Raw genomic sequence first — 57,671 nt, 5'->3', positions numbered from 1 at the left:
TATGCATCCTGGTGAAGGCGTGCATGGTGATCTTGGTATGATTACTGAAGATGATGTAGTGTTAGCATTTTCTAATAGTGGTGAAACAGGAGAAATCATTAGTATTTTGCCGTCTCTGCGCCGCATAGGAGCTAAATTAATCTGTGTTGTAGGGAAACCAGAGTCTACATTAGCAAAAAATTCTGATATTGTATTGTTGGCAGAGGTAGAACGAGAAGCTTGTCCATTGGGTTTAGCACCTACTACAAGTACTACTGTTGCTCTAGCACTAGGTGATGCATTAGCAGTATGTTTATTGGAACGCCATCATTTTACTCCAGAAAACTTTGCTGTATTCCATCCAGGTGGTTCCTTAGGTCGCAAATTATTGTTGACTGTAGAAAATATCATGCATGGTGGCGATGATAATCCAACAGTATTTAGAGGGGCTACCGTTCGTGATGCACTCTTTGTAATGACAGAAAAAGGGTTAGGTGCTACAAATGTTATTGATGAAGAAGGACATTTGTTAGGTCTAGTGACTGATGGTGATGTTCGACGTGGACTTGATTCTGGCAGCAATTTTTTAGAATGGCCCGTAGAGGATATGATGACGTCTATGCCGCGTACGATTACAAAGGATAAATTGGCCGCAGAAGCGCTTCATTTGATGGAGAAAAATCAACCTCGCCCTATCACCGTATTACCTGTGGTTGATACTAATAATGTATGTCTTGGCATTGTTCACATTACGGATTTATTGCGTAGAGGCATTGTATAATGAATATTCAATGGATTGTTCTCGATGTTGATGGAGTTTTATCAGATGGCACTCTAATTTATACATCGACTGGAGAAGAGCTCAAAGCCTTTTCTGTAAAAGATGGTTTAGGCTTGACTGCGGCTCGTAAATCAGGGATAAAGTTAGCAATTATTACGGCTCGTGTATCTCCTATGGTAGAGCGCCGTGCAAAGGAATTGCATTTTGATGAACTTCTTATGGGGCATGCTAATAAAACTGAAGTATTAAGAGCTCTTTGTAAAAAACATCAAATTGACTTAGCTTCGGTTGCTTACATGGGTGATGATCTTAATGATTTAGGAGCTCTTCAACTCGTAGGTTTGCCGATGGCACCAAATAATGCGGTATTAGAGGTTAAATCAATAGCTAAATTTATTTCTACCGTCAATGGTGGACATGGTGCTGTTAGAGAGGCTGTAGAATATATCCTGAAGAATCAAGGTTTATGGGATTCTGTTGTTGCAGATTATGCGCGAGAGGCCCATGCTCATGGACAATAAAGGAGGTGGGCAGAATGAATAACGAATGGCAATACCATTTAGTTAAAGGCATTAGTTGGCTTGTTTGTCGACTACCATACAAGCTCATTTTGCTCATAGGCGCTTGTTTAGGTCCTGTATATGGGCTAATAGCGAAGAAGCAAAAGCTTAGAGGCATAAATAATATTAAAATTGGCATGAATATGAACGATCAAGAGGCGGAACAATTAATTAATAAGTTGTTCAAAAATCTTGGTCGCAGTGTTATGGAAGTATTATACATGCCAAACCTGACGAAATCCTTTATCAATAAACACATAGAGATGCGTGGTGTTGAACATTTAGAAAAGGCCATTGCTGAAGATAAGGGAGTTATCGTTCTTACCGGCCATGTAGGCAACTGGGAATGGATGGGGGCTGCTATGGCGGCTCATGGATATCCTTCCACTACAATTGTTAAGAAACAACCTAATGCTCAATTCACACGCCTTATGAATGAATATCGTGAGATGGTGGGGCTTGACGTATTTGCTAGTGGTGGCAACGAAATCGTTTCTGCTGCTAAGGCTTTAAAAAAGAAAAAACTTCTTGGATTCTTAGCTGACCAAGATGGATATATAAATGGTTTACCAGTTCCGTTTTTGGGACAAGATTCATCAGCTGTTATGGGACCAGCAACATTTGCAAAGAAATTTGGCTCTCCTGTAGTACCTATTTTTGCATCTCGTAAGCCTGAAGGAGGACATATCGTTCATATCTTGCCGGCATTACATTATGAGGAAACTGGCGATGAAGATGTTGATATGTATCGTCTAACTGAAGCCTGTGTACGTGTTACGGAAGAATTTATTCGTGAACATCCAGATGAGTGGCTTTGGTTCCAACATCGTTGGATGACTAAGATGGATCAAATTATTGATTACGATAAGAAGATAGCTATACGGGAGAGAGCGCATGAAAAACAATAAAAAGTTAATTGCCATTGTGGTCGCTATAGTATTAGCTCTAATCGGTCTTATTGTATTTATTATGAAAGACTCTAATGAGGCTAATTCCACTCAAAATCAAAGTGGACAACTCGTTAATTTCCAAGGTGCGGACTTGCAAGAGGAAAAGGATGGCAAGTTAGTATGGGCATTATCGGCTGAGAAGATTGAATATGACCCGCGTACAAAAGCTATCGTTCTGACCAATTTGAAAGGTCTGTTCTATCAAGATGATGTGACTACTACGATTACAGCTCCTCATGCTGTACTGACGGGTGATCGAAACTCTCTTGATATTGATCAAGGCGTTACTGCTACCAATACGGAAGGTGCAGAATTTAAAACTGAGGCCCTTCATTTTGATAACAAAACGAAAACATTGACATCTAAAACGGCTTTCACTTATAACAGTAAGGATGTAACCCTCACAGGTGACAAGCTTGAGGGCAATATGTCTTTAAAAATTATTAAAGCCATTGGACATGCGAAATTAACAAAGAAGTAATTGAGAGGAAATATGATGAATAAGAAAAAACAGATTGGTATGGCTATATTAGCTGTACTCATGACCGCATCTGTTACAGTTTGGGCTGCAAATGATCCGTTGACTATCAGCGCTGATACATTGTCTTATGATGGCAATTCAGGTCGTGCAGATGCAACAGGTAATGTTGTTATTACCCAAGCGGATAAAACTATGACTGGTGCCAAGGGTTGGTACAATACAAAAACTCAAGAAGCAAATCTTGATGGTGGTGTATCTATGATTGGTTCTGATATGGCCATGTCTGCTCAAGCGGTTCACAGTTACAATAATAATAAATTCACTGCTAATGGTAGCGTTCATTTACAACGTGCTGATCGCCAAATCTTTGGCGACAGTGTTGAGTATAGTACTGACTCTGAATACGGTCTTGTTACAGGCAATGCCCGTTTGATTGCTGAAGGGACAACCTTAACCGGTGATAAGGTAGAAGGATGGATGAAGGAAGTTCGTGCTGTAGCGCAAGGTAATGTTACCTTCTCTAATCCTGAACGAAACGTGTCTGGTTCTGCTGACCGAGCTACATATACACAAACGCCAAACCAAAATGATGGAGTGGTACTCTTATCGGGTTCTGCGCATGCCGTTCAAAATGGTAATGTACTGAATGCACCGGAACTGAAAATTCGTTTAGCTGATGATTCTGCTGAAACATTAGGTGGACGTAGTACACTCGTCATTGTTCCGAATAAATAAGGATAATATATGTATATAGAAACCAAAAACTTAGTTAAAACCTTTAGCGGACGCAATGTGGTAGATGGTGTAAGTCTACGCGTTGATAAAGGCCAAGTTGTAGGTCTATTAGGGCCTAATGGGGCCGGTAAAACTACGTCATTTTATATGATTGTAGGCATTGAAAGACCAAGTTCTGGTATCATTACCGTTGATGGCAAGGATATAACAAATATTCCTATGTATAAGCGGGCGGCTGAAGGGATTGGATACTTACCGCAAGAGGCATCAATCTTTCGTTCCATGTCTGTAGAGGACAATATTCGTGCCATGCTACAGATTACGGCAAAAAAGCCTGATGAGATTGAAGCTATTGTGGAATCATTAATTGAAGAATTTCATATTGGACATGTCCGTGATCGTATGGGGATGCAATTATCTGGTGGTGAACGACGTCGAGTAGAAATTGCGCGTTGCCTTGCCTTAGAACCTAATTTCATTCTTCTTGATGAACCTTTTGCAGGTGTTGACCCAATTGCGGTTGCTGACATTCAACAAATTATCTTACACGTCAAGAATCGAGGTATTGGTATCTTGATTACAGACCATAATGTTCGTGAAACATTGGGGATTGTAGATAAGGCATATATTTTGAGTAGTGGTAAAATCCTCCTAGAGGGTACCCCTGATGAAATCGCGAATGACCCAATTGCTCGTGAACATTATTTAGGGGATAACTTTAAATTATAGGAGGGGCTATGCGATTATTAGATAGATATATTTTAAAAGCCTTTGTAGGCCCATTCCTATTTGGGGTATTTGCTTTTACTAGTATTTTTATTGGTACAGGCACATTATTTAGGATTGCTCAATATATTACTGAATATGGGGCGCCATTGTTGCTTGTTATGCAAGCATTTGTCTTGGCTTTACCAAGTATTGTTATCTTGACATTCCCAATGTCGGTTTTATTGGCTTCTCTTATGACCTTTAGTCGTTTGAGTAGCACTAGTGAAATCGTTGTTATGCGTGCTGGTGGTCTAAGCTTTTTACGCTTGGCCATGCCCGTATATATCATTGCCCTCATCATTTCCATTGGGGCTGTAGCATTTAATGAATTTGTTGTGCCTCGTACAAATCATATGTATCAAACGATTGTGCGCGAACAAATCATGAAAAATGCATCACCTCAAACACAAAATCATATTGTGTTAAAAACGATGAATGGTGATGAGCTAGGCACATTGATGTATGCTAAGAGCTATGATGCTGAAACCAAACAGTTGTCCATGATTACGGTTCAACAATTTGGGGAAGGTGGCAAGTTACAACAAGTTGAAAATGCTGATACGGCCATCTGGAATGGTCAATACTGGGTGATGCAAAATGGTATCATCTACGATTTATCAGCTGGTAATGGTGTAGAACGTACTATGAAATTTAAGGAGCAATCCTTACCTATTAAGTCTGCCCCAAAAGATATTCAACAAGATCAACGTAAACCTGAGGAATTAACGATTAAGGAGTTACGTCATCAAATCAGAGCTTATAAGGCTGCTTATACTAATGCTAATAAACTTGAAATGGAAATGTACCAACGCTTTACAATTCCGTTGGCAAGTTTTGTATTTGCTCTCGTAGGTGCACCTTTAGGCCTTCAAAAGCAACGCTCTAGCTCATCTATCGGCTTTGGTATTAGTATTCTCATCATCTTTATTTATTATGGGGTGATGACCTTTGCTGGTGCTTTAGGGAAAGGTGGAGCATTGCCAACCTTATTGGCTGCATTAATACCGGATACATTAGGTATTATTGCAGGGCTGTATTTGAATTGGCGTGTATCGAAATAACAGATTGTATTCTTAGGAGAAAGGAGGGACATGATGTTAGTAGGTGTTAAAATCTTAATAATTATCGCTCTTATGGGTGGTCTCATTGCTTACATGGGGGATAAGCTAGGCACTAAAATTGGTAAACGTCGTATGTCCCTCTTTGGATTACGACCTAAGCACACATCTATTATAGTTACTATTGTGACAGGCCTTTTAGTTTCAGCAGCTACGGTTGGGGTATTAACCTTTACGTCTCAAAGTGTACGAACCGCATTGTTCGGTATGGATCAGTTGCGAGCTGATATGAAGCAGCTGAATAATGAGGTTGCTGCAAAGACGCAAGAACTGATTCGTGGGCAGGCTTTGTTAGAACAAAATAAACAAGAGCTTGAAGAACGGATGGCTGAGATTGAACAAATTCGCCGTGAAGTAGAGGCTACAAAAGCTGAATTGGCGAGTGCACAAGCTGCTAAAGACGCAACAGAAGCCGAATTGGCATCTTTACAAGCCTCTTATGCTGAGGTGTCTCAAAAGGTAGCTGAGCTTGAAGCAACACGTGCTAAGATGGAAGCGCATATTAAGAATCTACAAAATACACAAGAACAATTGCAGAATGGCATCATTCATTTACGGGAAGGAACCATTCTCTTCCAAGTAGATCAGTTATTAGCACAAGCTGTTGTACGACCTGGTTTAAGTGAAGAAGATAGTAATAATGCTATTAAACATATTATCGATGATACAAATAAACTTGTTTTACGTCGCTTAGGTATAGAAGATAATGGTCAATCCGTTGTGTATGTAGATCGACAAAATGTTGAGGTAGCTACTCAAAAGCTAATCAATTCCAAGACTCCTATGGTGGTTCAAGTTGTGGCAGCCGGAAATATTATTTCAGGTGAACCTGCAGTTGCAGTTATTCAAGTATATCCACAACAATTTATCTATAAAAATGGAGAGGTAATTCACTCTACAGTAATTGATGGGGGTACTAATGCTCAATCGTCTATGCTTCAATTCTTGAAACAAGTAAATGAACGTGCTAAGGCAAAGGGGATTATTCCTGATTCCTTATCAGGTGATATTGGAACGATACCTGGTGATGATTTGTTTACAGCCATTAAAAGAATAAGTACTATGCGTGGCAAGGTTCATGTGGAAGCTTATACTGATGGCGACACATATTCATCTGGTCCTGTTCACCTCAAGTTGCGTATTACTCAAATGCCAGATTTCAATGATAAGGCAAAAATGTAAACTAATTAATATGATGAAGGTATGCTGTTTTCATACATTATAAAAGAAGGTCTTATGTAATTTTCAACATAAGACCTTCTTTTTATGTTAAAATATAACTACTGTACTTACAAAGGGGATAATCAAATGACTGAAAATACATATATTTTAGCAGTGGATCCAGGAAATGAGAAAACTGGCGTAGCTATACTTTCACCTTCCGGTGAGATGATATGCCGTAAAATTATTTCTTCAAATACTTTCAATAAAGATATTGAGCGTATTTTAACTGAATATTATGGTATTGTTCATATTGTTTGTGGAAATGGTACAAATCATAAACACTTGTATCCTTCTCTTCAACAAATTGGACGTAATCATAAAATTACAACTAGTTTAATCGACGAATCTCACAGTACAGAGGAAGCCCGTAAATTATATTGGCAATATAATCCTCCTACAGGGTGGCGTAAGATTATTCCTACATCTATGCAATTTCCACCAGAACCTGTAGATGATTTGACGGCTCTCGTTATTGGCTTACGCTATACGAAGCAATTAGCTCAGAACGAAGCGGCAATCAAAGAAGAAACTATGAATTCAAGTGAGTTAGAAGAGAAAAGATTACATGCTATGGAGCAGTTATACGGAAAAGGAGATAATCATGACGAATGAAACTTCAATGCGTAACTGGTCAAACCTTATTATGCGTTGTGTAATGATGATTCTAGGTGCCTTAATATATACGGTAGGGTTAGATTTATTTTTAGTACCCAATAGTATCATTGACGGTGGGGTAGTTGGTATATCTTTGATGGCTGCAGAGCTTTCTGGAATTTCCTTTAGTATTTTCGTCGTACTCTTTAACTTGCCTTTCTTATATCTTGGTTATAGAGCTAACGGCAAAAATTTTACATTTTCTACACTCTTCTCTATCGTATGGATGGCTATTTTTTCAACCTTTGCACATGATTTTACACCAATTACATCGGATCCGTTTTTGGGGGCTATTTTTGGTGGTATCATCTTAGGTATTGGTGTAGGTTTGATTATACGTAATGGTGGTTCTTTGGATGGTTCTGAAATCGTAGCGATTATATTTGATAAACGCTCTACGTTTTCTGTCGGTGAAATCGTAATGGCCTTGAATCTTATTATTCTCGGTGCTGCAGGGTTTGTATATAGTTGGAATAGTGCTATGTACTCATTAATTGCTTATTTTATTGCCTATAAGATGATTGATATTACAATTACAGGTCTTGATGAATCTAAAGGGGTATTGATTATTACAGATGCAGAGAACTCTAAGAATATTGCGGATGCATTAAATGCGAATCTCAATCGTGGTGTTACTATTATGTATGGTGAAGGTGGCTATTTAAAGCAACCGAAACATGTATTGTATTCGGTAGTGACAAGACTTGAGATTATGAGATTAAAAAATACTGTTTATGAAGTAGATCCATCGGCATTTATTACGATTCAAGATGTACATGATGTATTCGGTGGTAGATTTACAAAAAATGGTCATTAAGGGGTTAATATGAGTAATAAAATAGTAAAAGAAATATTAGATTGGATGTATGCTATTGTACTAGCGTTGATTATTGCTATGGTTATCCACATTTTCTTGATTCAACCAACACGTGTATCTGGTGAATCAATGGAGGATACATTACATAATGGTCAATATTTAATCGTAACAAAGTGGCATCACATTATGAATGAAATGCCAAATTATGGACAAATTGTTATTATTGATAGTCGTGTTAATCGTGTTCGTACATGGGTGGATGATGTAAAAGAGCCATTGATGAACTATGCATCTGTTTTCAATAAATCAGCTCAAACAAATGATGTATGGGTAAAACGTGTAATAGGTAGACCTGGTGATGTACTAGAGTTTAAAGATGGGTATGTATGGCGTAACGGAGAGAAATTACAAGAGCCATATACAAAAGATACAAAAATGAATTATACTCGTTCTACACCTGTAACAGTTCCTGAAGGTCATGTATTTGTGATGGGGGATAATCGCAATCATTCTAGTGATAGTCGTTTTATCGGCCCAGTTCCTGTTGATCATATTCTAGGATTTGTTTCTTACGCAATTTAATAATCGTGAAAGCCTATCTACGATAAATTTCATCGTAGATAGGTTTTTTATAAGTTAAGAAGGATTAAGTTATGTTGTATCTTGTGAAATGTATACTAAATAAAATTTAGCAAGATGGCTAGGTCGAATCTAAATATATCACTTATCAATTATCAATCTTATAGAAAATAAACAATTCAAACAAATGAATTAATATAAGTTATAAATATATCTAAATTTAATAAGTGATAATTATTAAATTTGTAGCTGTAGATAATAAAATTATCTATTTTTTTAGACTATAAAATGAAATTTTGTAAAATTAAATTTTTAAAAATGCAGTAATAATCTATGTTTTCGGTATAATTTTTATTCATGAAAGAAATTTCATAAAATTTAGTTGTGTAAAATGCTTTACAAAGTTTTGGGGTGGTGGTATATTCACATCAACAGAAAGGCTACGCTACAAAGAAGTGGAGCTAAGATAGATAATTTAGTTGAGGAAACATGGACACTCCTAATACATCTTTCATAGTGATACTACTTATGTAGTGAACGTCTTCTGCAAATATAAATTCTTATTTATAAGAAAGAAGGAATTCATTATGAAAAAACAATTCGCAACAATGTTAGCAGCAACAGCAGTGTTAGGTGTAACAACAGCATTTGCTGCAAATCCATTCTCCGATGTAACTCCAGATAGTTGGGCATACCAAGCAGTATCCCAATTAGCACAATCTGGTATCGTTAATGGTTATCCAGATGGCACTTTCAAAGGCCAAAACAATATCACTCGTTATGAAATGGCTCAAATGGTAGCTAAAGCTATGGCTAACCAAGATCGTGCTAACGCTGAACAACAAGCTATGATTAACCGCTTGGCAGATGAGTTCTCTAACGAGTTGAACAACCTCGGCGTTCGAGTATCTCGCTTAGAAGACCGTGTAGGTAATGTAAAGGTAACTGGTGATGCTCGTATCCGTTACCAAGGTTCTGAAGACAAAGGTGTTTACAAAGCTAATAGTAAATCCTTAACTGACGGCCGTGCACGTGTACAATTCAATGCTAATGTAAATGATAAAACACAAGCAGTTGTTCGTGTAAAAGGTAATTACGAATTTGGTGACTCTACTAAAGGTTCTCAAGCAACAATCGATCGTGCTTACGTAGATCACAGATTTGGTAGCAACGTATCTGCTAAAGCTGGTCGTTTCCAACAAACAATTGGTGGCGGTTTGATGTACGATGATACATTTGATGGTGCACAATTGAACGTAGGTAATGATAAAGTTCAAGTACAAGGTGCGTATGGTTATATGATTGATGGTGCTGCTGATGGCAACTCCAAATCTGATAACCCATCTGTATCCTATGTAGGCTTAAAAGGTAAAGTTGGTAAAGAATCCTCCGTTGGTGGTTTCTATTCCAGATTATCTAGCGGCAACTTGAACCACAATGGTGTAACAGTTAATTCCGATAAACAAGATGTTTACGGTTTTAATGCGGACTTCCGTAAAAATAAATTGTGGGCTGGCGGTGAATGGTTGAAAGCTTCCAACGTAGATAATTCTCAAGCTTGGACAGCAGGTCTTGGCTATGGTAACTACGACATCGCTAAAAAAGGTACATGGGATGTGAAAGGTCAATACTTCAACCAAAAAGCTAATGCACCAATCGTAAGTTCCACTTGGGATCAAGCATATGATTTAACAAATACATCTAATGGTTACAAAGGTTACATGGCTAGCGTAGACTACGCAGTACAAGATAACGTAGGTTTATCCGCAGGTTATGGTTTCAACTCTAAAGACCAAAGCGGTAATGATCTTTCCGATTTCTATCGTGCAGAATTAAATTACAAATTCTAATTCCCTCACAAATAAAAAAAAGACTTCTTCGGAAGTCTTTTTTTTTGTTGCATAAAAGTATTATGAATTATTTTATATATAATAGTATATATATAGTAAAATGTTTTATAAATACATAATATTAAAAGTAATCGAATAATTTAGTGGTTATCAAGAATTATATCCCTTATATTGTAGGATATATTTATAAAATCTTTCTGTATAGAAAGATAAATTTCTTATTAATTATATATATATTAATAAGTTTAACTTAATGAAAAATATAATAAAAATTCTCAATTAATAGAAAAGAATATAAAATTAAATTTTTTTATGAAAAAAATTATATCCTATAAAACTAGATAAAATCTAACTTAGCAAGCATTTTAAGTTATAAAAACAAGATAATGAGAACACAATTGAGAAAAAAGGGTTTACACGAAAAAGTGGTTGTGCTAATATCACCGTACGAGAAGTAACAAACACATGAAACGAAGAACTTCGATGCAGAATGTGGCGAGGAAACGTGGACACTCCCAAAGATTCTTAATCTGAAGAACTGAGTAGAATGTGAATGTTATGACTTGTTACATTTTATTTTCTATTTTTTTCAGAAAGAAGGAATTCAACTATGAAAAAACAATTCGCAGCAATCTTTGCAGCAACAGCAGTATTGGGTGTAACTACTGCATTCGCAGCTAACCCATTCTCCGACGTAACTCCAGATTCTTGGGCATACCAAGCAGTTTCTCAATTGGCTAACGCTGGTGTTATCAATGGTTACCCAGATGGTACTTTCAAAGGCCAAAATAACATCACTCGTTACGAAATGGCTCAAATGGTAGCTAAAGCTATGGCTAACCAAGATCGCGCTAACGCTGAACAACAAGCTATGATCAACCGTTTGGCTGATGAATTCTCCAACGAATTGAATAACTTGGGCGTTCGTGTAGCTCGCTTGGAAGACCGCGTTGGTAACGTAAAAGTTACTGGTGATGCTCGTCTTCGTTACCGTGATGCTCAAGATGCTAAATCTAAATTCGACGCTCGTGCACGTGTACAATTTAACGCAAAAGTTAACGATCGTACAGATGCTGTAGTTCGTTTGACTTCTGGTAACTTCGAATTGGGTAACTCCACTACTGAAGGTAACGCAAATGCTACAATCGACCGCGCATATGTTAACCACAAATTTGGCGAACGCGTATCCTTGAAAGCTGGTCGTTTTAACCAAGTTATCGGTGGCGGTTTAGCATTTGATGGTACTTTCGATGGTGCTCAATTGAACGTTGGTAACGACAAAATTATGGCTCAAGCAGCTTACGGTTACATGGTATCCGGCGAAGCAGCTGGCTTGACTAAAGAACAAAACGTAACTAACACTTACCTTGGCTTAACTGGTAAAGTAGGTAAACACACTACAGTTGGTGGTTTCTATAATCGCGTAAACCAAGATTCTGATAATGATTACAAAAATATCTATGGTTTCAACGCTGATGCTAACTTCGACAAAGTTTGGGTTGGTGGCGAATGGCTGAGAGATTCCCATGTAGACAAATCTCAAGCTTGGACTGCAGGTCTTGGTTTTGGTAACTACGACATCAAAAAACAAGGTACTTGGGGTGTTTATGGTCAATACTTCAATGCAAAAGAAAATGCTCCAATCGTAGATACAACTTATAACCACTTGTATACTACAGATGCTAAAGGTTGGATGGCTTCCATTGACTACGCTTTACAAAACAACGTAGGCTTGTCCGCTAACTACGGCTTCAACTGGAAAGAACAAAACGGTGATAAATTAGATAACTTCTACCGTGCTGACCTTAACTACAAATTCTAATTTGATAGTTAATCATATGAAAGAGACTCCTTCGGGAGTCTCTTTTTTGTAGTTTGAAGATTAATATACACGGTGAACATCCTAGAGTATTATCAATTTAACATAGAGAGTAAGTAGGATATTCTTTTTTAGCAAATAAATATAATGATAATATAGTTTATAATTTTATTTTTTATATTAATAAATGAATGTTAATATAATTAGTTTTATTAATATAATGTTAGTCTTTTAAATCTGATAAAAAATTTCTTTTGTATAAAACTATAAAATGAAAAAATGTTCATGAAGTTAGATTTTTACTGCATTCATGAAATTTTTAAAATAGAGAGTATTCAGTAATAAGGCTGAATATAGGTGTTAAGGCTTTACATAGAAAAAAGGTTGTGATACTATCACCGTACAGGTCATGATACATACATGAAACGAAGATCTTCGATGTAGAGTATGGTGAGGAAACGTGGACACTCCTATACATTCTTAATCTGAAGAACGAGTAGAATGTGAATGTTATGACTTGTAACATTTTATTTTCTATTTTTTTCAGAAAGAAGGAATTCAACTATGAAAAAACAATTGGCAGCAATCTTTGCAGCAACAGCAGTATTGGGTGTAACTACAGCTTTCGCAGCTAACCCATTCTCCGACGTAACTCCAGATTCTTGGGCATACCAAGCAGTTTCTCAATTGGCAAACGCTGGTATCGTTAACGGTTATCCTGATGGTACTTTCAAAGGCCAAAACAACATCACTCGTTATGAAATGGCTCAAATGGTAGCTAAAGCTATGGCTAACCAAGACCGCGCTAACGCAGAACAACAAGCTATGATCAACCGTTTGGCTGATGAATTCTCTAACGAATTGAACAACTTGGGCGTTCGTGTAGCTCGCTTGGAAGACCGCGTTGGTAACGTAAAAGTTACTGGTGATGCTCGTCTTCGTTATAAAGATGCTGAACATGCTAAATCCAAATTCGACGCTCGTGCACGTGTACAATTCAACGCAAAAGTAAATGATCGCACTGATGCAGTAGTTCGTTTGACTTCTGGTAACTTCGAATTGGGTAACTCCACTACTGAAGGTAAAGCAAATGCTACAATCGATCGCGCATATGTTAACCATAAATTCGGTGAACGCGTATCCTTGAAAGCTGGCCGTTTCGGTCAAGTTGTTGGTGGTGGCTTAGCATTTGATGGTACTTTTGATGGTGCTCAATTCAATGCTGGTAATGACAAAGTTAATGCACAAGTAGCTTATGGTTACATGGTATCTGGCGATGCAGCTGGCTTGACTAAAGAGGAAAATGTTACTGATCTTATCGTAAATGTTAATGGTAAAGTTGGTAAACATGCTATGGTTGGTGGTTTCTATGACCGTATTAACCAAGATGATGATGTTAGAAACGTATATGGTTTCAATGCTGATGCTAACTTCGATAAAATTTGGGTTGGTGGCGAATGGTTGAAAGCTTCTAGCCTTGAAGAATCTCAAGCTTGGACAGCTGGCGTAGGTTATGGTAACTACGACATCAAAAAACAAGGTACTTGGGGCGTAAAAGGTCAATACTTCAACGCAAAAGAAAATGCTCCTATCATTGATACTACTTACAACCACATCTACACTACAGATGCTAAAGGTTGGATGGCAACTGTTGACTATGCATTGCAAAACAACGTAGGCTTAACAGCTAACTACGGTTTTGATTGGAAAGATCAAAACGGTAATGATAAAGCTGACTTCTACCGTGCAGACCTTAACTACAAATTCTAATTTGATAGTTACTCATACGAAAGAGACTCCTTCGGGGGTCTCTTTTTTGTGTTTAATATAAAATTATATGAGGCTTTTTATTATAGTGTCTCATTAATGCTGTCTACTCAATTAATATAGAATGATTTGTCGATAATAGAGGATTTTACATTTAATGAAATTTCCATGAGTAAACTTTCTTATCATTATTAGGGTTATTACCGCTTATTTCTATCTATAGTGCCACTATTAATGGTATAATAAAGAGTATTTAAAATTTCTATAAAGGCGACAAACATGAATTCTTCTTTTTCTCATATCAAAATGGTTGCCATCGATTGTGATGAAACTTTGGTGCGTAGCGATAATTCTATATCTGACTATACAGTAGATGTATTACATCGGTTGCAGCAAAAGGGTGTTGCTATTACGATTGCTACGGGGCGTATGTACCAAACGGCTAAGCCCATTGGTCAGGCGTTAAAGCTTGGTAATGTGCCGCTGATTTTATTTTCTGGTGGCCTCATTCAAGAATTAGAAACAGGATATAAGCTATTTGAACAGACTGTTTCTATTGTAGCCGTACGTCGTATTTATGAATTAGCAAAACAATATGATTGGCATATACAATCTTATGTGGATGATCATTTACTATGCCATCATAAGACGTGGCAGTCCGCTCTTTATGAAAAACAGACTGGTGCTACGGCAGAATTTTTAGGTGATAAGTTATATAGTTTAAACTCTGAACCGAATAAGCTAATTGCCATAGATACAGTAGAAGGAATTAACAGAATTATTGAAATTTTAACTCCTAGAGTTGGTGATATGGTGACTCTAGTTCGTAGCCAAAAAGACTTTTTAGAAATCGTTGCTCTTAATGTGTCAAAGGGGCGTGCTTTGACACAACTAGCTTTAGATAATCATATTAGTTTAGAACATATCGTTTCCTTTGGTAATGCAGAAAATGATATTTCTATGCTACGTAAAACAGGTTACTCTGTAGCTGTTGAAAACGCTACAGATCATGTAAAATCTGTGGCTCATACAATTTGTGGTCATCATAATGACGATGGAGTAGCCCATTGGATTGAAGATAATCTTTTATAATGGAGTAAAACTATGGAAGCATTTCGTTTGTTAATAGTTACAGGTATGTCAGGTGCCGGCAAAACTCAAGTATTGCAAGCTTTAGAAGATATGGGGTATTTATGTATTGATAATATTCCTCCTGTGCTGATCCCTAAATTAAGTGAAATTTGCCGACAAGGTGGAGAACGGACTAATCGCGTTGCTCTTGTTGTAGATATTCGGGGGGGCGAATTTTTTGAAGCTCTTTCTTCATCTTTAGATACATTAAAAGATATGAAGGTAGATTTTGAAATTGTATTTATGGATGCTACAGATGAGACTTTGATTCGTCGATATAAGGAAAGTCGACGGAGTCATCCATTGGCTCCTAATGGGCTAATTACAACAGGGCTAAAAAAAGAACGCCAAATTCTTAACTCTGTGCGCCATAAAGCAGATTTTATTATTGATACCACTAATATGAAAACAGCCAGCTTGAAAGAGTATTTAAAAACGCGCTTTGCTCAAGTTGATGAAGCTCATGGTATGGCTATTACTGTAGTGAGCTTTGGTTTTAAGTATGGTATTCCTCTCGATGCAGATATGGTATGGGATGTTCGTTTTCTACCTAATCCATTTTATATTCCTGAGTTTCGTCATAAAACAGGTCGTGTAAAAGCAGTGAATGAATATATTCATTCCTTTGAAGTAACAGAGGAATTTAAAAGACGTTACTTTGATACTATGGATTTTCTTGTGCCAAATTATGAACAAGAAGGAAAATCTCAATTTATTGTAGCAGTAGGCTGTACAGGTGGTATGCATAGATCTGTAGCTATGGCAGAGGCTCTATATTCCCACTTGTTAGAAAAAGGATATCGTGTCACTGTTGAACATAGAGATATGATGAAAAATAATGTAGAAGAAGATTATAATCCTCATGAAATTATAACACTTGATAACTAGATAGGGGGGATTATGTTGCGAAAAGGATGGTTCCGGTGGCTAATTCCGGGTCTAAATATAAAACGTTGGCTTGCCCTATTTAGTTGTGGTGTAGGTCTTTTAATTATTGGCATTTCCTTGATGTTTAACTATCAATGGCTTGCGGTTCTTGAAGATATTGTACTTGCCTTTTCTTATAATATGACGGGCTTTTACAATTATAATGTACTCATTGCTGTAGGGGCTGTAGTATTATCGATTGGCGCTGTATTAATGCTCATAGGTACAAGTAAAGTTATAAAAACGATTATTCGTGCGGTACTACCTAATCCTGACAGCAAGGTATCAGATATTATCTTTCAAAATATCCGACTCGATAAGGGCCCTAAAATTGTAGTAATCGGTGGGGGTACAGGCTTATCAAATTTATTGCGTGGTTTGAAATCACATACATCAAACCTATCTGCGATTGTAACAGTTGCTGATGATGGAGGTTCTTCTGGCCGCTTGCGAGAAGATTTTCAAATGATAGCACCTGGTGATTTGCGAAACTGTTTAGTATCACTAGCTGAACAAGAAGGGGTAATGGAGAACTTATTCCGTTACCGCTTCGAAGGGGAAAATGAGCTTTCTGGACACAGCTTTGGTAATCTCTTTATCACTGCGCTTGCTCAAGTTTACGATGGAGATATTGAAGAAGCTCTTGAAGCGGCTAGTAAATTGTTGCGTGTCCGTGGTCGTGTAATTCCTTCCTCTACAGAGTTCATTAAATTGCGTGCAGAGATGACAGATGGCACTATTGTAGAAGGTGAAAGTAATATACCACACTCGGGTAAACGGATTCGTCATATCTATAGTGATCCAGCATTGCCTAAGCCAGAGGGGGCTGCATTACGTGCCATTGATGAAGCCGATGTGATTATTTTAGGTCCTGGTAGTTTATATACAAGCATTATCCCAAATTTACTAACTGATAAGTTGGCCTCTCATGTACGTGCCAGTAAGGCTAATAAAATCTATATTGCTAATGTTATGACACAACCGGGTGAAACCACAGGCTACACATTAAATGACCATGTAGAGGCTTTAATTGCTCATGGCGGAGAAGGAATTATAGATACTGTTCTTGCCAATGATGGGCCGTTGCCAATTCAAATGGTTGAACAATATAGTGCTGTAGGATCTGAACCATTGGTATTAGATACTAAAAAGTTACAAGCCAAAGGAATCCGCACTATACGAGCTACCTTAATTAACCCTCAAAAACCAGCTGTTCACGATCCTGAACGGTTAGGTAAAGTTATTATGGATATCATTCATGCTATGCAATCTAACACTGAACCGCATATCTTAGAATATTATCTTCAACGAGATGATCATTAATGAGAAGGGATGCCCATGTCATTTGCAGAAGATGTAAAAAATGAATTATGCCAATATGAAGCCTCTAGTGATGCGGATGTGGCCATGAAAATTGAAGCGTCTTGCTTATTGCGTATGGGCGGATCTATCATTTTGGGGATGAAAGGTGCCGTTGGCATTCGTTTGGCTACGGCTAATAATGCAGTAGCTCGTCGGTTGCTTGGTATTTTGAAAAAGCAATACGAATTACCTACAAATGTATTAGTACGACAAGGTTTAAACCTGCGTAAAAAAAATATGTATACGCTCTCTGTGGAACCTTCTATAGAGGGGAGACAGGCTTTAGAGGATCTCGCTTTATGGCCTGTAACCGAACAAATCCCTCGCAGTTGGCTCAAATCAATGGAAGCACGACGTGCCTTTTTAAGGGGAGCTTTTTTAGGGGGAGGCTCTGTTAATAAACCACAAAGTGATTATCATCTTGAGTTTATGACGGGAAACGAGACCTTTGCAAGGGAAATTATCCATGTACTACGGCTCTTTCATATTCATGCGGGCTTAACGGAGCGGAAGGAAGAGTATGTAGTATATCTTAAAGAAGGGGATGCAGTAACAAACTGTTTGCAAATCATGGGGGCTCAATCGGCGCTTATGGAATTTGAAAATGTGCGGATTATGAAAACCGTACGGAATCAAATTAATCGTCAAGTCAACTGTGAGACTGCAAATTTACAGAAGGTTGTGGATGCAGCAGTTCGTCAGGTAAAAGCAATCCGTATTATTGATAGAGAAATCGGTATTGAAGAATTACCTGAAAAGTTGCGCGTCGTTGCAAGACTTCGGTGGGAGAATCCTGAAGCGAGTTTAAAAGAGCTTGAAGAGTTGATGGAGGGGAAACTATCTAAATCTGGAATTGGCCATCGACTAAAGAAGATTGAAGCATTAGCACTTACGTATGACCCGTTGGGGCTCGAAGAAGTATAGAGGTAATAATATATGTTTTCCTATAAATCAAGATATTGTGTAGCTGCGGCTATGGCCGCCATGGCTGCCCTTACAGGCCATGTAGAAGCTCGTGATATAGATTTACAATCAATTGGATATTTTCAGTTTTCTCCGTTGCCACCATCGTTGGTGTCTCAAACGGATACATTGCTCCTATCGGATAGTCCTGAATATGTAGGCCCCGTAGGAGGTACGTTAAGTGCAGGTACAATTAATGGCAATGGTCGTATCTATTTCTATCATGTAAATGAAATGGATTTACCTCACAAGATTGCTATCGTCTTAGAAAACCAAACGGCTTATCCAACTTCAGTACATGTCATGAGACAATTAAAATCTGTAGCTACACCTGATTATTTTGCAGCAGGTCGTGATTTGTCTCGAAAGGATTTGGAGCAACCTCTTAATGAAAGTCCAGATGCAAGACCATTATATACTCTTAGCATCCCACCACAAGGGCGCCAATTAATCTTTAGTGACTTAGAAAATACACCGGTAAATCGAGATGCATTATTTACGGGTATTGTAGATATTAAAACAGAAGGGCCTATATTTGCGCGTGTCATGATGTTGCCTATGGGGATGGACCCTGTAGATGCATCACATTGGGTGAAAAACCTTCCTATTGATGAAATACAATTACGCGGTACTTATACTGGTGCTAAGCGTAATATGGAGGTTACTACACCATTCGATACCTCTTTAGGTGGTGCCTTTGTAGAAATTGGTAATGACCGAGAAGATACGTTTATTAATGGTGTAGACGAAATGCAAAATAAAGCATTTGTTCGAGATCGTGGTAACTATGGCGTATCGTATACGTTAAAAATTCCTACAAAGGGGAATGAACCGTTTAGACTGTATTTTAACCCTCTTGGGGGACCTTATTCTGGTTCCTTTACGGTAAAAACATTGCATCAACAAGGTGCTAGAAGGGGGCAGACAGATACACGGACTTACCACATTGGTGGTGCAGATGGTATTTCCGCATTAGGGGAAGGTACTATATTAGATAGCCGTCTTTTAGGGAACTATAATGCGGGCGATTTATTAACATTAAACTTTATGCCAGCTGGTGCATCGAATTTGCCAATTCGTTTCTTGTTGATTCCTGAATCTCTTGCAAATCCACAAAAACATCAAACTATTGCTGTTAATGTACCAAAAGATGTTAAAGATATTTTAGGGAACCCAACTCAAGGGGGAACACAAATACCTGTAGGACCTGTAGGTGGTAAAGATGGAGATAAAGGGTCCGTAGATACTAAAAAATCTACTGTTGAAAGTCCAGCTAAACGGGCAGAAACAATTGCTCATGAAGAAACTAAAAAGTTAAGCGATAAAGCTGCAGCAGATGTAAAAAAAGAAGCACAACTTAAAAAGGCAAAAGATGAGAAAGAAGCATTAGCTCGTAAAAAAGCTGAAGAGGCTCGACTAGCTGCAGAAAAAGCCGAAATGTTGCGAAAGGCTGCAGAAGCCAAGCATGCTGAAATTGAGCGCAAGATGGCTGAAAAAGCCGAAGCAGAGCGTAAAGCAGAGGAAGCTCGCAAGGCGGAAGCGGCTCGTAAAGCTGAAATGGCACGTATCGAGGCAGCGAGAAAAGCGGAAGCAGATCGGCTAGAGGCGGCTCGTAAAGCAGAAGAAGCTCGACTAGCAGCGGAAGCAAAACGTCTTGAAGAAGAACGTAGAATTGAAGCTGCTCGTATTGAGGCCGCACGCAAAGCGGAGGAAGAAAGAAAAGCGGCCGAAGCTAAGGCACGCTTTGAAGCGCAAAGAGCAGCAGAAAAAGCTGCTTTAGAGGCCAAAAAGGCCGAAGAGGAACGCTTGGCTGCTGAGGCTAGAGCTCGTTTAGAAGCACAACGTAAAGCCGAGCAGGAAGCATTGGAAGCAAGACGTGCCGAAGAAGCTCGTAAAGCAGCAGAAGCGAAAGCTGCTTTAGAAGCACAACGTGCTGCTGAGCAAGCCGCTCTTGAAGCGAAGCGTCAAGAAGATGCTCGTAGAGCGGCAGAGGCTAAGGCTGCTTTGGAAGCACAACAAATGGAAGCAGCAAGAAAAGCAGAAGAGGCTCGTCGGGCAGAGGAAGCGCGTAGAGCAGAAGAAGCTCGAATTGAAGCGGAACGTAAAGCTGAGGCCGCTCGCGTAGCAGCAGAAGCAAAACGAGCAGAGGAAGCACGCAAAGCTGAAGCTGCGAGAATTGAAGCGGCGCGTAAAGCTGAACAAGCTCGTTTAGAAACAGAAGCACGTAGAGCAGAAGAAGCTCGAAAAGCAGAAGCAGCTAGACTTGAGGCACAACGTAGAGCTGAACAGGAACGACTCGAAGCAGCGCGCCGTGCTGAAGAAGCTCGCATTGCTGCAGAGGCTAAACGTGCCGAAGAAGTGCGTAGAGCTGAAGAAGCTCGTCGCATAGAAGAAGCAAGACGTGCCGAAGAGGCTCGTAAAGCAGAGGCGGCTCGCATAGCGGCGGAAGCTCGTAAGGCAGAGCAAGAGCGACTTGCTGCAGAACGAGCTGAAGCAGAACGTCAAGCAGCCGAGGCACGACGCCTTGCTGAGGAACGATATAAAGCGCAACTAGAGGCAGAACGTAAAGCTGAAGCTGCCCGTCAACAAGCGTTGGCTCAAGCTGAAATAGAGCGTAAAGCAAAAGAGCGTGCTGAAGCGATTCAACGTGTTCGAGATCAACAAGAAAGCGCTCGTCGTCGTGCAGAACTTGCCCGTCAACAACTTGAAGCCGAACGTAAGGCTGCTCAAGCATCTAAGAGGACTCCTTCCTTCAGTGAACTTGATGATATTCATGGGGATACATCAAATGTAACTATTCCAAATGCTGTATCCATTGATGAGTTGACTAAACCTAGACCGACTGCATCTCAAAATACACGTCGTCGTGAGCAACGTCAACCTCAATTGTCGCCAAATCAGCAATATGTGCAGATAAATCCTGTAGCGAATGAGCCGCAACAAGATCAAATGCCATATACTCCACAAAATGAACAGCAAAATGATGAAGAAAACCCACCAAGATTATATCCATTAGGTTAAGACCCTTAATTTCTAAAAAAGAAATTTTAGATTAAAGTTTAAGATATAGAAGTGGATTAATAGCTGTTTAAATATAGAGAGGACAAGCAATTTTATATGCTTGTCCTCTTTTTAAAATACATATGAATTTTGTGTTTTACATTGACTTTCAAAGGTGGATTCAGTACAATAAATAAAGAAATGCATATATGGTACGAGAGACCATTGCATAATACAATACCTTTTAATTTAGTCCAGAGAGGCTGAGAAAGGAATATAGTTGAAGTGCCCATAGGGGCTTCTTTGTGCAAACTATTTGACCTTTTGCCCTGGGCAAAAGGTCTTTTTTGTTACGTGAGTTAGGAGGAAATCATGGGACAAGTTAGCCTAAAAGGCAAAGATTTATTGGGTTTGCAAAATGTGTCACCTGAAGAAATCAAATTGATTTTAGATGTGGCAAAGAAAATGAAGAAAATCGTTCTTTCTGATGACAAGAAGGTTCCACTATTAAAGGGGAAATCCATTATCAACCTTTTTATGGAACCAAGTACTCGTACTCGTAGTTCCTTTGAGTTAGCCGGAAAATATTTAGGGGCTGACGTAATCAATCTTTCTCCTAGTGGTTCTTCCATGGGTAAAGGTGAAAGCTTCCGCGATACATTGTTAACAATGTCCTACATGGGCACAGATGCTATCGTAATGCGCCACAGCGCAGAAGGTGCACCTTTATACGCTACGAAAGCCGTAGATCCTATCATCATTAATGCAGGTGATGGTGCTCATGAGCATCCAACACAAGCTTTACTAGATATGTACTCTATTTTAGAGAAAAAAGAATCCATAGAAGGCTTAAAAGTCGTTATCATTGGCGATATAATGCATAGCCGTGTAGCACGCTCCAACATCTATGGACTTACAAAAATGGGGGCTGATGTACATCTAGCTGGTCCTCGCACAATGGTATATCCAGAACTTGAAAAATTAGGTGTTACCGTACACCATGATATTCGTGAAGCAGTTGCTGATGCAGATGTGGTAAACGTACTTCGTATTCAATTAGAACGCATTCACTCTGCACTATATCCTACAAATAGAGAATATGCACGCATCTTTGGTATCAATAATGAAGTATTGAAACTAGCTAAAGATGATGCAATGGTAATGCATCCAGGTCCAATGAACCGCGGCCTTGAAATCGCACCAGATGTGGCGTATTCTGATCAATCAGTAATTCAAGAACAAGTGCGTAATGGCGTAGCTATACGTATGGCTATATTGTACTTAACTATTATCGGAGGTGACGGTAGTGAGCTTGCTTATTAAAAATGGTACGGTAGTAAATCCGGCGAAAAAACAAAACGAAGTAGCAGACATTCTCGTAAAAGATGGTAAAATTGCAGCCATCGGTCAAAACTTAAATGCTGAAGGTGCTGAAATATATGATGCAACAGGTCTTATTGTAGCACCAGGCCTTATCGATATTCACACACATTTGCGTGAGCCAGGTCAAGAAGCGAAAGAAGATTTCCACTCCGGTACACAAGCCGCTGCTGCAGGTGGTTTCACACGTGTTGTAACTATGGCTAATACAAATCCTGTGGTAGATAATGCTGCGCTCGTAAGAGGGTTGCAAAAGCAAGCCGAACTTACTGGTGTTGTTAAGGTAGAATTTATTGGTGCTGTATCAAAAGGTCTTGAAGGTAAGGAACTTGCTGAAATGGGGGATATGGCAGAAGCTGGTGTAGTAGCTTTCTCCGATGATGGCCACTATGTAGAAAATGCTGCATTTATGCGTCGTGCTTTAGAATACTCGTCCATGTTTAATAAGATGGTTATCGACCATGCAGAAGATATTACATTGACTAAAAATGGCCATATGCATGAAGGTATTGTTTCTTATGAATTAGGTGTTATTGGTCGCCCTGCAGTAGCTGAAGATTTGGCTGTTGCTCGTGATATCTTGTTATCTGAAATGACAGGTGGTCATATCCATATTGCTCACGTAAGTAGTAAAAATACTGTAGATATGGTGCGCCGTGCGAAGGCTAAAGGCCTTAATGTAACCTGTGAAGTTACAAGCCAACATTTGTCTTTCACAGATGAATACCTACGCGAATATAATCCAGCATTTAAAATGGCTCCTCCAATTCGCTCAGAAGATCATCGCCAAGCATTATTAGAAGGCTTGAAAGATGGCACAATCGATGCGATTATTACAGACCATGCACCACATGCATACGAAGAAAAAGACCATGAATTCTGCTGTGCACCAAATGGTTTCAGTGGCCTCGAAACATCTTTGGCAGCGGTTATTACAAATGCATATGGTCCTGATAAACTTAGTATTGATCAAGTTGTGTACTATATGAGTACTCGACCAGCTGAGTTGATGCACCTTGATGCAGGTGTTCTTGAAGTTGGTAAGCCAGCGGATATTACTGTATTCTCTACAACTGAAAAGTGGACAGTAGATAGAAATAAATTTCATACAAAAGGTAAAGTTAGTCCATTTGATGGTATGACTGTTACAGGTAAAGCTAAACTGACAGTAGTTGATGGCAAAATTGTTATGAAGGAGGGCGTAGTCTTATAATGAAAGGCAAGTTAGTTCTTGAAGATGGTTCCGTGTTTGAAGGTTCCTTATTAGGTGGCGCCCCAACGGTAGGTGAAGTTGTATTTAACACAGGTATGACCGGGTATCAAGAAATCTTGACTGACCCATCCTATGCGGATCAAATTATTACATTAACCTATCCTTTAATTGGTAATTATGGTACTTTAAATTCTATCACTCAAGGTCCTAAGCCATATTGTAAAGGTTTTATTGTAGGTGAACTGTGTGACTTTCCATCTAACTGGCAAAATGAGGGGTTATTTAGTGAGTATCTTCGTTTGCACGGCATCCCTTGCCTTTATGATGTAGATACACGTGCGATTACACGTGTTCTTCGTAACCATGGTGTAATGAAGGGCGTACTCGTACGCTCTGATTACCCTATGGAGGATATTCAAAAATTGTTTAAACAAGACTTGCCAACAGATCAAGTTATGCGTGTAACTACAAAATGGCAAGGTATGCGTGGCGATAAAAATGCTGAATTCCACGTAGCGGTAATGGATTATGGTGTAAAGGAAAATATCCTTCGCTCTCTAGAAGCTGCAGGCTGTCGTCTTACTGTATTTCCTGCAGATGCTAAGGCTGAAGATGTGTTGGCAGCAAATCCAGATGGTATTTTTTTATCTAATGGCCCTGGAGACCCTCAAGATCTTGGCTATGCAGTAGAAGAAGTAAAGAAAATGTTTGGTAAGAAACCAATCTTTGGCATCTGTATGGGGCATCAAGTATTGGCACAAGCTTATGGTGGCACCACATTCAAATTGAAATTTGGTCACCGTGGTTCTAACCATCCTGTACAAGATTTACGTACTGGCCGGGTATATATTACATCTCAAAACCATGGTTATGCGGTAGATGATACTTCTTTGCCAGATTTCGTAGAAATTACACATCGTAGTGTAAATGATGGTACCGTAGAAGGTATGCGTCATAAAGAATTGCCAATCTTCTCCGTACAATACCATCCAGAAGCATCCCCAGGACCTACTGATAACCTATATTTATTTGACGAATTTGAAGACTTAATGAGAAAGGGAAAATAATATGACCTCAGAAGCAAAAAAAGTACTTGTAATTGGTTCTGGTCCAATTATTATCGGTCAAGCTGCAGAGTTTGATTATGCTGGTACACAAGCATGCCGTTCCCTTCGAGAAGAGGGTTATAAAGTAGTATTAGTTAACTCCAACCCTGCTACTATTATGACTGATACAGATATTGCAGACCGCGTATATGTAGAACCGATTAGTCTTGAATTCGTAACAGAAGTTATAAAAAAAGAACGTCCTTGGGGCTTGTTGGCTACATTAGGTGGTCAAGTAGGTCTTAATATGGCGGTACAATTGTCTGAAGCTGGCGTATTAGAAGAATATGGTGTAAAACTTCTTGGTACAACTCTTGAAGCCATTAAACAAGCCGAAGACCGTGAACTCTTCAAAGAAGCGATGAAGGAAATCAACCAACCGGTTCCTGAATCCGATATCTTTAACGATCTTGAAGAAGCAGTAGCCTTTGCTAATCGTATTGGGTATCCTATTATCATCCGTCCTGCATATACATTAGGCGGTACTGGTGGAGGTATTGCCCATAATGAAGATGAAATGTATGAAATCACACGTCGTGGTTTGAAACTTTCACCAATTCACCAAATTCTAGCAGAACGTTCCGTTGCAGGCTGGAAAGAGATTGAATACGAAGTAATGCGCGATAGTGCAGATAACTGCATCATCGTATGTAATATGGAAAATATTGACCCTGTTGGTGTGCATACTGGGGATTCTATCGTTGTGGCACCAAGTCAAACCTTGAACGATATTCAATACCAAATGCTGCGTACCGCATCTGTAGAGATTATCCGTTATTTAAAAATCGAAGGCGGTTGTAACGTACAATACGCTTTGAATCCAAATAGCAACGAATATATTGTTATCGAAGTAAACCCTCGCGTATCTCGTTCCTCTGCATTGGCATCTAAAGCAACTGGGTACCCAATTGCGAAGGTAGCAGCAAAAATTGCAGTAGGCATGACATTGGATCAAATTACAAATGCTGTAACCGGTGAAACTAAAGCATGCTTTGAGCCGACTCTTGACTATGTAGTAACTAAGTTTCCACGCTGGCCTTTTGAAAAATTCAATTTGGCAGATCGTACCTTGGGCACACAAATGAAAGCCACTGGCGAAGTTATGGCTATCGACCGTTCTTTGGAAGGCTCCTTACTTAAAGCAATTCGTTCCTTGGAAATTGGTTTAGACCATATTGAGCTTAAGAAAATCGCTCATGAGTCTATGGAACAATTGATCGAACGTTTACATTTAGTAGATGATGAACGTATCTATGTTGTAGCAGAAGCACTTCGCAAGGGAATCAGTGTAGAAAAAATCCACTATATTACAAAAATTGATACATTCTTTATTGAAAAAATTAAAAACATTGTTACTGTGGAAAAAGCATTGGCTGAGCAAGGTTTAACAGAGGATGTATTGCGCAAAGCAAAACGTTATTCCTTCACTGATTCTGTTATCGCTCGTTATGCTAATACAACTGTAGAAGATGTTCGTGCAAAACGTAAAGAATGGAATATTCTTCCAACATATAAATACGTAGATACTTGCGCAGCTGAATTTGAATCTAAAACACCTTATTACTACAGTGCGTATGCACAAGAGGATGAGGTTCGTCCATTAGGCGATAAATCCGTAGTGGTACTTGGTTCCGGTCCAATCCGTATCGGTCAAGGGGTAGAGTTCGATTACTGTTCCGTACATTCCTCTTGGGCCCTTCGTAAAGCGGGTTACCAATCTATTATGATTAATAACAACCCAGAAACAGTGTCTACTGACTTTGATATTTCTGACTCTTTATACTTTGAGCCATTGACTGTGGACGATGTAATGGAAATCATCAATAAAGAACAGCCAGCTGGCGTCATTGCTCAATTTGGTGGTCAAACGGCTATCAATTTGGCAGGCCCATTGGCAGAACGTGGCGTCAAAATCCTCGGTACATCCGTAGATAGCATTGATATGGCGGAAGACCGTGAACGCTTTGATGAATTGTTGGCGAAACTTGGTATTCCTCGCCCAGTAGGTGCTCTGGTAACCTCTGATGAAGAAGCACAAGAAGCAGCTAAAAAGTTGAAATACCCGTTAATCGTTCGCCCTTCTTATGTATTGGGCGGTCGTGCGATGGAAATCGTATACAACGATAAAGAGCTTGATGTATACATGAAGGAAGCCGTAGTAGCATCTAAGGAGCATCCTGTTCTTATCGACCGTTACATGGTTGGTATGGAGGTAGAGGTTGACGCTATTTCTGACGGTACCGATGTATGTATCCCTGGTATTATGGAACAAATCGAACGCGCCGGTGTTCACTCTGGTGACTCCATGGCCGTTTATCCAGCTCAACATTTGAGCCAAGAATTGATTGATCAAATCGTAGATTATACACGTCGTATTGCGGTAGGTCTCAATGTTAAAGGTGTTCTAAATATTCAGTATATCGTGGCTGACGGTGAGCTTAATGTTATCGAAGTTAACCCTCGTTCTAGCCGTACTGTACCATTCATTTCTAAGGTTACAGGTATCAATATGGTAGAATGTGCAACACGCATTGCCCTTGGTGAAAGCTTAAAAGACTTAGGCTTACCACTTGGTCTTGTACCTAATAAACCATATGTAGCTGTAAAAGCACCTGTATTCTCCTTCTCTAAAATGGGTCTTGTAGAAATCGCTCTTGGACCTGAAATGAAATCTACTGGTGAGGTTATGGGGATTGGTCGCACATATTCTGAAGCTTTATTCAAAGCTATCAATGGTGCCAACATGCGTATCCCAGAGGATGGTACAATCCTTATGACTGTTGCAGACCGCGATAAAGAGGAGGCTAGTCAATTAGCAAAAGGCTTTATTGATTTGGGCTATCATATTGAAGCGACAGGTGGTACTGGTAAATACTTCAAAGAACATGGCGTTGACTGCAAAATAGTTAACAAAATCTCTGAAGGTGATGATAACTGTGCTGACCACATTCGTCAAGACAAAGTCGATCTTGTACTTAATACATTGACTGCAGGGAAACGACCTGAACGCGAAGGATTCCAATTGCGCCGTCTTGCTGTAGAAATGGGTACACCATGCTTAACAAGTCTCGATACAGCACGGGAAGTATTGCGTGTTGTGGCGAATCGTAAAGATGATGCGAACTACACTGTAGAAGCATTACAAGATTTTGAATTGGAGTAAAACCATGAGTGGCTATGTAGAACAGGGCGAAGTCGTTCGCAATGAGCAAATAGGCTCTGATGTGTGGGTTATGGATATTCACGCACCAAAACAGGCAGCAGAAGCAAAGATAGGACAGTTTTGTAATGTTCGCGTAGCGGACTCTACGGCGCCATTATTGCGCCGTCCTATTAGCTATGCTGGATTTGATGCCCGAAAGGGTACGATTACCCTTTTGTATCGCGTCGTAGGCAAGGGGACTAAAATTATGACACGTCTCGTGCCTGGTGATACATTAGATTGTTTGGGACCTTTGGGCGAACCGTTTGTAACATCTAATAATATGCTTCTCGTTGGCGGTGGCGTTGGTATTGCACCGATGCTATGTATCGCCTCTCATTTGCAAAAAGGTGAAGAAGCACAAGTTATTCTTGGTTTTAGAAATGAAAGTGAAACCTTCTGGGCTGATTTATTTAAAGATACGCCTGTTCAAGTCCACATCACTACTGATGATGGTAGCGTAGGTACAAAAGGCTTCCCTACAGCAATTATGCCTGATCTAATTAATGCTAATTCGTTTACTTCTGTTATGACTTGTGGTCCTATGCCTATGATGAAAGGCGTAGCACAAGTGGCTAAAGAACTCGATGTGCCATGCCAAGTATCTTTAGAAGAGCGCATGGGATGTGGTACGGGCGGTTGCTTAGGTTGCGCTTGTGATGGTGCCGGTGGCAAACGTTATAAAGTTTGTAAAGATGGTCCTGTATTCCCAGCTGAGGAGGTGTTCTTTTAATGAGTGAACGCGATTTAAATAACACCGTTACGCCTAATCCAAAGCTCGCCATCGATTACTGCGGGATTAAGATGAAAAATCCTATTATCGCTGCATCTGGTACCTTTGGTAATGGCCCTGAGTATGCTGGTTATTTAGACCTTAGTAATGAAGTAGGTGCTATTTCTGTAAAAGGCTTAACACCTAAAGGTCGTCATGGGAATCCTGGCACTCGCATTGCAGAAACACCATCTGGCGTATTGAACTGCATTGGCCTTGAAAATCCTGGGGCTGAACATTTTGTTAGGGAAATTCTACCGGATCTTGAGAAATATGATGTACCATTGCTAGCGAATATGTCTGCTGGTACGGTAGAGGAATTTGCGTGGATGGCAGAAACACTATCTGTAGATGGTATTGCAGGCCTTGAAGTTAATGTATCTTGCCCAAATGTAGAATGTGAAGGAATGGCTTTTGGTGTAGACTCAAAGGTCGTTGAAGCGGTAACTAAAGCGGTTCGTAAGGTAACGGATAAACCTGTTATCGTTAAGCTTTCACCAAATGTAACAGACATTGTAGAAATCGCAAAGGCTGTTGAGGCCGGTGGTGGCAATGGAGTAAGTCTCATTAATACCTTGTTGGGCATGGCTATAGATATTCACCGTCGTAAACCTGTATTGGGGAATATTTATGGTGGATTATCTGGCCCAGCCGTAAAGCCCGTGGCTCTTCGCATGGTTCATCAAGTTTATAAAGGGGTAACTATTCCTATTATTGGTCTTGGTGGTATCATGACTGGCACAGATGCTATCGAATTTATGATGGCAGGGGCGCAAGCCGTTCAAGTTGGTACAGCTACGATGGTAGATCCAACAGCAATTTCACGTATTGCCCGTGAAATGAGCGAATATGTAGAACAATATAATCTTAACAGCATCACTGATATTGTAGGTGCTGTTCATCAAGCTTAATAAAATCATATCTACGGTGAACTTAAGCAACCATAAGCATTGCCGTAATGTAAGATCTGATACAAAAAGACCTAGTACAAATTGTACTAGGTCTTTTCTTATGTATTGTATTGGCATCTATAATCAAATAGGTACCAATCATATGAGCTGTTAATGTCATAGTATGGTAATAGTATGTACAAATATGATTATACATAGGCTTTGTAAAAGTCAATAAATTGCTGTGCTACTGGGGAAAGTGCATGTCCTTTAAGTGTGATAAAAGCTTTTTTGAAATCCCCCGAGAATTCTGGCAATTTGATGCGGGCCATTTTGCGATGATTAATAAGTTCCTTAGCGTCCATTGGGACTAAAGAAACTGTACGACCAGAAGAGGCCCACTCAATAGCTGAGCTTTTTGTTGTAGTTATAGCTACCGCATTAAGTTGCTCCATATCTGTTAAGCTAGACTGCATAATCATTCGAACAGAGCCACCAGAAAGGGATAGAGGACATTTTTTTATGTCTTCCCACGTGATGGTATCATGCTCACGATCTGTCCAGAATACATCACGACGGAAAATAGCGTATAAATGCTCTTCTTGGGTAAGCAGGATATCGAATTTATCGACATCTACCATTTGAATATTGGCGATACCTAATTCGGCGCTACCGTTGATGAGTTGGGTCACTACATTTGTCATAAGTCCTTCATAAATTTCAAAATGGACAGATGGATATTTCATGGAAAAAGCTGGTAAATATTGCTGTACGATTGGCGTTGAACGAGATGCAGACGTCGCAATACGTAAAGTACCTTCAATGCGTGAATTCAATTGTTGTACAGCATTATATGTAGATTCTTCAATAGAGCAGAGTTGTTGCGCTTTTTCGTAGAAGATTTTACCAGCATCTGTTAATTGCAAGTTTGATCCTCGTTGGCCGCGTTTAATGTTGATTAATTGAGCCCCAAATTCAGCCTCTAAATATTTCAACTGCTTACTTAACGCTGGTTGTGTAATATGAAGAATCTCTGCGGCCTGTGTCATATTGCCCGTTTGAACAAGGGTAATAAAATTGTGGTAGTAAGATGTATCCATAGAATCTCCCTATTATACACATAATATGATAAATAAAAATTATAACGAACTAAGTAACGGTCATTTCACATTTAATAAAATGCTATATATACTAAATTCAACAAAGTAATAGAAAGTAAATTGAGTTTTAAATTATCTTTCTATACTTATCACAAATTTTGATATACAACAAGAGTTAAGAAAGTAGGTACTACTATGGGCGTGGTAAAAAGAACCTTAGGTCAAGCAATTCGTAATTGGGAAGCACGTAGATTAATGACGGCTCGTAATAAAATTAGCCGGAAAAAACAATTAGAACGAGTATGGCCTTATCCTATGACTAAGGAAAAACGTCGTGAACTCGGTCAAGGCATAGCCGGTTTAGTTAATAACAGCAATTAAAAGTTTGGAATCTACTAACTAGATTAGTTATCTAGTGGTAGTACCACCTCAATAGAATCTAATACAGTACAAGTAGCAGCTCCATGACTTATGTCTTGGAGCTCTTTTTGTATGCGCTCTACATCAGTAGGTGGTATTAGAATTGTAATGTCTACATATTCACCAAAGCTTGCTTCATAATGTAAATTTTCGTCCTGTAAATATCTTTCTACTGCTCCATACAGCGAATAGTCAATCTTTGCTTGTACTCGGGTTCGTGTTGTATGTAGTTCTTTAGGGGCAAGACGTAAGGTTTCCGCAACGGAGTGTGAATAGGCCCGAATCAAGCCACCAGCGCCCAATTTAATACCTCCAAAATAACGTGTTACGACGACGGCTACATTGGTAATGCCAGTCTTTTTGAGTACTTCTAGCATTGGTTTACCTGCTGTACCTGATGGTTCTCCATTATCGGAAGATCGTTGTTGTTCTTGCTGTGGTCCTAATGCATAGGCTGTGCAGTTATGACGTGCATCCCAGAATTCTTTATTGATGCGGCTTATAAAGGTTTGGGCTTCCTCTTCAGTCTTGCAAGGATATACAGTTGTTATAAACCGTGATTTTTCAACAACATATTCATGGCGAAATTCTTTTGCTAGAGAAATAAATTCCACCGTAGGGCTTACTGATTCAGACATATATTCACCTCCTTTGGAATCAAAGCTTATGTTTATTCATCATCACTTTATTATAATCTATTTATGAAGGCTATGTATAGGTAAAAGCGGTTAATTCCCTTATAAAAAAGAAATAACCCTCTATATTTGGTAGGATATTGACGTAATGAGAATTTATGTTATCATTAAATATAGATATATGAGTAGTTAGTCATGTAATATGTTCATATATTGAAGTTTTAGAATATATTGAAACATTCTTAGTGAACGTGTTTATTGCTATTTTATTTACAATAGGATATATAGCTTTTTATAGATAGATGTTTAGACGTATATTTAAGTACATAAATACAAAATATAGTACGAATTTGTAATAATATAGTAAGTTGTAAGATAAGATATATCTACAGAGTAGAAAGGCCTGTGAATATGAGCGTAAAAAAACAAGAATTTGATATTACAGGTATGCACTGTGCAGCCTGTGTAAAACGCGTTGAAAACGTTGTTTCTAAAGTCGAGGGCGTAGAATCTGTTAAGGTCAACCTCTTAACTCGAAAGGGGAGCGTTGAATATAAAGATGGCGCTACTATAGATTCACAACAGATTATTGATGCCATTACGAATATTGGTTTTGGTGCTACAGAAGCAGACGAAACAAAGCAAGAAATAGAAAAGGTTAACTTAAAACCTCATATTATACGACTTATTATTGCCGCCTGTATGGCAGTACCGATGATGATTAATATGACCTTACATCGATTTGGTATTCAGGCATTGCCTGTATGGGTAGAGTTTGTTCTTGCTACTATTGCTCAGTTCGGTCCTGGTCTTATGTTCTATAAGAGCGCCTGGAGTGCAGTGAAAAATGGGGCGCTTACGATGGATGTACTCGTAGTAATGGGCACGACGGTAGCTTATCTATTCAGTATCTATAACTGGCAATTTCACCCTGAATTAGGCCCTCATGGAATATATTTTGAAACCTCTGCGTGGCTCATTACTTTTATCCTTCTTGGTAAACTTTTAGAAGAGATTGCAAAAGGGCGTACCTCCGAAGCACTTCAAAAATTGATTGCCTTACAACCTGCAACGGCTCATGTGTTGCGTGATGGAGAATTTATTGATATCCCTACATCTAAGGTGGTAGCCGGTGATATTTTACAAGTTCGTGCAGGTGAAAAAATCCCTGTTGATGGCACGATTACTGAGGGATATTCCACAGTAGATGAGGCTATGCTGACCGGTGAAAGCTTACCGGTAGAAAAACAAGTTGGTTCTGAAGTTATTGGTGCTACTATAAACCTAAGTGGTGCTTTTACCATGGAAGCCAAGCGTATCGGTTCCGATACGATGTTGTCTCAAATTATCAAGGTTGTAGAAGAGGCACAAACCTCCAAGGCTAGTATTCAACGTATTGCAGATATCGTGGCTCAATATTTTGTACCGACCGTTATTGGCCTTGCTGTTTTGACAGGTCTTGTGTGGTACTTCATTATGGGAGATTCTATTAACGTTGCTCTCATTAATGCAACAGCGGTACTGGTTATCGCATGTCCTTGTGCGCTTGGCCTTGCTACACCAACATCTATCATGGTTGGGTCTGGCCTTGGTGCGGAACACGGTGTGCTCATCAAGAGTGCAGAATATCTTGAAAAAGCGGGTAAACTCGATGCCATTGTTATGGATAAAACCGGTACCCTTACACAGGGTGTATTGGATGTGACGGCTTTTAAAAATTATAATGGTGATGAAAGTACTAATATGTCTATTATGATGGCTCTTGAAAGTGGTACATCTCATCCGATTGCAAAGGCCATGGTTTACTATGGTGAAGATCATGGCTATAAAGGTAAAGCTGTTGAACTTGAAAGTTTTGCTGATGTACCAGGTAAAGGGTTACAAGGTGCATACCAAGGCGTATCCGTACAACTTGGGCACAGTCGTTGGATGAATGAACTAGGTTATGATTTAACAGCGGTTCAAGAAGATATTTTACAATTTGAAGAACAAGGTGCTTCCGTATCTGTTCTAGCTGTAGATGGCGTTGTTAGTGCTTTGTGGGCTGTAGAAGACGAATTACGTCCAGAAACTATCGAGGTTGTAAAAGAGTTACATGCTCAAGGTATTGATGTATGGATGCTTACTGGTGATAATCGTCGAACTGCTCAATATATTGCTAAACAAGCGGGTATTTCTCATGTTATAGCTGAAGTATTGCCTCAAGACAAGGCTAGCAAGGTAAAAGAATTGCAAGATAAAGGTCTTGTAGTGGGGATGGTTGGTGACGGCATCAATGATGCTCCGGCTCTTGTTACGGCAGATATTGGTTTTGCCATCGGTAGTGGTACAGATATTGCGGTAGAAGCAGCCGACATCGTCCTCGTACGTAATGATTTGCATACACTAGTACAAGCTGTACGTCTCAGCCGTAAGACAATGACCAATATTAAACAAAACCTATTTTGGGCATTGATCTTTAACTGTATTGGCATTCCTTTGGCCGCTATTGGTGCGTTAAATCCTATGATTGCTGGTACAGCGATGGCATTTAGCTCTGTTACAGTTGTAAGTAATTCACTTCGTTTGAAACGAGCTAAAATTTAAGATTATACATATAATTGAATACTATAAAGCACCTATACAGAGGTATAGGTGCTTTATTATATCTACAGACATATAGTTAAGTATATATTTATATCTTATATTGAGACGTGAAATGGATATTTAATTTCTACGATAATGGTGTTTTTAGACGGCTTATGATTTGTTATACTGAATATAGTAATTGATTTAAAAGAGAGGTTCATGATTATGAAATTAAGTACTCGAGACATTGTCTATATTGGTTTTATTGCCGCGTTATGTGCAGTGGCTACTACAATTCGCATTGAAATACCAGGTGGCGCTATGGTTCATTTAGGATCGGCTGCACTCTTTACAACATCTATACTTTTTGGTGGATTATATGGAGGCTTGGGTGCGGCAATTGGATCTGCACTATTTGATCTCTTTGGTGGTCATACACAGTACATCGTATTCTCTTTCTTTATTAAAGGAATTGCAGGACTTATCGTAGGTGGTATGACTGCAGGCTATCTGCCACCCTCTATTACAAAACCAACTGCATCCTTTGGTCGTATTTTAGTAGCCCTTATTATTGGTGCTGTTTGGACAGCTTTAGGCTACTTCCTTGCGTGGTGGTTCGTTCTTGAAAGTGCGGTCGTGGCGGCTAGTAAAATTCAATACTCTTTGATTACAAGTGCCGCAGGGATTGTGGTTGCTATTGTATTAACCCCTAAATTACAAACGATAGTGCGCAGATTGTTTACTAAAAATTAATTGCTACAATGTCTTAGCATGTTTTAGTTAGGCACTGCTAAAAAAGCTATAATAATCTGATACATTGATAAATAAACTATCATATCGATAAATACAAAAGCCTTTAGTTGCTAAATTAGTTTAGCGTCTAAAGGCTTTTTGGTTAGGTTATTATTTTATAATTAGTGATTGTATTAGCTATTAAACTATTAGAAATTACAAAGGTCGTTTAAGTTTTCTGCCATTGTAGGGTGTGTGAAGATTTGATTTTTGAAATATGTATATGGAATGTTATTATCCATAGCCATTTTAATTAAGTTGATCAATTCTTCTGCGCCTTGAGAATAGAGTGTAGCGCCTAGGATTAAGTCGTTATCCGCATCCACAACAATTTTAAAGGCGCCTTTTAAATAGTCGTTTACATGTGCTCTAGGCATGGTAGCTACGAGCATTTCTTTCGTTTTAACCGTATATCCTTGGTTGATTGCATCTTCTTCTGTAAGACCTACACGAGAAAGTGGAGGTGTTAAGAAGGTAGTATAAGGAATATTTTTACGATCTTTTAAGGTATACTGGCTGTTACCAGTAAGTGTGCCAAATACGATACGGAAGTCATCAAGAGATACATATGTGAATTGAGGACCACCGTTTACATCACCGACTGCGTATACACCAGGGACGGAGCTTTCACAAGTATCATTAACTACAATAGCACCGCGTTCGTTAGTAGCGATGTCCGTATGTTCTAAACCGATATTAGCTGTATTGGCTTTGCGACCTGTAGCGTATAGAACAGCATCAAAAGTGTAGTTTTGATTATTAGCGGTGATAACTGGTTTGTCTCCATCATTGGATACAGATTCTAATGTTACATTATTAAGAATGGTAATGCCTTGTTCAGTTAAGTACTCAGTAGCTAGCTCTTGAACGATAGGTTCTTCGCGTTTTAAGATGCTAGATTCGATGTTGAATACAGTTACCTTAGCACCAAGTTTTGCATATAGACTTGCAAATTCAAGACCGATAGGACCAGCGCCGATAACACCTAATGTACTAGGTTGAGTAGGTAATTGTTGAATTTCTGTACTATTATAGAAACCTGTAGCCGTATCAATGCCAGAAATATTAGGTTTAATCGCTACAGCACCGGTGTTTATAACGATAGTGTCAGCAGATAATATAATCTTATCCTCGCCAGCGGTAACGGCGATTTCTTTATTGCTAATAAATGCACCATGCCCAGTATAGACATCGACATGTTCATTTGTATCTAACATACCGAAGTTTTTATTGCGTAAGCGAGATGTAACAACTTCACGTTGGTTTAATACTTGATCGTATGATAAGCCTTTTGATGCGGCAATGATCATCGTCTTAGTAGGGATACATGCGATATTAATACATGTACCACCGTACATTAGAGGATTTTCTTCAATCATGGCTACAGATTTGCCCATAGAGCCAAATTTTGCGGCTAAGGTTTTACCAGCTTTGCCGAAACCTAAGACGATAATGTCATATTGTTTGGTATTCATACAATACCTCCTATCTTTTATATTGAAAATATTAGATATTGATATTATAGCATATTATTATAGATATAAAAGTAGAAATTAGAATTAATTATCATTGATTATGAATTAAATTTGTCTAGAATGATTATGTTAAGGTAGTCAATTAGTTTATTGGTTTTTTGTTAAAGGGGATGAGATAGCTTGTATATCTGTGATTATATCAATAAATTAAGTGTGTTAAGTATTTCTACTTGACACATTTCTTTATGTACGGTAGTATATGTAAAGTAATATGACTTGACAGTGATGGAGGTGGCGAAATGGAAGAACGAGTGCTCATAAGTTTGCTCTTAGATTTCTATGGGCCATTGTTGACGGACAAGCAACGCATGTCCTTACAACTTCACCACGAAGATGATATGTCCCTTGGCGAGATTGCTGAGGAATTAGGCGTATCACGACAGGCTGTACACGATAATTTACAGCGTGCTCGACACATTTTAAATGATTACGAATCAAAATTGCACTTGGTGGCACAATATGAACAACGGGGAGGCTTGCTTTCACAGTTGAAAGCAACATTGCCTAAAGAGGTATTGGCCGAAACTAAGGTGCAACAAGTATTGGCGCAAATGGAGGGATATTATGGCATTTGATAGCTTGTCAGAAAAACTGCAAGAAGCCTTTCAATCCTTAAAGAGGAAGGGCAAAATTACTGAAGATGATGTCAATCTTGCGTTGCGTCAGGTACGTACGGCTCTATTAGAAGCAGACGTTAACTTTATGGTAGCGAAGGACTTTGTTAAGTCCATTAAGGAAAAGGCCCTCGGTGAAGAGGTGTTCGGTTCCTTGAACCCTGCTCAAACGGTTATTAAAATCGTAAATGATGAATTAACAGCTCTCTTAGGTGGTACGCAAAGTCGTATCATGATTTCCAGCAAGCCTCCAACTATTATCATGCTCGTTGGTTTGCAAGGTGCTGGTAAAACTACAACTGCTGGTAAACTAGCTGTATACCTACGTAAACAAGGTAAGCGTCCGATGCTCGTAGCTGCCGACGTATATCGCCCAGCTGCGATTACTCAGTTGCAAGTAGTAGGTAAGCAAATTGATATTCCTGTATTTGCGGATGAAACACCTGATGCCAATCCAGTAGATATTGCGCGTCGCGCCGTAGAGCAAAGCACACATATGCTGAAAGATGTTGTTATCATCGATACAGCAGGTCGTTTGGCAATTGATGAAGTCCTCATGGATGAGTTGTCCAACATCAAAGCTGCTGTTAGACCTCATGAAATTCTACTAGTTGTAGATTCCATGATCGGTCAAGATGCGGTAACTACAGCGCAAACATTTAATGAAAAATTAGGTGTTGACGGTGTTATCCTTACTAAACTCGATGGTGATGCGCGCGGTGGTGCCGCATTGTCTATCAAAGCCGTAACAGGCTTGCCAATCAAGTTCACTGGTGTGAGCGAAAAAATGGATGGTTTTGATGTATTCTATCCAGACCGCATGGCTTCTCGTATCCTAGATTTGGGCGACTTTAAAACATTGATTGAAAATGTTCAAGGTGCCATCGATGAAGAAGAAGCTCGTGAAATGGCTAAGAAAATGGCGAAAAATAATTTCACCTTGGATGACTTCTTAAAACAGATGAACCAGGTGAGAAAGTTAGGGCCATTACAAAATATTATTGGCATGTTGCCAGGCATGGGGCAAGTTAAGGATCAATTAAAAGACCTTGATTTGAATAGTAAAGAGGTGCGTCGTATTGAGGCTATCATTACATCCATGACGGCGGCAGAGCGAGAAAATCCAAGTATTCTTAATGGTTCTCGTCGCAAGCGTATTGCATTAGGTTCTGGTACACAGGTTCAAGATGTAAATCGCTTGTTGAAACAATTTGAAGAAGCGCGAAAGATGATGAAGCGCATGCAAGGTTTACGTGGCGGTAAGGGCGGCTTCCCTGGAATGCCTAAATTACCGTTTATGTAATACATGGACAGGGGCGCTGAACTTGTCCATTTACATCAGTATAAGGAGGTGAATTTCATAATGTTAAAAATTCGTTTGACTCGTTTAGGTGCTAAAAAAGCTCCTTTCTACCGTATCGTAGTTGCTGACGCACGTGCTCCACGTGAAGGTCGTCCTGTTGACACAATTGGTCAATATGATGCTACTAAACAACCAGCTATCGTTAATGTAGACGAAGAAAAAGCTTTGGCTTGGTTAGCTAAAGGTGCTCAGCCTACTGACACTGTTCGCTCCTTGTTCAAAAAACAAGGCGTTATGCAAAAATTTGCAGACGCTAAAAAGTAATTAATAGAGAGGCATACTGTGATGATAGAATTAATTTCATTAATTGCGAAATCATTAGTGAAGCAGCCTGATGCCGTTTCTGTTACCATGGTCCAAAAGGGGAATGTGGAAGTTTATGAACTTCATGTAGCCCCAGAGGATATGGGTAAAGTCATCGGAAAGCAAGGTAGAATTGCTAAAGCGATTCGCTCTGTGGTGAAAGCGGCGGCTATTAAAGAGAACAAAAAGATATCTGTTGATATTGTTTAAAAGGGAGTATTCCAATGGAAGAAATGACATTACGTGTCCCTGTAGCAGTAAAAGCAAAAGTAACAGATGACTTGAAAGCGAAAATTGTTTCCGATCTTGAAACTCGTCTTGATATGGTGAATAAAGATTTGGAAGCAATTGAGTTCCAAGCTCAACGTATTTTGGCTGATGCAGCTAAAGTTGATGCTACAAGTCTCACTGCTATTCGTCAACAAATCGACGAAGAAAAAAATAAACGCTTGGCTTTCAAAGAAGAAGTAACAGCTAAATTGAAGGATGCTAAGGAGTTGTCTTTAGGAACTGAAATTCCTCAAGGTACATTAGAGCAAACAGTTACCGTTAAAATCGGGGATAATTTGGATGCCTTGATGGGCGCTGAAATCTTATTAGAAGACGGTAAGATCGTTGCGTTTCGTCAATAATGAAGCATAACGATTTCATCACAATAGGTGTTATCATCGCCCCGCACGGCGTGCGGGGTGATCTTCGTATTATGCCTCAAACCGATTTTCCAGAACGGTTTATGCATATGGATGCCTGTTACATCGATGGTAAAGAATACCACGTTGCATCCGCACGATTTCACAAACAATTTGTATTAGCATCCTTTAAGGAAATTCCTGATCGTAATACGGCTGAATTATTGAGTAAGAAAGAAATTCAAGTGCGCCGTGAAGATTTAGTGGAATTGCCAGAAGGTCGCTATTATATCTTTGATATCATTGGCCTTGAGGTACAAGATACTATGGGTAATGTGCTTGGCACAGTTACTGATGTATTACAACCAGGTGCTAATGATGTCTATGTGGTCTCTAAAGATGGGGAACCAGATCAATTATTTGCAGCCATTGAAGAGGTCGTTAAAGACATCGATGTGGAAAATAAATTGATGATCGTAGATCCGCCTGAATGGATATAATCCTTTGGGCGGTTTTGTTTTATCTACATATAGGTATATTATCGTAAAAGGTATATAATATAGCTATATATAGATAATACTAATGAGTTAATGTGAGTTAATAAGTACAGGGGACGGTTTATGCGTATTGATATTGTATCTTTATTTCCAGAGTTTTTTGATGCGTTTTTTAATCATTCCATCATAAAACGAGCTATCGAGGCAAAACGTCTATCTGTAGGTGTAACGAATCCTCGAGATTTTAGCCATAATAAGCATGGTCAAGTAGACGACACACCATATGGTGGCGGGGCTGGTATGCTCATGATGGCACCTCCTATTTTTGAAGCCGTAGAATCCGTTATTGCTCAATATGATAGTGATATTAATGATACTTATACCACAGATGAGATGTGTGATGAAATGAGTCTTATTGGTAATCCTAATGAAAGTATACGACGTCGTATTATCTTTATGGGACCTACAGGACAGCCTTTTACACAGGAGAAGGCTCGTGAATTGGCTAGCTATGATCAAGTGGTCCTTATTTGTGGTCACTATGAAGGTGTAGATTATCGCGTAGAGAAACATCTTGTAGATGAAACGATTTCCATTGGTGATTATGTATTGACTGGTGGTGAGTTGCCAGCCATGGTAGTTACTGATGCAGTGGCTCGCATGATACATGGTGTATTAGGTGCGGCCAGTGGGGCACAAGAGGACTCTTTTTATGAGTCTCTTTTGGAGTGCCCGCAATATACAAAGCCTCCAGAATTTAGAGGGTGGGCTGTTCCAGATGTATTGCGCAGTGGTCATCATAAAAATATTGCCGCATGGCGTCAAAGGGAGGCTTTAAAACGAACACGATTATTGCGTCCAGACTTATTAGAACGTCCATTATCAAAAGAAGAAGTTAATCTATTAAAAGAGATTGTTGAAGAAGAGTCTAAAAGATATAAAGGTGAAGGATGAGACTATTCACGAACGAATAGGTTAACTTAAAGCTAATTTCATTAAATCCCGTTTTGGAGCGGAAATAGTGCAAGATAGTGTATTTTTGCCTATTTGAGCGAGGTTATTTATGGAGTTTAATTGTTATGATGTCCTAGAGGTTCAGGGCAGTCGATATGTAATTACTGAAAAAATTAAATATATGGAAATCATTCCAAAAGCGGATCAGGAACAGTCCTATAAAGCTAAGCCGTCTATGCAAAAGTCTCCAGGTGATTATTGGCATGAATATGGTCTTGAGGCTGTAGAGGGAACAGATAAAATATGGGTCACTATTGAATATAGTGATAATGAGTGGTGTACTGTATCTAGAACATCCTATCGCAAACGGGCCCCAAAGGGCTTTACGTTACATCAAATCGGCTTAGAAAAGGTTGTAGCAGTTGATGGTGATAGTGGCGCCTCTGTGGGTGATCGGGCAGGTTATAAGGAATATCAATTGCCTTGTGAAGGCGGAGCTAGCGTATACTTTGAAGAAAATTGGTTCAAAGGCGAGAAAATGTTTGCCGAAGGGGCGCGTGTGCCTTTGATGAACATTCGTCTCTGTAATGATGCAGAAGCTAATGCTATTAGTAAAAAGAAACGTAATCAACGTCTGAAAAAACACCTAGAAAGCGTTGCTAGTGCTATTGGTTGCGGTGCATTATTTTTAATGTGCCTTATTAGTTGGGATGGTGATATTTCTTGGCATGACGTACGTGGTACATTTGGACTTCCATACACCGCAAAAGAACATATGCATGATGCATCCGTATATTATACGAAGACGGATTCAGATACTGAGTATGTATATACTTCTAGTTTAGATCCTGTGAGTACAGCCTTAGATTTAATCGAATCTTTAGACGGAAACATTAGGAATGAAGGTGATGATCTACAAGAGGGTCGTGAAGTCATTGTATTCTATGATGCTAAGTCTGCCTATATTATTTCTAACGTAGATGGGCAAACTCGTGTTAAGGTGTGCGAACCAAGCAAGTTGACAACAGAGGAACTAGATCTCATTAATGGCACTATGCGAAAGTCCCATGTGCTTGATTCCTATGCCTATATGGTACGTCAACGAGATAGTGGGGGACGCGACAAATTCTTTAATACATATAACCATGATGTGGCTAGTCCATCCAATCGTTAACTATGAAAATAAAGAGACAATCTTAGGAGGTTTTATCATGATTTATATTCCTGATGTATTATTGACGATTTTTTATGCTTGTTTTGGGATTTTCCTAATGTTAACAGCCAATACTGTTATCGATTTCTTTGTACCTGGCAAATTTAGTGAAGAAATTAAACGTGGTAACTGTGCTGTAGCCTGGCTGTCAGCAGGTTCATTTATTGGTATTGGTGAGATTTTGCGTGCTGTTATCATGTCTCCTGTAGTGGCTACAGCTGATACTTCATTATTACATGGTGTAGTGGCGAGTATTATATATGCCATTCTTGGTATTGTATTATTCGTAACTGGCTATATGTTTATTAATTTATGGCATCGGAAATATAATTTATCTGAAGAGATTATGCGTGGTAATACAGCAGCGGGTGTCCTCGTCTTTGGCATCTTTGTAGGCCTTGCTCTCGTTGTTAGTGGCGCTGTGCACTAAGGGAGTGTCCTATGTATAAGCCAAGTAAGAAAACTGTATACATAACGGGAGCCTTTGTCGCTGTGGCGGGCATCGTTGGTGTGTCTTCATACTGGAATGACATCGCTTATGCTGTATGTGATAAAATCTATCCCGAAGCAAATGAAGGGGAGGCCCGATTGAAGGATAATCAAGGTAATCGCTATTCTTTATTAAACCATGGAGATGGTAAAGAAACAGCTTTATATGATGACAATCGATCTGTTACCTTTCACCGTGATACTAGTGGAAATTTAGTATGGGATGCGGGACTAGCGGGACTTTTACCAAGTATTGCTGCAGGGTATTATGCATTTCATGGATTTAGTGCTCCTCAAGCTCGAATGGATGCCAAAACTATGACCTATCGCGTGGCGGCACCGTTAAAACCGTATGAGGAACCGTATGTATATACAGCAACAGGTTCGAATGTACATAGTTCTGTGGGGCGAAGAACCTATGTAGACTATGAAAAGCGTAGAAGTAGTAAAGCATCCTCCATAGGTCAAAAATCTGGTTTTGGTAGTGCTGGTGTACGTTCTAGCAGTTCATAATGGAGGGTGATACTATGAAATCGTATATAGATGAACTTGATACGAATATATTGCCTTTTGTAGAGTATGAGGGCTATGCTGATCGATACCCAGCTCTTTCTGCACAGCTTTTTTCAGCTGAGTTTTATGATGAAATACGACATGCATCGCGTATGTTATATCAAATATTTTGCAAAGCTGCTAAGGTTTTTCAGCAGGCTCCTGATGAGTTTGCTCTCAATATGGATATGCCGGAAAATTTGATTCCCTTTTTACATCGTGGAAATCCGTTAGGATTGCCTACGTGGTTATCTCGGTTTGATTTTGTTCTCGATAACAAAGGGCGATTGCGTATGGTAGAAATCAATGCGGATACACCTTGTTTTCTAATTGAAAGCTATTATGCCAATGGAGTAGCCGCTCGCTTTTTTGATAAAGTCAATCCTAATGCAGAAGCTTGTTATGAATTAGATACTTTTTTACGTCGTATCTATCGAGTGACGTTTTGTAAAAAACATAGTGCATCTTATAAAAATCATAAGATGATAACTGATAATGAAACTGAGCCCTTTGTATTTTCTTGTTTTCATGACTATTTAGAAGATTTTGGCACTACACAGTTTCTTAAGAATCGTATGAAATCAGCCTGTCCTGAAGCAGATGTACGATTTTTATCCTTTTATGATATGGTTATCGATGATGAAGGGATTCTATTACCTGACGGTAATCATGCGATGAATCTGTACCGGTTACATCCGATGGAGCTCTTAGTTGATGAAACTACATCTGATGGAGAGCCTTTAGGCGAAATGTTTTTAGAGCTATATAACGAAGGCAAATTTAACTTATTTAATCCGCCAGAAGCGATTATATTACAGAATAAATCATTCATGTCATTAGTGTATGCTTTATACTTAACAAATCAATTTTTTACAGCACCTGAACGTGATATTATTGAGCGTTATTTGACACCATCTTACTTTGAATCCGACTTCTTTGAGCTGGATGATGGTCGTTATATACAAAAAGAAATTTGGGGTCGTGAAGGACGAAATATTCAGGTTGTTCAAAAGTGTGGAGATCAAGCTGAACTATACATGGAAAAATTTGTAGATAACTATGATGATATAGTTTGTCGGGACAGTAAAAAAGTTATGTATCAAGATTTTATATATCAGAAATGTTTTACCCATACTGTTGACAGTGGTACGAAAGAGGGGTATTTAACATTATCTTGCTTTATGCTAGGAGACCAAGCGTCTGCGGTAGGTTGTCGTTTTTCTCCTGATGAAATTGCAGGTACAGAAGCTTATTTTGTGCCTCTTTTAGTAGAATGATTTTATGTTGTTGTCTTAATTTTAGTTTACGTATCTTAATCTGAAAAACTATTAGTCTTATATAAGGCTTATCTTATCAGATAAGTATCATTTGGGGGAGATTTCAGGCTTTGGCTAATTTATATATTGGACTTGTTCATTATCCTATTATGAATAAACATAAAGAGGTCATTACGACGGCTATTACAAATTATGATATACATGATATTGCACGAGCATCTATTACCTATGATGTGTCTAAATATTTTGTCATTCATAATATTCCAGCTCAACGTGAGTTGGTAAGTACGATTATGGAACATTGGAAATCTGGGTTTGGTTCTACTTATAATCCTGATCGTAAGGATGCTTTCATAGGTGTGGAATTGGTAAATTCAATTGCGGTAGCGGTGCGAACAATTGAAGATATAGAAGGAACGAGACCGATTGTAGCTACAACAGATGCTCGCACCTATGATAATACGATTTCCTATGCACGGATGCGTGAACATCTTGAAAATGAGGGGCGCCCTGTGTTAGTATTATTTGGTACCGGTTATGGTATGACAAAAGAAACGATGGAAAGCTTTGACTATATTTTAGAACCTATATATGGCCATGGTGAATACAATCATTTATCCGTGCGTAGTGCCGTATCAATCATCTTAGATCGGCTGCGGGGCGAAGCATGGTGGAATAAATAGGAGGCGTCTATGTCAGGACATTCTAAATGGGCAAATATTAAACATAAAAAAGGTAAAACCGATGCATTAAAAGCTAAATTGGCTACAAAAATCGGTCGTGAAATTACTGTTGCAGCACGCATGGGTGGTGCAGATCCAACTGGTAATATGCGTTTGAAATTGGCTTTGCAAAAAGCTCGTGAAAATAATATCCCTAAGGATAACATTCAACGTGCTATCGACAAAGGTATCGGTGCTACGGACATGAATGCATATGAAGAAATCGTATACGAAGGTTATGGTCCTGCCGGTGTTGCCGTTACTGTTGAGGTGATGACCGATAATCGTAATCGTGCTGCTGCAGACGTGCGCCATGCATTCTCTAAACAAGGTGGTAACCTTGGTGAAAGTGGCTGTGTAGGCTGGATGTTCAAATCTAAAGGCGTATTTGTTATCGATAAAGAAGGTCATGATGAAGATGAGGTAACTATGCTAGCTCTTGAAGCTGGAGCAGAAGACCTTAAGTCTGAAGATGATGTATTTGAAATTTATACAACACCAGAGGATTTTGATGCGGTAGAAGCAGCGCTTGCTGATGCGGGTATCGAAACTGTAGTAGCTAAAATCACGATGATTCCAGATACAACGATTGAGTTGACTGGTGATGATGCTGTGAAAATGCAGAAAATGCTTGACGTATTGGATGATCTTGATGATGTACAAAACGTATATCATAATGGTATTTTGCCGGACGATGAAGAAGAATAATAATAAACGGGGCACTCTATGGGGTGCTCCTTTTCTATTGAAATTAAACTCGGATATTTATTAAAGTTAAGAAAATTAATATGTCTCATATATAATTCATAGGGGAATTCATGAACTTCGATGTGAAATTATGCTATAATAAAATAGATTATGTAATGGAGGTAGGCGGTAGCTTATCTCATTTTTAAACTAAGGGGGTTGGGGTGCGCATTATAGGAATTGACCCAGGTACGGCTATATGCGGATACGGCATTATTGACGTGAAGGGTAGCAAACTAACACCAGTAGCCTATGGGGCTATTACAACTCCTAAGGAATTAACTGATTCACAGCGACTGGAAATTCTATTTAATGATCTTAGTGATTTATTGGAGGAATATAGGCCTGATAAGTTCGGTGTGGAGGAATTATTTTTTAACCGCAATGTAACAACAGCCATTAAGGTAGGGCAAGCACGTGGTGTTATTTTATTGGCTGCTGAACAACAACGGATTCCTATTTATGAATATACACCATTACAAATTAAACAAGCTGTCACAGGTTATGGTAAAGCTGATAAGAATCAGGTCATTTATATGACGATGAATATTTTGGGGATTCGTGAGAAAATTAAGCCTGATGATACGGCAGATGCATTAGCTGTTGCTATCTGTACGGCTCATAGTTCTCACAATGATAGATTAAAGAGGTTGGTATAATGATAGGGTATGTGCGAGGTATCGTAACACATCTTTTTAAAGAATCGTGCTATGTTGATGTACATGGCGTAGGGTATCGCGTATATGTGCCGACCACTACGCGTCAACAGCTGACAGAGGGCCATGAGGCGACACTATTCACGTATCTTAATGTACGAGAAGATGCGATGCAACTTTATGGCTTTTGGACGGAAGAAGAATATGAGTTGTTTATACTCCTCATTTCTGTTTCTGGTATCGGGCCCAAGGTGGGGCTTGGCATCTTGTCAGGCATGACACCTGAGACTTTCAAATTAGCGATTATCAATGGACAGGTACAGCAATTAACTAAGTTACCTGGCATTGGTAAGAAGTCTGCGGAGCGACTTGTTTTAGAGTTAAAGGATAAAATCGCTAAGATGACACATATTTCTACGGAATCGTCTGCGACTATTCAGCCTGTTGGCGTTGCTGCAAACGGTGCTGTAGGAGAAGCCATTGAAGCCCTCGTATCCTTAGGATACTTGGAACGGGATGTAGCAGATATTGTAGAGTCTTTAGATGATGGTAAGCGTGATGTATCTGAGTTGATAAAAGTCAGCTTAATTGAGCTTGGGAAAGGACGATAAGGATGAATGAGGAAGTACGCCTTGTCGGCAATGGCGAGCACGAAGAGGATATATGGCAATATAGCCTTCGACCTAAGCTTTTTAATGAGTATGTAGGTCAAGAAGAGGCTAAAGGTAATCTAAATGTGTATATTCAAGCGGCAAAACAGCGTGGGGAAGCATTGGATCACGTGCTACTCTATGGGCCTCCAGGCCTTGGCAAGACAACATTAGCAGGGATTATTGCAAATGAATTGGGTGTTAATTTTCGTATAACTTCTGGTCCGGCTATTGAAAAGTCTGGTGACTTAGCTGCAATATTAACAAATTTGGACGACCATGATGTATTATTTATCGATGAAATTCATCGCTTGTCTCGTAGTGTAGAGGAAGTGTTGTACTCTGCTATGGAAGACTATGCTATTGATATTATCATCGGTAAGGGTCCAAGTGCTCGAACTGTGCGCATTGACTTGCCAAAATTTACTTTGGTAGGCGCCACGACTCGAGCGGGTGCTTTGGCAGCTCCATTACGGGACCGATTTGGTATTATTAATCGGTTGGAATATTATAAACAACCAGAGTTAGAGTTTATTGTGTCTCGCGCCGCAGAGATACTTAATATTGGTATTGTGCCAACTGGGGCAAGCGAAATTGCGCGTCGTTCACGAGGAACACCGCGTATCGCAAATCGTCTGCTTAAACGGGTACGCGACTTTGCACAAGTCATTGGTGATGGGGTTATCACTCAAGAAATTGCAGATGAAGCATTACAACGTTTATATGTAGATCAAATGGGACTTGATCGAATTGATCGACGTGTGTTGGAATGTATTATTGAAAAATATGATGGTGGTCCTGTAGGGATTGATACCATTGCGGCGGCCATCAGCGAAGAGAGAGATACCATCGAAGATGTGTATGAACCATATTTGATGCAATTAGGATTTTTAGGACGCACACCGCGTGGGAGGGTAGCTACTAAATTAGCCTATGAGCATTTAGGTATTTCACAGACAGGGAAATAACAATGAAAACAAAACGATTACAATTGATGATAATGGCCACTTTGTTTTTAGGTGTAAACATTGGCGGTGTTTCTATAGCACATGGAGCGACGCTGCAAAATAAAGGTACAGTGGTAACGAAAAAGCCAACGCCAAAATCAACAGTATCTAATACAACTGTATCGAAAGTAAATACGACGAAGAAATCTAGTTTTCGTCCACTTGCTACTAAACCAGCTGCAAAGCCGGTTACAATAACTAAAACGGTTTCTAAGTCAACTGTTGCATCTACGATGGCTAAACCTAGTGCAAAACCGGTTAGTGTAGCAAAGCCTGCTACATCTACAAAGCCGGTAACGCCGGCTAAACCAGTTAGTGCAACAAAATCAACTAGTACTGCGAAATCTAGTACTAATGTAACAGCTGCGAAATCAGCCACTACAGGTAAAGCTACAATGGCTACAAAACCTGCGGCTTCTAGTACTTCGAAGCCAACTGCTAAACCTGCAGTTACTGATGAAAAGCCTGTAGTACAAAAGAGAGCTACTGAAAAAACTGCTACTAAAAAGGTAGTAAAAACAACGGATGCGAATAGCATTCAAGCCAATACAGCAGTTATTACTCGCAACAAAGTGGGCTCCGTAGTGACGCCTGCTACAGAACGCAAAGAAAACATGCCAAATGTACGTGTTCTACTAGGTAGTCGTAGCTCTGATGCTACTGTTACATCTACAGCTAATATGGTTGTGTTGAACAGCGGTAATGGTCAAGTTAGCACAATCAGTGCTAATCGTGGTACATCTATTGGCGTTCGCGGCGGCAAGATTGCTGTAAATGGAAAGGCTATTGATAGTGTAGTTACATTGAAGCCTGCGAATAGTGATGCACCATTTTTGTTCGAAGGTAAAGGTTATCGTGGTGGGCTCACATTACGTGCCAATAATGGAACCATGATGATCATTAACTCTGTGCCTCTTGAGGATTACCTGTATGGTGTTGTTCCACAAGAGGTAGTACCGTCTTGGCCGGCTGCTGCATTAGAAGCGCAAGCCGTAGCAGCTCGCACCTATGCTCTTCATACGATGGAACAAAATAAAGGTAAATTTTATGATGTTAGCAATTCCACGGATCATCAAGTATATAGTGGTGTGAGTGGTGAATCTCAAGCTACCACAAATGCTGTAAATAAAACTAAAGGCATAGTTATGCTTTATGATCAACGTCCTATTAATGCCTTGTTCCATTCCGATGGTGGTGGCTATACAGAGGATAGTGTAAATGTTTGGGGCAGTGATGTGCCATACTTGAAAGGGGTAAAAGACTTTAGTACTGGTACATCTACATCGAATTGGACTGTTACTACCTCTCGTCAAGCTCTTGAAAGTAAACTTAATGCGGCAAGTAAAGGGGTAGGTAAATTGAAGAGCATTCAGTTGACCCCTCTTGGTAAGCCTGGACAACAAACATATGACCGCGGTGTATCAGGTCGTATAAAGAGTGCTACTTTCATAGGTACCTCTGGAAAAACTACTGTAGATGGTGATGCGCTGCGTAGCATTTTAGGTTTAAAATCTACACTGTTTGATTTCTATGTAAATCACAATCCTGCTAAAGGCACGGGTAAGGCTTATCATAGCTTTACTGGCAAGAATGATACTGTTTATATTAAAGGCCACGGTTGGGGTCATGGCCTTGGTATGTCTCAATGGGGCGCTGCGGAAATGGCAAAGCGCGCTAATCCTGGAGATACAAATTATTACCAAACTATTTTGCGTCACTACTATAGTGGCATTACATTGAAGAAAATGTACTAATAAGGATTACGATGAAAGTTACAGATTTTGATTATGAATTGCCAGAGGAACTGATTGCTCAGCATCCTGTAGAACCTCGTGATACAGCACGGCTTTTAACCTTAGATAAGGTAAGTGGTGAAGTTAAACATAAAGGACATTTTTATGATTTACTAGAAGAGCTTCATGAAGGAGATGTGCTTGTATTTAATAATACAAAGGTTATCCCTGCGAGATTATATGGACATCGTCAAGGTTCTGGTGGCAAGGTGGAGGTACTTCTACTCACACCATGTGGTGAAAATCGATGGGAATGCCTTGTTAAACCGGGAAAAAAATGTCCTATCGGGCAAGTTATAGAGTTTGATGACCGCCTAAGTGGAGTTATTATAGATAAAACAGATTTTGGAGGCCGTATCATTCAGTTCACATGCAACGGTGTGTTTGATGATGTGATTCAAGAAATTGGTGAAATGCCATTACCTCCATACATTCATGAAAAGTTAGAAGATAAAGACCGTTATCAAACGGTATATGCTAAGGAGAAAGGCTCTGCTGCAGCACCAACTGCAGGACTTCACTTTACACCTGACCTCTTAGAAAAGATTAAAGCTAAAGGTGTAGAGCTTGAGTTTGTAACCTTACATGTTGGACTTGGCACTTTTAGACCTGTATCGGCAGAGACTATTGAAGACCACGAAATGCATAGTGAGTTCTTTGTTGTACCTCAAGATACGGCGGATCGAATCAATGCAGCCAAACAAAAAGGGTCTCGTATCATTGCCGTAGGTACTACATCGGTGCGTACTCTTGAGTCTGCTACGAATGATGATGGTGTATTACAAGGTATGAGTGGTTGGACTCAAATTTTTATCTATCCTGGCTATAAATTTAAGATGATTGATGCGTTGGTAACGAATTTTCACTTGCCTCAATCTACATTGTTAATGTTGATTAGTGCACTAGCTGGTCGTGAACACTGTTTGGCGGCCTACGAAGAAGCTGTACGTGAACGTTATCGTTTCTTTAGCTTCGGCGATGCTATGTTTATACATTAGGAGGGACTATGCCGAGTATTATTTATGAATTACAAAAGACATGTCCTCATACGGGGGCACGGGCAGGTTTATTGCATACGCCACATGGTACCTTCCAAACACCGATGTTTATGCCTGTAGGCACGCAAGCGACAGTTAAAACTATGACACCAGAAGAACTAAAGGCTATGGGTTCTCAAGTTATTTTGAGTAATACCTATCATTTATTTCTTCGCCCAGGGCCGGAGCTTGTAGAAGAGGCTGGGGGCTTACATAAATTTATGAATTGGGATCAAGCGATTCTTACTGATAGTGGTGGATTCCAAGTATTTAGTTTAGGCGATATGCGCAAAATTACTGAGGATGGTGTTACATTTAGATCCCACATTGATGGATCAAAACAGTTTCTATCTCCTGAAGTGGCTACAAAGGTACAAGAACAATTAGGTTCTGATATTGCGATGGCTTTTGATGAATGTATTCCGTATCCCGCGGATCATGATTATGCGAAACGCTCTACGGCGCGTACAACACGTTGGGCGCATCGTTGCCAAGAGGCTCGTAAAGCTCATGACCGTCAAGGCATGTTTGGTATCGTTCAAGGTGGCATGTACAAAGACTTGCGCAAGCAAAGTGCGGAAGAACTTGTAGCTATGGATTTTGAAGGTTATAGCATCGGCGGTTTATCCGTTGGGGAACCTCATGATTTAATGAATGAAATCTTAGAATATACTACGCCATTATTGCCAACTAACAAGGCTCGTTATTTGATGGGCGTTGGCACCGCAGATTGTCTGGTAGAAGGTGTAGCACGTGGAGTTGATATGTTTGATTGTGTATATCCAACTCGTGTTGCTCGAAATGGGATGGCCATGACCTGGAATGGTCGTCTTAATATTCGAAATGCTCAATTTGCTCATGATTGGGGTCCTTTAGAAGAAGGTTGCCAATGTTATACATGTAAAAATTATTCCCGTGCATATATTCGTCACTTATATAAGGCAGAAGAGATTTTGGTATTACGCCTTGTAACGTATCATAATCTCTATTTCTTATTAGAGTTTATGCGTCAAATGAGACAAGCTATCTTAGAAGATCGGTTCCCACAATTTAGAATGCAATTTTGGGATAGCTTTAAAAAATAGTAATTAAGTCTAGTCAAATTTATATTAGGTGGCTATACTAGAAAAGAAATACATATTTATTAACCTAGGAGGATAACATGGGAGATATTCAACAAATCTTGCAAACTAGCTGGCCTATTTTGTTAATGGTAGTAATTTTTTACTTTCTATTGTGGCGTCCACAAAAGAAACAACAAAAAGAGCGTGCTAGCTTGTTAGGTAGTTTAAAAAAAGGCCAAAAAATCGTTACTATTGGTGGTATTTATGGCGAAATTGTTGAACTTGATGATGAAAAAGTCAAGGTACAGGTATCTGAAAAAGTTGAATTAACATTTGCTCGTACAGCAGTTGCTAATGTACTGTCTAAGAAAAACAAGGAAGAAAAATAATGAATACAAAGGAAGCAGTGCGCCAGGCGTGTAAGTCTCAGCGCGCTGCTTTATCCGTTGCTGATTGTAGGTCGTGGACGCCGATGTTGACGAATCAAATCGTTAATAGTCCTGAGTATATATCGGCAAAAAACATTATGGCCTATTTGGCGATGCCTAAAGAGGCCAATTTAGACGATGTGATTCGTCATACTTTAGAACATGGTAAATCTGTATACGTTCCAGTATGTACTGATAAGACGACTATGATTGCAGTTCGCCTTAAGTCTCTAGAATCTATCACTCGGGGTGTGTTAAATATACGTATTCCCGCTGAGCCATACGATATTATTGATCCGTGTGACTTGGATTTGATTTTAGTGCCTGGTGCTGGCTTTGACCGTCAAGGTGGTCGCATGGGAATGGGGAATGGGTATTATGATCGATTTCTCAAGGAACTTTCACCGAGTACATTTATGGGCGTATGTTGGACTATACAATTATGGGAGACACCAATCCCAATGGAAGCATTAGACCAACGAATGAGTAAAATTGTGACAGAGCAAGGCATTATACATTGTGTATAGCAGAAGGGAGCAACTATTTTGAACGGTAAAGCTATTATCAAGTTTTTAGTAGTCATTGCTGCCATCATTGGATTATTTGCGTATTTTATTCAACCATTAGCAGGCTCTTTGAAACAAGGCCTAGACTTGCAAGGTGGTACGCATATCGTATTGGAAGCAGAGGACTCTGCGACTGGTACAGCTGACAATGATGCAGTGGAACGGGCGAAGCAAATCTTAGAACGTCGTATTAATGAAATGGGTTTATCTGAACCATTGGTACAACGTGAAGGTGCTCGTCGTATTATCATTGAATTGCCAGGTGTAAAAGATCCTGACGAAGCAATTAAACGTATCGGTAAAACAGCGGTCTTGGAATTTAAAAACGACCAAGGTCAAACCGTTATGACTGGTGATGACTTAAAAGATGCTAAAGAAGAGTTAGGTCAAAATAAACAACCACTCGTTGCTATTGAATTAAGTGATGAAGGGGCTAAGAAGTTTGCTGATTTAACATCTAAAAATATTGGTCGTCGTATTGCCATTACATTGGATGGTAAAGAATTGACTAATCCTGTAGTACAACAAGCAATTACAGGTGGTAAAGCCACTATTTCTGGTAGTCAAAGTTTAGAAGAAGCTAAAGACTTAGCTATTTTATTACGTTCCGGTGCATTGCCTGTTAAAATTAATGTATTGGAAGTGCGTACAGTAGGTCCTTCTTTGGGGCAAGACTCCAAGGATAAATCTGTTGTAGCCTTCAGTGCTGGTATTGCAATGATCATGATTTTCTTGGTTATCTTATATCGTTTTTCTGGCATCGTAGCTAATATAGCATTACTTGTATATGTTATGCTCTTATTACTCGTGTTGGGCAAGGGCTTTAATGCGACTATGACATTGCCAGGTATTGCTGGTATTATCTTATCCATGGGTGTTGCGGTAGATGCAAATATTCTTATCTTTGAACGTTTTAAGGAAGAGGTATTTTCCGGCAAATCTATGCGTGTTGCTATGGAAGCAGGCTTTAGCCGTGCGTTAGCCACAATTACTGATGCAAACGTATCCGTTATCATTACAGCTGGTATCTTAACTATTTTAGGCTCTGGCCCTGTAAAAGGCTTCGCTATCAGCTTAGGCGTAGGTGTTGTGGTGAGTATGTTCACTGCGATTACTGTGAGTCATTTCCTATTGCGCTTATTAATCGATTGTAACTTTACAAACCATCCATTCTGGTTTGGTGCGAATATTTCTCCGAGCACAAGTGCTGACGCATTTGCACCTAAATCTTTGAAAGGAGGTAAACGCAAATGACATTAGACGTAATTAAACATCATCGTTGGTGGTTTGCTATTTCCTCCACACTTGTTATAATCAGCTTAATTTCCATATTTACTAAAGGGTTTAACTTTGGTATTGATTATACTGGTGGTACGATTGTTGAAGTTGTATTTGATCAACCTGTAGAGGTTAGTCAAGTTCGTGACGTTTTAAAAGAATATAATCTTGAAAATGCACAAATTCAGCTTTCCGGTGATACTACTGGTGATACAGCGGGCGAAGACGTAATGATTCGTACACGTAATCTCGAGTCTAGTGAAAGTGCCGCTGTTGTTGATTCTTTGACTAAATCTATTGGTAACAATACAGTTAAACGTATTGAAACTGTAGGAGCTGTAATTGGTTCTGAAGTTACAGAACATGCGTTATTGAATCTTGTTATAGCATTTACAGCATTAGCTCTATATATTTCTTATCGTTTTGAATATAAGGTTGCCATTTCTGCGTTAGTTGCCATTTTCCATGACTTGATTATGGTTCTTGGTGTTTTCTCTTATTTCCAACTAGAAATTGATGCATCCTTCTTAGCTGCCATTCTTACGGTTGTAGGTTACTCCATGAATGAATCTGTAGTTATCTTTGACCGTGTTCGTGAAAATACGCATACACATAAACGTTCTGATACATTTGCAGATTTGGCGAATGCGTCTATTACACAAAGTATTCACCGTAGTTTCTATACATTGGCTACCGTTATGTTTGCTTGTGTATCCCTTTATCTATTCGGTGGGGACACTACAAAGAACTTTGCCCTTTGCATGATCATCGGTTTTGCTAGTGGTGCGTACTCCTCTATCTGTGTAGCTACATCCTTGTGGGTTATGTGGAAGAGCCGTAATAAAAATGACGTACGTAATCAATAATAAGTTATAAATTATTATTATTGTGTTAATGATTAAAGTATAAGAACCTCTCTGGATTTATTTTTAGAGAGGTTCTTTTATTTTGCTATCTTTTATTATGTAAAATGGTATAGGTATTTTACAGATAACAGTCATTTTTAACTATATAAAATTTAAAAAGGCTTGTTCTTGAATTCTATAAGATAGAGGCGTAAAATGGCTAGGTGACACGATACAAAAGGAGATACAAATATGGATTCAAATAGATTATGGAGCCCTGCTTTTACTAATTATGGTATTAGTAGTGGTATTTTATATATGACTCAATATGTTCTCGTAGCGGCATTGCCAATCGTAATCACGTCTGAGCTGGCTGGCAGTGATCTTGATGCGGGTTTAGCGATGACATATTTTCAAATTGGTACAATTTTATGTAGGATTTTTGCAGGACGATTAATAGATGGTTTTAATAAGCGTATTGTTTTATTAATATCAACAGCCTTGTTTTTCATTATTATGGGATTATTTAATTTTACTACATCCTTAGAGGCTGTTTTCGTACTACGTGGGTTACATGGTGTTGTGTTTGCCCTTGGAACAACTGTAATGGCTACTCTAGCAGTATTAGTATTACCTCCTAGTCGAAAAGGTGAGGGAGTTAATATGTTTGCTATCTTTTCAAATATAGCAATGGTATTAGGACCTGCTATCGGCCTATATGCTTTATCGTCATACGGTAGTATGGCATTGTACATATTTTTAACGATTATGACTGGATTGGCTATGGTCTTAAGTAATATTATTCCCCTATCAAAGGAGTTAGCAGTACCTAAACAATCAAAATATAAAGGTTGGCATATTTCCCAGTTTATAGAAAATAAAAGTTTACCTTGGGCTTTAATGGGCTTATTTATTGGTTTTACTTATTCTGGTGTTTTAGTTTTTATACCCATAGAACTTAATAGCATGGGGGCAGGAATATGGGGAAGTGCTTTCTTTGCTATTTTTGCGTTGATGATTATTATTAGTCGACCTATAGTAGGAAAAATATATGCTCGATATGGTTCAAAAATTATTATCTATACAGGATTAGGATTATTTATACTAGGCTTATTTGTATTGGGATTAGCTATAACCCCATTAGCTATTCTATTCACCGCTCCGTTGTTGGGGTTAGGCTATGGTGCAGCACAACCTGCATTCCAAGCACTGGCTATACAATCAGCTCCTATTGAGCGTGCGGGTGTATCAACAGCAACATATTTTTTAGCATTAGATATAAGTGTTGGTGCTGGATCAGTTATGCTTGCAGTATTAGCTAGTGCGTGGGGCTATCAATATTTATATATGTTCACTGCATTGGTTATGGTGGTAGCACTTGCTTTGTATCATATATGGGTAAAAAGATATACTCCTTTAGAACTATAGTTGTTTAAGGTAAAATTGGGTAAATAAATATTTAACAAGTTAAAATGGCTTCTAATGAGATATTATGTATAGGATTCAATAAGAATAATGAAAAAAAGATGAAATTTTGGGGATAACAATTTTATATATTGACGTTTATTATATTTATGCTATACTTATACAAGTCATTAGGACACAGCTCAAATGATAAGTATGAAAAACTTCTTAGAAGTTAAAAAAAGCACTTGACGGAATGAGCTGGACTTGATAGAATAATCAAGTCGCCAGTTGATGAAACACTTCGAAGAAAGAGTGTGTAGACTGGTACAGATCTTTGAAAACTGAACAATGATAGGTAATCAATCATATGATTGAACATATGCCAGAGTGCGGGTTTTGACATAGTCAAAACCAACCATAATTCAAAGTTACTTCAATGTAACGACAACAAATAATGAGCTATTCAAATAGCTTCAAGATATCTTGGAGAGTTTGATCCTGG

Annotated in this window: 55 protein-coding genes (1 of these 55 running past the window's edge); 52 read left to right on the top strand and 3 right to left on the bottom strand. The window is 39.1% G+C overall.

The window, feature by feature from the left end; translation table 11 throughout:
• The 25 genes from E7A03_RS07725 to E7A03_RS07605 form a co-directional block, all read left to right on the top strand.
• Positions 1–760 carry the 3' portion of a KpsF/GutQ family sugar-phosphate isomerase gene (locus tag E7A03_RS07725; protein WP_058948513.1) on the top strand. It extends 212 nt beyond the left edge of the window, so only the last 760 of its 972 coding nucleotides appear in the window; its start codon lies off the left edge, out of view; the stop codon is at positions 758–760.
• Positions 760–1,281, top strand: coding sequence for a KdsC family phosphatase (locus E7A03_RS07720; RefSeq protein ID WP_004698460.1), 522 nt, complete (start codon positions 760–762; stop codon positions 1,279–1,281). Before E7A03_RS07725 ends, E7A03_RS07720 begins: the two co-directional genes overlap by 1 nt.
• Positions 1,282–1,295: 14 nt before the next feature.
• Positions 1,296–2,228, top strand: coding sequence for a lysophospholipid acyltransferase family protein (locus E7A03_RS07715; protein WP_004698446.1), 933 nt, complete (start codon positions 1,296–1,298; stop codon positions 2,226–2,228).
• Complete coding sequence (gene lptC / locus E7A03_RS07710) at positions 2,215–2,751, top strand: LPS export ABC transporter periplasmic protein LptC (protein WP_004698432.1); 537 nt, start codon at positions 2,215–2,217, stop codon at positions 2,749–2,751. The genes E7A03_RS07715 and lptC overlap by 14 nt, the downstream gene beginning before the upstream one ends.
• A 12-nt stretch (positions 2,752–2,763) precedes the next feature.
• Positions 2,764–3,486, top strand: coding sequence for an LptA/OstA family protein (locus E7A03_RS07705; RefSeq protein WP_004698437.1), 723 nt, complete (start codon positions 2,764–2,766; stop codon positions 3,484–3,486).
• A 9-nt stretch (positions 3,487–3,495) separates the two neighbouring features.
• On the top strand, positions 3,496–4,215 hold the full coding sequence (lptB, locus tag E7A03_RS07700; protein WP_004695507.1) for an LPS export ABC transporter ATP-binding protein: 720 nt from the start codon (positions 3,496–3,498) through the stop codon (positions 4,213–4,215).
• Between the two features lie 8 nt (positions 4,216–4,223).
• Positions 4,224–5,315, top strand: a complete 1,092-nt coding sequence (locus E7A03_RS07695) for an LptF/LptG family permease (protein WP_004698455.1) — start codon at positions 4,224–4,226, stop codon at positions 5,313–5,315.
• A 33-nt stretch (positions 5,316–5,348) separates the two neighbouring features.
• A complete protein-coding gene (locus tag E7A03_RS07690; protein WP_004698447.1) occupies positions 5,349–6,554 on the top strand; it encodes a DUF3084 domain-containing protein in 1,206 nt (401 codons plus the stop codon).
• 126 nt (positions 6,555–6,680) lie between these two features.
• Positions 6,681–7,208, top strand: a complete 528-nt coding sequence (locus tag E7A03_RS07685; protein ID WP_004698440.1) for a RuvC family protein — start codon at positions 6,681–6,683, stop codon at positions 7,206–7,208.
• Positions 7,198–8,067, top strand: a complete 870-nt coding sequence (locus E7A03_RS07680) for a YitT family protein (protein WP_004698514.1) — start codon at positions 7,198–7,200, stop codon at positions 8,065–8,067. Before E7A03_RS07685 ends, E7A03_RS07680 begins: the two co-directional genes overlap by 11 nt.
• A 9-nt stretch (positions 8,068–8,076) precedes the next feature.
• Positions 8,077–8,649, top strand: coding sequence for a signal peptidase I (gene lepB / locus E7A03_RS07675; RefSeq protein ID WP_316057956.1), 573 nt, complete (start codon positions 8,077–8,079; stop codon positions 8,647–8,649).
• Between the two features lie 584 nt (positions 8,650–9,233).
• Complete coding sequence (locus E7A03_RS07670; protein ID WP_316073971.1) at positions 9,234–10,496, top strand: S-layer homology domain-containing protein; 1,263 nt, start codon at positions 9,234–9,236, stop codon at positions 10,494–10,496.
• A gap of 610 nt (positions 10,497–11,106) precedes the next feature.
• Positions 11,107–12,318 (top strand): putative porin, encoded by a 1,212-nt coding sequence (locus E7A03_RS07665; protein ID WP_316073969.1) that lies wholly within the window; start codon positions 11,107–11,109, stop codon positions 12,316–12,318.
• Between the two features lie 561 nt (positions 12,319–12,879).
• A complete protein-coding gene (locus E7A03_RS07660; RefSeq protein ID WP_316073968.1) occupies positions 12,880–14,085 on the top strand; it encodes a putative porin in 1,206 nt (401 codons plus the stop codon).
• A 276-nt stretch (positions 14,086–14,361) separates the two neighbouring features.
• Positions 14,362–15,174: an HAD family hydrolase gene (locus E7A03_RS07655; RefSeq protein WP_316073967.1), complete on the top strand. Its 813-nt coding sequence runs from the start codon at positions 14,362–14,364 to the stop codon at positions 15,172–15,174.
• Between the two features lie 12 nt (positions 15,175–15,186).
• Positions 15,187–16,101, top strand: a complete 915-nt coding sequence (rapZ, locus tag E7A03_RS07650) for an RNase adapter RapZ (protein WP_021147899.1) — start codon at positions 15,187–15,189, stop codon at positions 16,099–16,101.
• Between the two features lie 12 nt (positions 16,102–16,113).
• The gene (locus E7A03_RS07645) at positions 16,114–17,463 is read left to right on the top strand and encodes a gluconeogenesis factor YvcK family protein (protein WP_119563317.1); all 1,350 of its coding nucleotides are present in this window, start codon (positions 16,114–16,116) and stop codon (positions 17,461–17,463) included.
• Positions 17,464–17,478: 15 nt separating this feature from the next.
• Positions 17,479–18,426, top strand: coding sequence for a DNA-binding protein WhiA (gene whiA / locus E7A03_RS07640; RefSeq protein ID WP_316059736.1), 948 nt, complete (start codon positions 17,479–17,481; stop codon positions 18,424–18,426).
• A gap of 12 nt (positions 18,427–18,438) precedes the next feature.
• Positions 18,439–21,486, top strand: a complete 3,048-nt coding sequence (locus E7A03_RS07635) for an ATPase (RefSeq protein ID WP_316073964.1) — start codon at positions 18,439–18,441, stop codon at positions 21,484–21,486.
• A gap of 351 nt (positions 21,487–21,837) precedes the next feature.
• A complete protein-coding gene (locus tag E7A03_RS07630) occupies positions 21,838–22,788 on the top strand; it encodes an aspartate carbamoyltransferase catalytic subunit (RefSeq protein ID WP_316073963.1) in 951 nt (316 codons plus the stop codon).
• Positions 22,772–24,058 (top strand): dihydroorotase, encoded by a 1,287-nt coding sequence (locus tag E7A03_RS07625; protein WP_077708259.1) that lies wholly within the window; start codon positions 22,772–22,774, stop codon positions 24,056–24,058. Before E7A03_RS07630 ends, E7A03_RS07625 begins: the two co-directional genes overlap by 17 nt.
• Complete coding sequence (carA, locus tag E7A03_RS07620; protein WP_008715755.1) at positions 24,058–25,125, top strand: glutamine-hydrolyzing carbamoyl-phosphate synthase small subunit; 1,068 nt, start codon at positions 24,058–24,060, stop codon at positions 25,123–25,125. The genes E7A03_RS07625 and carA overlap by 1 nt, the downstream gene beginning before the upstream one ends.
• 1 nt (position 25,126) lies before the next feature.
• Complete coding sequence (carB, locus tag E7A03_RS07615) at positions 25,127–28,327, top strand: carbamoyl-phosphate synthase large subunit (RefSeq protein WP_077708261.1); 3,201 nt, start codon at positions 25,127–25,129, stop codon at positions 28,325–28,327.
• A 4-nt stretch (positions 28,328–28,331) separates the two neighbouring features.
• Positions 28,332–29,099 carry a dihydroorotate dehydrogenase electron transfer subunit gene (locus E7A03_RS07610; RefSeq protein ID WP_077708263.1) on the top strand — a complete coding sequence of 256 codons (768 nt, stop codon included), beginning with the start codon at positions 28,332–28,334 and terminating at the stop codon, positions 29,097–29,099.
• On the top strand, positions 29,099–30,049 hold the full coding sequence (locus E7A03_RS07605) for a dihydroorotate dehydrogenase (protein WP_077708266.1): 951 nt from the start codon (positions 29,099–29,101) through the stop codon (positions 30,047–30,049). Before E7A03_RS07610 ends, E7A03_RS07605 begins: the two co-directional genes overlap by 1 nt.
• 188 nt (positions 30,050–30,237) lie before the next feature.
• Here the strand turns inward: E7A03_RS07605 and E7A03_RS07600 are convergent, their stop codons facing one another.
• Complete coding sequence (locus E7A03_RS07600) at positions 30,238–31,128, bottom strand: LysR family transcriptional regulator (protein ID WP_012864095.1); 891 nt, start codon at positions 31,126–31,128, stop codon at positions 30,238–30,240.
• A gap of 195 nt (positions 31,129–31,323) precedes the next feature.
• Between E7A03_RS07600 and E7A03_RS07595 the strand changes: the two genes are divergently transcribed.
• Complete coding sequence (locus E7A03_RS07595) at positions 31,324–31,509, top strand: hypothetical protein (RefSeq protein ID WP_316073961.1); 186 nt, start codon at positions 31,324–31,326, stop codon at positions 31,507–31,509.
• A 23-nt stretch (positions 31,510–31,532) separates the two neighbouring features.
• Here E7A03_RS07595 and E7A03_RS07590 read toward each other — a convergent pair whose 3' ends face one another.
• Complete coding sequence (locus E7A03_RS07590; RefSeq protein WP_316073960.1) at positions 31,533–32,186, bottom strand: YigZ family protein; 654 nt, start codon at positions 32,184–32,186, stop codon at positions 31,533–31,535.
• Between the two features lie 408 nt (positions 32,187–32,594).
• On the opposite strand from E7A03_RS07590, the gene E7A03_RS07585 reads away from it, so the two are divergent.
• Entirely contained in the window at positions 32,595–34,769 is a 2,175-nt protein-coding gene (locus E7A03_RS07585) for a heavy metal translocating P-type ATPase (protein ID WP_012864097.1), read from the top strand.
• A gap of 207 nt (positions 34,770–34,976) precedes the next feature.
• Entirely contained in the window at positions 34,977–35,504 is a 528-nt protein-coding gene (locus E7A03_RS07580; protein WP_008715744.1) for an ECF transporter S component, read from the top strand.
• 188 nt (positions 35,505–35,692) lie between these two features.
• On the opposite strand, the gene E7A03_RS07575 is transcribed toward E7A03_RS07580, so the two are convergent.
• The gene (locus tag E7A03_RS07575; RefSeq protein WP_278452038.1) at positions 35,693–37,018 is read right to left on the bottom strand and encodes an FAD-containing oxidoreductase; all 1,326 of its coding nucleotides are present in this window, start codon (positions 37,016–37,018) and stop codon (positions 35,693–35,695) included.
• 299 nt (positions 37,019–37,317) lie between these two features.
• On the opposite strand from E7A03_RS07575, the gene ylxM reads away from it, so the two are divergent.
• The 24 genes from ylxM (at position 37,318) to E7A03_RS07455 (ending at position 57,190) form a co-directional block, all read left to right on the top strand.
• The gene (gene ylxM, locus E7A03_RS07570; RefSeq protein WP_287507736.1) at positions 37,318–37,653 is read left to right on the top strand and encodes a YlxM family DNA-binding protein; all 336 of its coding nucleotides are present in this window, start codon (positions 37,318–37,320) and stop codon (positions 37,651–37,653) included.
• The gene (gene ffh, locus E7A03_RS07565; protein WP_287507734.1) at positions 37,643–38,995 is read left to right on the top strand and encodes a signal recognition particle protein; all 1,353 of its coding nucleotides are present in this window, start codon (positions 37,643–37,645) and stop codon (positions 38,993–38,995) included. The genes ylxM and ffh overlap by 11 nt, the downstream gene beginning before the upstream one ends.
• Positions 38,996–39,055: 60 nt before the next feature.
• On the top strand, positions 39,056–39,319 hold the full coding sequence (rpsP, locus tag E7A03_RS07560; protein WP_004695565.1) for a 30S ribosomal protein S16: 264 nt from the start codon (positions 39,056–39,058) through the stop codon (positions 39,317–39,319).
• Between the two features lie 21 nt (positions 39,320–39,340).
• Positions 39,341–39,568, top strand: a complete 228-nt coding sequence (locus E7A03_RS07555) for a KH domain-containing protein (protein WP_004695567.1) — start codon at positions 39,341–39,343, stop codon at positions 39,566–39,568.
• Between the two features lie 14 nt (positions 39,569–39,582).
• Positions 39,583–39,990, top strand: coding sequence for a YlqD family protein (locus E7A03_RS07550; protein WP_004695569.1), 408 nt, complete (start codon positions 39,583–39,585; stop codon positions 39,988–39,990).
• A complete protein-coding gene (gene rimM / locus E7A03_RS07545) occupies positions 39,990–40,487 on the top strand; it encodes a ribosome maturation factor RimM (protein WP_105087063.1) in 498 nt (165 codons plus the stop codon). Before E7A03_RS07550 ends, rimM begins: the two co-directional genes overlap by 1 nt.
• 120 nt (positions 40,488–40,607) lie before the next feature.
• Complete coding sequence (trmD, locus tag E7A03_RS07540) at positions 40,608–41,438, top strand: tRNA (guanosine(37)-N1)-methyltransferase TrmD (protein WP_316073958.1); 831 nt, start codon at positions 40,608–40,610, stop codon at positions 41,436–41,438.
• A gap of 109 nt (positions 41,439–41,547) precedes the next feature.
• Positions 41,548–42,612 carry a hypothetical protein gene (locus tag E7A03_RS07535; protein ID WP_287531441.1) on the top strand — a complete coding sequence of 355 codons (1,065 nt, stop codon included), beginning with the start codon at positions 41,548–41,550 and terminating at the stop codon, positions 42,610–42,612.
• A 37-nt stretch (positions 42,613–42,649) separates the two neighbouring features.
• Positions 42,650–43,081: a DUF350 domain-containing protein gene (locus E7A03_RS07530; protein WP_287531442.1), complete on the top strand. Its 432-nt coding sequence runs from the start codon at positions 42,650–42,652 to the stop codon at positions 43,079–43,081.
• 11 nt (positions 43,082–43,092) lie between these two features.
• On the top strand, positions 43,093–43,653 hold the full coding sequence (locus E7A03_RS07525; RefSeq protein WP_316073957.1) for a hypothetical protein: 561 nt from the start codon (positions 43,093–43,095) through the stop codon (positions 43,651–43,653).
• A gap of 14 nt (positions 43,654–43,667) precedes the next feature.
• The gene (locus E7A03_RS07520) at positions 43,668–44,969 is read left to right on the top strand and encodes a glutathionylspermidine synthase family protein (protein ID WP_316073956.1); all 1,302 of its coding nucleotides are present in this window, start codon (positions 43,668–43,670) and stop codon (positions 44,967–44,969) included.
• A 110-nt stretch (positions 44,970–45,079) separates the two neighbouring features.
• Positions 45,080–45,652 carry an RNA methyltransferase gene (locus tag E7A03_RS07515; protein ID WP_316073954.1) on the top strand — a complete coding sequence of 191 codons (573 nt, stop codon included), beginning with the start codon at positions 45,080–45,082 and terminating at the stop codon, positions 45,650–45,652.
• 9 nt (positions 45,653–45,661) lie between these two features.
• A complete protein-coding gene (locus tag E7A03_RS07510) occupies positions 45,662–46,399 on the top strand; it encodes a YebC/PmpR family DNA-binding transcriptional regulator (RefSeq protein WP_004695585.1) in 738 nt (245 codons plus the stop codon).
• Between the two features lie 203 nt (positions 46,400–46,602).
• Positions 46,603–47,097: a crossover junction endodeoxyribonuclease RuvC gene (gene ruvC, locus E7A03_RS07505; RefSeq protein ID WP_004695586.1), complete on the top strand. Its 495-nt coding sequence runs from the start codon at positions 46,603–46,605 to the stop codon at positions 47,095–47,097.
• Positions 47,097–47,705, top strand: coding sequence for a Holliday junction branch migration protein RuvA (gene ruvA, locus E7A03_RS07500; RefSeq protein WP_060919889.1), 609 nt, complete (start codon positions 47,097–47,099; stop codon positions 47,703–47,705). The genes ruvC and ruvA overlap by 1 nt, the downstream gene beginning before the upstream one ends.
• Before the next feature lie 2 nt (positions 47,706–47,707).
• Positions 47,708–48,712: a Holliday junction branch migration DNA helicase RuvB gene (gene ruvB, locus E7A03_RS07495; protein ID WP_316073953.1), complete on the top strand. Its 1,005-nt coding sequence runs from the start codon at positions 47,708–47,710 to the stop codon at positions 48,710–48,712.
• Positions 48,713–48,714: 2 nt separating this feature from the next.
• Positions 48,715–50,505 carry a SpoIID/LytB domain-containing protein gene (locus tag E7A03_RS07490; protein ID WP_120055761.1) on the top strand — a complete coding sequence of 597 codons (1,791 nt, stop codon included), beginning with the start codon at positions 48,715–48,717 and terminating at the stop codon, positions 50,503–50,505.
• Positions 50,506–50,516: 11 nt separating this feature from the next.
• Positions 50,517–51,542, top strand: coding sequence for a tRNA preQ1(34) S-adenosylmethionine ribosyltransferase-isomerase QueA (queA, locus tag E7A03_RS07485; protein WP_060919887.1), 1,026 nt, complete (start codon positions 50,517–50,519; stop codon positions 51,540–51,542).
• 8 nt (positions 51,543–51,550) lie between these two features.
• A complete protein-coding gene (gene tgt / locus E7A03_RS07480) occupies positions 51,551–52,666 on the top strand; it encodes a tRNA guanosine(34) transglycosylase Tgt (RefSeq protein WP_287509013.1) in 1,116 nt (371 codons plus the stop codon).
• Positions 52,667–52,743: 77 nt separating this feature from the next.
• Positions 52,744–53,034 carry a preprotein translocase subunit YajC gene (yajC, locus tag E7A03_RS07475; protein ID WP_004695596.1) on the top strand — a complete coding sequence of 97 codons (291 nt, stop codon included), beginning with the start codon at positions 52,744–52,746 and terminating at the stop codon, positions 53,032–53,034.
• Entirely contained in the window at positions 53,034–53,600 is a 567-nt protein-coding gene (locus E7A03_RS07470; RefSeq protein WP_316073952.1) for a 5-formyltetrahydrofolate cyclo-ligase, read from the top strand. The genes yajC and E7A03_RS07470 overlap by 1 nt, the downstream gene beginning before the upstream one ends.
• A gap of 18 nt (positions 53,601–53,618) precedes the next feature.
• On the top strand, positions 53,619–54,893 hold the full coding sequence (secD, locus tag E7A03_RS07465; protein WP_004695600.1) for a protein translocase subunit SecD: 1,275 nt from the start codon (positions 53,619–53,621) through the stop codon (positions 54,891–54,893).
• Complete coding sequence (secF, locus tag E7A03_RS07460) at positions 54,890–55,783, top strand: protein translocase subunit SecF (protein ID WP_119563296.1); 894 nt, start codon at positions 54,890–54,892, stop codon at positions 55,781–55,783. The genes secD and secF overlap by 4 nt, the downstream gene beginning before the upstream one ends.
• Before the next feature lie 231 nt (positions 55,784–56,014).
• Entirely contained in the window at positions 56,015–57,190 is a 1,176-nt protein-coding gene (locus E7A03_RS07455; protein ID WP_119563295.1) for an MFS transporter, read from the top strand.
• The last annotated feature ends 481 nt before the right edge of the window (positions 57,191–57,671 follow it).

The organism is Veillonella parvula (assembly GCF_032472435.1).
In the GTDB taxonomy this organism is placed as follows: Bacteria; Bacillota; Negativicutes; order Veillonellales; family Veillonellaceae; genus Veillonella; species Veillonella parvula_N.
The sequence above is the reverse complement of the archived record's forward strand: the minus strand, read 5'-3'. Positions and strand labels throughout refer to the sequence as shown.

Coding starts and splice junctions, on each gene's coding strand:
- E7A03_RS07655 (WP_316073967.1), top strand. CDS start 14,362: ATGAATTCTTCTTTTTCTCATATCAAAATGGTTGCCATCGATTGTGAT.
- E7A03_RS07555 (WP_004695567.1), top strand. CDS start 39,341: ATGATAGAATTAATTTCATTAATTGCGAAATCATTAGTGAAGCAGCCT.
- E7A03_RS07470 (WP_316073952.1), top strand. CDS start 53,034: ATGAATACAAAGGAAGCAGTGCGCCAGGCGTGTAAGTCTCAGCGCGCT.
- queA (WP_060919887.1), top strand. CDS start 50,517: ATGAAAGTTACAGATTTTGATTATGAATTGCCAGAGGAACTGATTGCT.
- E7A03_RS07595 (WP_316073961.1), top strand. CDS start 31,324: ATGGGCGTGGTAAAAAGAACCTTAGGTCAAGCAATTCGTAATTGGGAA.
- E7A03_RS07660 (WP_316073968.1), top strand. CDS start 12,880: ATGAAAAAACAATTGGCAGCAATCTTTGCAGCAACAGCAGTATTGGGT.
- E7A03_RS07575 (WP_278452038.1), bottom strand. CDS start 37,018: ATGAATACCAAACAATATGACATTATCGTCTTAGGTTTCGGCAAAGCT.
- E7A03_RS07635 (WP_316073964.1), top strand. CDS start 18,439: ATGTTTTCCTATAAATCAAGATATTGTGTAGCTGCGGCTATGGCCGCC.
- rimM (WP_105087063.1), top strand. CDS start 39,990: ATGAAGCATAACGATTTCATCACAATAGGTGTTATCATCGCCCCGCAC.
- E7A03_RS07580 (WP_008715744.1), top strand. CDS start 34,977: ATGAAATTAAGTACTCGAGACATTGTCTATATTGGTTTTATTGCCGCG.
- E7A03_RS07670 (WP_316073971.1), top strand. CDS start 9,234: ATGAAAAAACAATTCGCAACAATGTTAGCAGCAACAGCAGTGTTAGGT.
- ylxM (WP_287507736.1), top strand. CDS start 37,318: ATGGAAGAACGAGTGCTCATAAGTTTGCTCTTAGATTTCTATGGGCCA.
- E7A03_RS07600 (WP_012864095.1), bottom strand. CDS start 31,128: ATGGATACATCTTACTACCACAATTTTATTACCCTTGTTCAAACGGGC.
- E7A03_RS07590 (WP_316073960.1), bottom strand. CDS start 32,186: ATGTCTGAATCAGTAAGCCCTACGGTGGAATTTATTTCTCTAGCAAAA.
- E7A03_RS07455 (WP_119563295.1), top strand. CDS start 56,015: ATGGATTCAAATAGATTATGGAGCCCTGCTTTTACTAATTATGGTATT.
- lepB (WP_316057956.1), top strand. CDS start 8,077: ATGAGTAATAAAATAGTAAAAGAAATATTAGATTGGATGTATGCTATT.
- ffh (WP_287507734.1), top strand. CDS start 37,643: ATGGCATTTGATAGCTTGTCAGAAAAACTGCAAGAAGCCTTTCAATCC.
- lptB (WP_004695507.1), top strand. CDS start 3,496: ATGTATATAGAAACCAAAAACTTAGTTAAAACCTTTAGCGGACGCAAT.
- E7A03_RS07550 (WP_004695569.1), top strand. CDS start 39,583: ATGGAAGAAATGACATTACGTGTCCCTGTAGCAGTAAAAGCAAAAGTA.
- E7A03_RS07605 (WP_077708266.1), top strand. CDS start 29,099: ATGAGTGAACGCGATTTAAATAACACCGTTACGCCTAATCCAAAGCTC.
- E7A03_RS07520 (WP_316073956.1), top strand. CDS start 43,668: ATGAAATCGTATATAGATGAACTTGATACGAATATATTGCCTTTTGTA.
- E7A03_RS07720 (WP_004698460.1), top strand. CDS start 760: ATGAATATTCAATGGATTGTTCTCGATGTTGATGGAGTTTTATCAGAT.
- ruvA (WP_060919889.1), top strand. CDS start 47,097: ATGATAGGGTATGTGCGAGGTATCGTAACACATCTTTTTAAAGAATCG.
- E7A03_RS07685 (WP_004698440.1), top strand. CDS start 6,681: ATGACTGAAAATACATATATTTTAGCAGTGGATCCAGGAAATGAGAAA.
- E7A03_RS07630 (WP_316073963.1), top strand. CDS start 21,838: ATGGGACAAGTTAGCCTAAAAGGCAAAGATTTATTGGGTTTGCAAAAT.
- lptC (WP_004698432.1), top strand. CDS start 2,215: ATGAAAAACAATAAAAAGTTAATTGCCATTGTGGTCGCTATAGTATTA.
- E7A03_RS07585 (WP_012864097.1), top strand. CDS start 32,595: ATGAGCGTAAAAAAACAAGAATTTGATATTACAGGTATGCACTGTGCA.
- rapZ (WP_021147899.1), top strand. CDS start 15,187: ATGGAAGCATTTCGTTTGTTAATAGTTACAGGTATGTCAGGTGCCGGC.
- E7A03_RS07530 (WP_287531442.1), top strand. CDS start 42,650: ATGATTTATATTCCTGATGTATTATTGACGATTTTTTATGCTTGTTTT.
- ruvB (WP_316073953.1), top strand. CDS start 47,708: ATGAATGAGGAAGTACGCCTTGTCGGCAATGGCGAGCACGAAGAGGAT.
- E7A03_RS07490 (WP_120055761.1), top strand. CDS start 48,715: ATGAAAACAAAACGATTACAATTGATGATAATGGCCACTTTGTTTTTA.
- E7A03_RS07645 (WP_119563317.1), top strand. CDS start 16,114: ATGTTGCGAAAAGGATGGTTCCGGTGGCTAATTCCGGGTCTAAATATA.
- E7A03_RS07510 (WP_004695585.1), top strand. CDS start 45,662: ATGTCAGGACATTCTAAATGGGCAAATATTAAACATAAAAAAGGTAAA.
- tgt (WP_287509013.1), top strand. CDS start 51,551: ATGCCGAGTATTATTTATGAATTACAAAAGACATGTCCTCATACGGGG.
- E7A03_RS07525 (WP_316073957.1), top strand. CDS start 43,093: ATGTATAAGCCAAGTAAGAAAACTGTATACATAACGGGAGCCTTTGTC.
- E7A03_RS07690 (WP_004698447.1), top strand. CDS start 5,349: ATGTTAGTAGGTGTTAAAATCTTAATAATTATCGCTCTTATGGGTGGT.
- E7A03_RS07695 (WP_004698455.1), top strand. CDS start 4,224: ATGCGATTATTAGATAGATATATTTTAAAAGCCTTTGTAGGCCCATTC.
- yajC (WP_004695596.1), top strand. CDS start 52,744: ATGGGAGATATTCAACAAATCTTGCAAACTAGCTGGCCTATTTTGTTA.
- E7A03_RS07535 (WP_287531441.1), top strand. CDS start 41,548: ATGGAGTTTAATTGTTATGATGTCCTAGAGGTTCAGGGCAGTCGATAT.
- trmD (WP_316073958.1), top strand. CDS start 40,608: ATGCGTATTGATATTGTATCTTTATTTCCAGAGTTTTTTGATGCGTTT.
- E7A03_RS07610 (WP_077708263.1), top strand. CDS start 28,332: ATGAGTGGCTATGTAGAACAGGGCGAAGTCGTTCGCAATGAGCAAATA.
- whiA (WP_316059736.1), top strand. CDS start 17,479: ATGTCATTTGCAGAAGATGTAAAAAATGAATTATGCCAATATGAAGCC.
- E7A03_RS07705 (WP_004698437.1), top strand. CDS start 2,764: ATGATGAATAAGAAAAAACAGATTGGTATGGCTATATTAGCTGTACTC.
- E7A03_RS07715 (WP_004698446.1), top strand. CDS start 1,296: ATGAATAACGAATGGCAATACCATTTAGTTAAAGGCATTAGTTGGCTT.
- secF (WP_119563296.1), top strand. CDS start 54,890: ATGACATTAGACGTAATTAAACATCATCGTTGGTGGTTTGCTATTTCC.
- carB (WP_077708261.1), top strand. CDS start 25,127: ATGACCTCAGAAGCAAAAAAAGTACTTGTAATTGGTTCTGGTCCAATT.
- carA (WP_008715755.1), top strand. CDS start 24,058: ATGAAAGGCAAGTTAGTTCTTGAAGATGGTTCCGTGTTTGAAGGTTCC.
- rpsP (WP_004695565.1), top strand. CDS start 39,056: ATGTTAAAAATTCGTTTGACTCGTTTAGGTGCTAAAAAAGCTCCTTTC.
- E7A03_RS07665 (WP_316073969.1), top strand. CDS start 11,107: ATGAAAAAACAATTCGCAGCAATCTTTGCAGCAACAGCAGTATTGGGT.
- E7A03_RS07680 (WP_004698514.1), top strand. CDS start 7,198: ATGACGAATGAAACTTCAATGCGTAACTGGTCAAACCTTATTATGCGT.